The sequence below is a fragment of the Thermolongibacillus altinsuensis genome, from assembly GCF_004341205.1.
Taxonomy (GTDB): domain Bacteria; phylum Bacillota; class Bacilli; order Bacillales; family Anoxybacillaceae; genus Thermolongibacillus; species Thermolongibacillus altinsuensis.
Window position 1 is genome coordinate 1 of record NZ_SLUL01000019.1, and the last position, 46460, is coordinate 46460.

Here is a 46460-nt window from a genome sequence, read left to right on the forward strand (position 1 = left end):
TTCCTATTGCCTTTTTTTGGTCATTAATAGGGTATCCAATTTGATTGTGGGGTATACCGCTTCAGCCATGGTTAATTGATTTTCACAGAAAAAAGAAGGCAGAGACCTGAAGTGACCCCTGTCAAGTAGACAGGGGTCACTTCGCTTTGAGTAGGCTCTTTTTTGTGTGTCTTGTTCAATCGTGGTACTCGTAGTTCGACAATTAACGGGAAGGGGGGAGCATTTTAGCAATTCTCAAACTGGGAGTATCAAAATCCAAATCCCCATCCTGGTCCATAACCACCAAAGCCATATCCTCTCCCGTAACCACCAAAGCAACCACAACCAACAATGATTAATAAGATGAACAGAACGACGATAAATGCAAGGCCAGAACCTGCATATCCTCCAGCACTCATTTAATTACACCTCCATTTATTTGACTTCAGTTTATAATATAGGATTTTTTATCAGTTTGATTGGGCTTACATGATTTTCTGTGAATGCTGATTATTTGTTCAGTTGAACAAGAAAATTAACATAAACCAGAGACGTTAAAAAAGGGCGGAGTAAGACTCTTGTCTTCTTGACCATGTGACCACCAATTGACCACAAGTATTATAAAAAATAATGAAGATGTATGGTTTTGTACAATGTTTGAGTTAGTTAAATCACTTGAATTAAGCGCAAAATAAATGAATTTGTTAAAATGCGAAAGTCGTTAATCAAGCGGGTGATGTAAACGTAAAAGCGCAACAACCTTGATAGATCAAGGGGTTGCGCTTTATTTTTTGGGGTTTGACCACTTTACGCCGATCGAGAAAAACATCAAGATGATCGATATATATATATATATATGATAAGTTTAATTTTTCGACATGAACAAGCTTTTCTGCCACTCTCCCGAACGAAAACGCCATCAGACAAATGAATTTGTCTGCCATGCGTTTTACGTTCGGAATCGGCATGCTTCTAGCATGCTTGGGCGGCAAGAAAAATCTTGCCGCCTATGGCAGAAAAGCGGTCTTCTATTCATGATGAGATATGTCGGAAACTCAACTTGAGTCTATATAGAATTTAAACGCGCGTACGTTCTTCAACAATATTTCATGTGTTTTTGTTATAATTTTATTATAATGAAATACATAGAATTCTATAGAAAGGGGGAAAACCATTGAATGAATTGAGCAAGGTGCAGGTTCAGCATCAACGGTTATCTACAGCAAAAATCATTAAAAGGGCAACGGCTATTTTTATCGGGGCTGTTCTAATGGCAGTAGGACTTGAAATCTTTTTAGTCCCTAATAATGTTATCGATGGGGGCATTACAGGTATTTCAATTATGCTTTCGCATATGACAGGTTTTCGTCTCGGAATCTTTATTTTTCTTTTAAACCTTCCGTTCTTTTTTATGGGTTATAAGCAAATTGGAAAAACTTTTGCGATTTCTACATTGTTTGGAATTACCGTTTTATCCATTTTTACCTCTCTGTTTCACCCTGTTCCTGCTTTCACCGAAGACATTTTATTAGCCACCATTTTTGGAGGAATGGTTCTTGGTATGGGGGTAGGTCTTGTCATTCGATATGGTGGCGCATTGGATGGCACTGAAATACTCGCTATACTCATGACGAAAAAACTTCCTTTCTCCGTTGGCGAGATCATTATGTTTTTTAATATCTTCATTCTAGGTGCTGCTGGATTTGTCTTCACTTGGGATCGAGCGATGTATTCGATTTTGGCCTATGCGATCGCTTTTAAAACGATTGACGTTGTCATTAAAGGATTGGATGAATCGAAGTCGGCATGGATTATTAGCGATAATGCTAAAGCCATTGGGGAGGCTATTATGAATCGCTTAGGTCGTGGGGTTACGTATTTGAGCGGAGAAGGAGCCTTCTCTGGTGACGATAAAAAAGTGATCTTTTGTGTTATCACACGTCTTGAGGAAGCAAAACTGAAAGAAATTGTCGAAGAAAATGACCCAAATGCTTTTTTAGCGATAGCCGATATGGCTGAGGTGCGTGGTGGACGATTTAAGAAAAGAGATATTCATTGATATGATCCCTACAGGTAGACAGTAAAACAAAGAGAACATTTGACATGATGTTCTTAAGAGTCTACCTGGGAGGGGATTTTTTATGGCTTTTAACACATCCTACGGGAAAGGCGCTTTTTTGTTATGAGCACATTGTATTTCATTGATTAATCAACACGCCTGCGGTAAACTAAAACTAAATAAAAATAAATGGATTTTTTTCTAAAAATTGTTGTTATTGGCATAAAGGGAATGAAAAGGAGAGGGATTGCTTTGTTAAATATAATAATAGGGATTGTAATTTTACTTGTAGGATTGTATTTGATGTTTAGATTTTTTGGAAGTTTACCTAGCTTAAAAAAACGAGATGAACACAACAAAAACAATCCCATGGATGATGTTATCTACCCACCTAATAGTGGAGGATATTAGACTTTTTAGTCGACAACAAACGATAACAGGACAAAAATAAAAAGTTGGTGAACGATTGTGAATCATCGATATGATGAGTCGTCCTCATCTTTTGATTATAAGACATATACACCGCAACATAGGGATGTTGTTATCTGTTTTGATGGATCTGTATTTTTGATCACAAACGGAAAATTATTTGGTCCGACTGCATACGTTCTTGCAGGCTCAACTTCTGATCAAACGATGATATTTTTAAAGTATCAAGGCATGAGCCTCGAAGAAGTAGTCAGCATGATCCATAAAAATCATGGAATACAAAAAGTTGAAAGGGGATTCAAAAGCATAATAAAAAATATGATCAAGCCAACAATCGGTTTTTGATTGAAACGTGATATAGATTTGTTTCAAAATGTAAACCAAGTGATGTAAAACGAAAGAGACAATGCCGATCGCGGTATTGTCTTTTTCTGTACATGATTTTTCAAGAATATTCTTACTAAAAAGGGGACGGAAGAACCGGTGAGAAATGAAAAACAGCGAATACAGGAGTTGCAAACATTAAAAACGATTGCGGAAACGTTAAATGAAGCGAACGATTTAGAGGAAATGCTGCATACGGTGTTAAAACAACTCATGCATGTGACACAGTTAGAATGTGGATGGATTTTTTTAATCGATGAAAAGGGAGCCTATTCCCTTGTCGCAGATCATGAGTTGCCTCCAGCGCTCATATGGGAGAACAAAAAACCGATGTGCGAAGGGGATTGCTGGTGTTTAAACCGCTATAACGATGGACGATTAGAGAGAGCAGTGAATATTATTGAATGCAAGCGTTTAGAAGATGCAATGGAAGAAAAATGGGGAGATACGAAAGGAATTACTCATCATGCGACCGTTCCTTTGCGTGCGGGTGATGAAAAGTTTGGGTTATTAAATGTGGCTTCACCGAATAAAACCTATTTTACAAATGAAGAACTTGCCTTGCTTGAATCCGTAGCGTTTCAAATTGGGACGGCAATCAAGCGGATTAAGCTCGTCGAAAACGAACAAAAATTAGCGCTTTTAGCGGAAAGGAACCGGTTGGCGCGCGACTTGCATGATTCCGTGAACCAATTGCTTTTTTCGCTCATGCTTACAGCGCGCGGAGCGAAGGAAATGACGACGGATGAACAGATGCAGGAGACATTGGATTATATTCAACAATTAGCCCAAGAAGCGCTTCAAGAAATGCGCTCATTAATTTGGCAGCTTCGTCCGCAAGGGTTGGAAAACGGGGTAGCCAGCGCGTTAATGAATTATGGAAACATGTTAGGGCTAAACGTAGAGATGGACATTCAAGGTGTCATTGATTTGCCAAATGATGTCGAAGAATGCTTATGGCGTGTTGGTCAAGAAGCGCTCAATAACTGTAAAAAACATGCGGGAGTTTCAACGGTATCCATTTTCATTGCTGTGAAAAATAAGCAAGTTAAAATGAAAATTACAGATAAAGGCTGCGGTTTTAATTACAGGGATGAAGAAATGCCGTCTCTTGGGCTAAAAAGCATGAAAGAACGAATCGAAGCCATGAATGGTACTTTTCATATAAAAAGCGCGATCGGCAAAGGAACAACCGTTCAAACGTTGATTCCATTGAAAGGAGAGAGAGCAAAATGACGATCAAAGTGTTGATTGCGGATGACCATCATGTCGTTCGCCGAGGGTTGGTCTTTTTTCTAAAAACACAACAAGATCTGGAAATTGTCGGCGAAGCGGCAAATGGCGAAGAGGCGTTAGCGCTCGTTGGGAAACTTCAACCCGATGTGGTTCTCATGGATTTAGTCATGCCGGTAATGGACGGAATTGAAGCGACAAAGAAAATAAAAGAGCGGTTTTCTCATACAAAAATACTGATTTTGACAAGTTTTGCCGATCAAGATCACGTGATTCCTGCCATTCGCGCCGGCGCATCAGGGTATCAGTTAAAGGATATTGAACCCGATCAGCTTGTCGAAGCGATTAAATCTGTATATAGAGGAGAAAGCCAGCTTCATCCAAAGGTGACTTCCCATGTGATCACGCATTTATCTCAAGGGGACAAAGAAGAGAAGTTATTAGAGGAATTAACAAAGCGTGAAACAGAAGTATTGGCGGAAATCGCAAAAGGAAAAAGCAATAAAGAAATCGCAGCGTCATTAATGATTACGGAAAAAACGGTGAAAACGCATGTATCCAATATTTTAGCGAAGTTAAACTTAGCTGACCGCACGCAAGCGGCTCTCTATGCGGTTAAACATCTCAGACTTTAGTCTGAAAAAAGCTGTGGCTATTTTCGTAGGAAAAGTTCACTCCATTCGCCGATTTGTGCGGGATCCGTATTGTCTACAATAGAAATAGAAAAAACAAATGAAGGAGAGATTCAAATGAATATGGTTGTCATCAATGGAAGTCCGCGCAAATCGGGAAGAACAGGTATGGTTGCGAGATGGATTGCTTCACAATACGGAGCGAAGTTAATCGATTTAAGCGAAGGAACATTGCCTCTTTACAACGGAGAAGATCGTCAGGATTTGTTACAGTCTGTAAAACAGTTGCGAAAAGCGATTCAAGAGGCAGATGGCGTGATTCTCTGCTCCCCTGAGTATCACAACGCCATGAGCGGAGCGTTGAAAAATGCCCTTGATTTTCTAGGAAGTGACGAATTTAAACATAAACCTGTCGCATTGATTGCGGTTGGCGGAGGCGGCAAAGGCGGGATCAACGCGCTAAATAACATGCGCATCGTGATGAGAGGTGTTTATGCGAATGCCATTCCTCGGCAGCTTGTGCTAGATCCGTCTTGCTTTGTTAGCGGCACATTAACAGAAACAGCGGCCCAGCAAGTAGAAGGAGTGATTTCAGAGTTAAAACGCTACATGAAAGCATTTGAAATGTTGAAGGTGCAATATGAGTAGCCTTTATCGTGACAGACGTTTATATCATTTGCTCATCGCTAACACCTTTTCATCCGTCGGGACGGGAATGACCCTGCTGTCGATTCCATGGCTGCTAATTCAAAAAAGCGGCGGGGAAACGTTATTTGGTTACATTACCTTAACCATGACCATCATGATGTTCATTCTTACGCCTTATACTGGAGTGATGATTGATCGTTTTTCAAGAAAGGCGATATTGCTTGCAGGAGAGGCAATTGGTTTTACAATCACCGTCGCTTTTGCTTTCATGGGATTTGCGGGAATAGAGTATCAAATATGGCATTTAGCGATTTTATACGCAAGCGGCGTTCTCTATTATTTTCTCTTTTATCCGACGTTGTTTGCGTTAAATCAAGAATTATTTGACCGCAGCCAATATAAACAGTTGAACGGAATCTTGGAGATTCAAGGACAGCTTGCCACCGTTTTGTCCGGCGGAATCGCAAGTATACTAATGGCAAAAGTGGCTCTTCATTGGATTTTGTTATTCGATGTATGTACGTATTTGGTAGCGATTTATTGCTTATGGAAGATTCCATATCATCGCCAGCTTCGTTCTGTTCATCACGTTTCGTTTTGGCATAAAATGACGGAAGGTTATCGTTATATGCGTGCTTATCCATCATTATTTTGGTTTTTGCTTGCTTCGTTTATGCCGTTTATCGGTGTGATGATGACGAACTACCTTCATCCGATTTATATATCAACCGTGCTGAAAGAAGACGGTTCGGTGTATGGAACACAAAGCATGATGTATGGGTTTGGCGCGGCGTTTGCCGGTTTGGTCATTCCATTTGTCATTAAGCGAATCGGAAATGAAGCTGCAATTGTCATGAATGTAGGGATTTATACAATAGCGATCACGATGTTTCTTGCTTTTCAACATACCCTCATTTTCTACATGCTTGTGGTTTGTATGGCATTCGGCAATGCAGGAACGAGAGTCGCACGCAGTTCATTGATGATGGAACTCATTCCGAATGATAAAATCGGCCGTGTCGACAGCTTGTTTCGCGCTGTTGGTTTGATGATTCGCGTTTTGTTGTTATCCGTTTTCACGGGTGCGGTCTCGTTGGAAAGCGTCATGATCCCATATGCCATTTTAAGTGCGGTATTATTTGTTTCGCTGCTAACGGTATTGGGGTTAATGAAAAACGTGAAAAAAGAGGAAACCAATATGTCACAAGCGATGTAAGAGGCTGACTCATGATGATTTCTGATCATGTCCAAATGAAGGGAGCTGGCTCATTTTTGAGTCTGCCTCTTTTCATTTTGTTGAGTAGTGTCCATTCATCTCTAGCGCATGATCAATATAGCGAAGCAGAGCGGTTAAGCGCTTTTCGATGACAGAATCATCATGTTCGAAGTTATGAAGGAACAATGTATTAAAGCTTTTTAAACAGATAGAGCACTTTAACTGATCGATGAGAATACGAAGCTAATACGCTTGACAGTCATTCCGGTTTATTGGTACAAAAAGATTTTTAAGTTCTCGTTATCATCAATCGTCGCTAACAAAATGTCGTTGATGTCCGCATTGTATGTTATTTTGATTCTGTTTTTCAGCCACATTTCGTCTTTGCCGATTTGATTTAATTCATTAAGATTAATTTTCCCTTCTTTAATGATTGTTCTGGGAAAAGCAAACGGTTTTGCCGCTAACTGCATATCCGCTGGGGTTAGCGCTTGATGTTGGGGATTTAAAAAAAACGAAATCGTGCCATCTGGCTCCCATAATGCAAGAGCAATCTTTTGAACATCTTCGATTTTTTCTTTTCTTAATTCTGATAATAGAAAATCAATGGATACTCTTGCTTTGGCTAAGTTTTTATAAACGATTTGCCCACTTTTGATAATGGGAAAGGGAGAAGGCTCCAGCCAATTTCTAAATTTGCCCCATTTTAGACTCAAAAATACACCAACGGTATATAAACTAACCAATACCGCCATCGTTGTCATCGATCCCTTCAGTCCCAATTGCTCGTCAGATAAAGGGTGGGCAATAATGTTTCCAAGCAATAAAGCCATCATAAAATCAAGCAGTCTTAACTGAGAAATGGATCGTTGCCCCATGATTTTAGCCGCAAAGAGTAAAAAGAAAAAAGCAACAATGGCTCTTAAGATCCACTGAATGGCAGTAAGCGATTCCTGGCCATGAAAAAAATCCATCTACATTCACGTCCTCAGTTTTGATCATATAGGAATTTCATCCATTGTTATTATTGCCTGCAAATCCATGATTATGAGGAGGAAGTAACAAACCAATCGAACCATGGTATACAAAAAAGACCGAAATAGATAAAATTATTACTATAATGATTAGAGGATACTATGTTCAATATAAGAGCATACATGATGAATTATATTAGAAGGAGTGGGGATATGAAGCCAAGTTTTATTCATCCTGAATTAGGAAAAAATAGTCATCTTCGTTATTTTTCTTCTTTTTTATTAATTTTATTGTTTCTGATCGTAATCGGAGGTTTTATGTATATATTTTCCATTCTGATTACAGACAGTATCAATCCAAAAATAGTAGATGAAGAATTAAGACTAAAAGATTCATTGGTGGATTTGTTTTTATCTCCTATTACGAATGTTTTTTGGATTTTGGGTATATGGATTTCGGCAAAAACAATACATAAACGTTCACTCATTTCATTTATTACTCCTTATCAGAAAATCAATTGGAAGCGGGTGTTTTTTGGATTTATTGTCTTTTTCGCACTATTATCTATCAGTCAAATTGTTGATTTTATTTTGTTTCCTGAAGATTATAAATGGAATGATTTTGATCCCTCTCGCTTTATTTGGTTACTCGTGGCTGCTATTTTCCTTGTTCCTATTCAAACTACTTCAGAAGAGTTATTTTTCAGAGGATTTTTACTGCAATGGATAGGAAAACTAATCAAACAACCAATTTTACTAGCCATGATCGTAGGATTGATCTTTGCAGCGTTACATTTTGGTAACCCTGAGATGTCAATTGGAGCATTATGGGTAGGACTAGATTATATTTTCACTGGATTCATATGGACATACATCGCTATTCGAACCAATAGTGCTGAATTCACGATTGGTGCTCATGCCGCAAACAATATGTTTTTATGTATCTTTTTAACATATGAAAACAGTTTATTCGAAAATCTTCCTTCTTTATTCGTTTTAACCGATGTAAATGGTATGATTTCTACTATTTATTCGATTATTACATCTACACTGCTTTTTATTATAGCTATTCACTACCATAATAAAAAAGCAATATAGTGAAATAACGAATAAAAGGTAAGCAAACATATTGAACATGGCTAATATGTGCTTACCTTTATTTTTTAGATTTATAACATAAACCGATCTTTTTTTGTATGTCTTGTTCAAGATCGCCTTCTGGTGAGTAAAGAACAAATAGTGAACAGAAAACATCAATCCTATTTTCTGTGGCTCTGTTTTGAAAAATAGTATAGGAACCAAACGGCATGATTTTGTTCATCTGCCGCTGCTCTACGAAAAACTTCTTTTATATATTGATTATTTGTTTCTTCCGCGATATCTAAATAAAAATCAACGGTTTCTTGCTCATCTTTTAGAGCAAATTCTAGTCCTGCTAAATACGTGTTAGGACATTCTTCTATTATTTTTGGTTGAGGTTGTCTTCCGGTTAGACTTACGTAAATCTGACCAAATTGTTGAAAGTGTTTCATTTCATCTTGGCGAATTTCAAGGATTTGCTTTCGTTCTTCCGCTGTGGGAGCCAAATTAGCTAATTTAGCATAACACTGTATGGCACTATACTCTCCATTAATTGCTTTTTCAATGTCACGAATCAATTTTTCAGATTGCCTGTAAATCATATTGTTATTATTTAAATAAGGGTACACGCGATAGTCCTCCTCGTTCAAAGTTATAATATTTTATGGGAAATATAGGCGCGATGTGCAAGTCCATATATGTCGTTTTTAGAATGAAACAAAAAAAGCCGTATTGGACATATTAAGCCAATCGGCCGGAGCATGGTACGCAAAGTTGCCGAATGATTTCATTTAGTTTTTCTAACAAAGATCGAATATTCTGCTGGGTGATCGAACCCTAATTTTTCTGCTAACTTGATTGAGGCTAAGTTATGAACGTCACAGTCCCATCTGGGAATAAAACCATTTTGTAAGCAATGATCAATAAATGCCTTAGCGGTCACAAAAGCGAAACCATTTCCTCTATATTCTTTGTTGGTTGCAATATCAATTTCAGCCATTGCATTCCCGACAAAGATCGATGTGCATTCACTCGCAACGGTTTCATTATGTAAAATACAATACCCAAAGCCATTCGCAAGAAAATTTGATACGGATCCCCAATATTCCTCATAGTAGGCTTGATTGAATTCAAGACTGTTTTTGATCGTATGTTCGTCTATTCTTTTTACGTTAAACTCGTTGGGAATTTGCAATTGTTCAGAAGAGTATTGATTCGGATTAAAAGAAAAAGAGTATCTTTTCATTGGGACTGTTTCATCTTCAAACAGTTTATTGATGACTTCATCCCATCTTTTAGTGGACGAAAATAAAGTAAATCGAGCTTTCTTGTCCTTTTTTTGATAAAACTCTTGGAACGCTTTATTAAAATGATGATTGGCTTCATCTCCAGCGATATAGTAAATACCGGAACTTGTTCCGATTAGTACGGTTTTCGGACATTCTAGGTTATCTACATAAACAACTCCAGAAATCATAGAATATAAGACAGAGTAAGCGAATGTTGGACAAGTCTTTCCATGATCATTGATTAACGGTAATACTTTTTTATATTCGCTATCTTTTAATTTTTCCAATTCAATTCACCATCCATATTGGTAAAAATTGATTACTTTTCTCTTTTTCTTTTTCTTAATTATACATAAAATATAAAGTGTGTGATTCATTTTTACATATTTGTTAAATGAAGTAACGGAAACGGCTTCAGCGAATGGCTCAATTATACATAATGTATCTTGATGTAAATCTGATATGAATAGGGGATGCAACTAAAGTTCTCGAGCATTGTTTTTCCGTATATATAGATTCAAGTTGAGTTTCCGACATATCTTTATCGTCACGATAGAAGACCGCTTTTCTGCCATAGGCGGCAAGATTTTTCTTGCCGCCCCGGCATGCTAGAAGCATGCCGATTCCGAACGTAAAACGCATGACAGACAAATTTATTTGTCTGATGGCGTTTTCGTTCGGAGAAGTGGCAGAAAAGTTGTTCATGTCGGAAAATTAAGCTTATCATATATAGATCCGGAAATCAGTTTTTCATACCAAGCATAAACCTTTTTTAGAGCAGTAGAATCAGTATATCCAAGATTTATAGATTTCATGCACAGTGTTAAAAGGAGTTGCATACATGCGGCTCCTTTTTTTAGCATAACAGTACTTTCCAGCTGAATAAGATGACAGTAAGTCGTCTTTTTGTCAGCTCACGGTCTGATGAGCATTGTAAAGGAGGAAAAGTATGTCAAATTACGTATTTCCTCAGTTATCCTCTGATCAAATGATTTCGATCATTAGAAATGGACTCCCAAAGACCAAAATCCCCAAGAAGATCATCATTGTTGGCGCAGGGATGGCAGGGCTAGTTGCTGCCTCTTTGCTTAAGCAGGCTGGACACCATGTGACAATTCTTGAAGCTTCAGAAAGGGTGGGAGGAAGGATCTATACGCTGCGATCTGATTTTATGGATGGGCAGTATCTTGAAGCGGGTGCGATGCGTATTCCTCACACTCATTTGTTGACTTTGGAATATATAAGAAAATTCAACCTTCCAGTTAATCGGTTTATCAATGAGACTCCTAACGACATTATCTATGTGAGAGGAATTAAAACTCGTTTAAAGATATATAAAAAGAACCCTGACATTTTTGGTTTTCCCGTAGCCGTACATGAAAGAGGTAGAACCGCTACGGAATTGCTTCAATACGCAATTAAACCCGTGACAGATTTTATTAACCAAAACCCGCGAAAGAATTGGCCTTTGGTCGTAAAAGAATTTGATAAATACTCGATGGACGCTTATTTGAGATATAACCCGTTTGGAACCACGTTATCTACGGGTGCCATCGACTTGCTCAAAGTACTACTTACACTGGAAGGATTTCCGGAGCTTTCTTTCCTCGAACTTTTACGTGAACTATCGATCTTGTTTGCCCCTAATATTGAATTCTATGAGATCACGGGCGGTAACGATCAACTACCTAAAGCCTTTGTTTCTCAACTGAAAGAGAATATCCTGTTCGGACAAAAGATGACGAAAATTGTCCAGCACGACAACCAAGTAACTATTCATTTTCTTCATACAAAAATCTATGAGTCATTTCAAATCACCGGTGATCTTGCGATTGTGACCATTCCTTTTTCAATTTTACAATTTGTTGAGGTTGAACCGCGGGATTCTTTTTCTTTCAATAAATGGAAGGCAATTCAGCAGCTTCACTATGTGGGCTCTACAAAGACCGGCATCCAGTTTAAAAACAGGTTCTGGGAAAGGGAAGGTTTGTATGGTGGGAAAACCATTTCTGATCTCCCGAATACGTATACTCAATACCCGAGCTCTAATCTAGGTGCACCAGGTCCAGGTGTTGTTTTGGCTAGTTATACATGGGAGGATGATACGGTGCCTTGGGACAGTTTGAGCGATGAAAATCGCTTGGAATATGCATTAAGAAACTTGGCCGCCATCCATGGGAAACAGATATATCGTGAGTTTGAAACAGGAGCGAGCCACAGTTGGGTTCGATATCCGTATTCTGCTGGAGCTTTCACGATGTTTAAACCAGAACAGGCAATGGAACTAGCTCCCTATATTTCCACTCCTGAAGGAAGGGTTCATTTTGCTGGCGAACATGCCTCATCTACTCACGGTTGGATCCAAGGCGCAATCGAATCCGGAATACATGTTGCATATGAAGTGAATAACTTACCAAAAAATTCTGCAAGTCCTAATCAACGATAAAAAAGAGGGGAATGGTGTAAAAACATTCCCCTCTAAATTCGATAAAAACGGCACAAAAGATATAAAAGGGATTGAAAAAGTAGACAGGCAGCTTCAAAACGTGTTAAATACTTACGGGTCCTGGGATGAAGCTTTGAAAGATCATTGTTGGATTGTAATGGGAGACAACGGACAAGCTCCGATTGATGCCGATCGAAAAAAAGCATTAATTGACTTACGACAATTGCTTCGTTCTTATCGAGTGATGAAATTAAAAGAAGGGATAAAAGAAAATGATCAAATTGTGCTTGGCGTGAATGAGCGAATGGCGTTTATTTATTCATTGAATCCGAAGCATTTACCGCTTTCAGATCTAGCAAAAACGTTACAAAAGGACGATCGGATTGATGTCATTGCATGGAAAGAAGAAGAATCCGTCCATGTGATATCCCCTGCATACGATGGAGAGCTCCGTTTCAAAGTTGCCGGAGAATACATAGATGAATATGAACAATCCTGGTCTTTAACAGGTAATACAGACATTTTGAACCTTGAATTAAAAAATAACAAAATTCTTTACAATAACTATCCTGATGCGTTGGCTCGGTTATACAGCGCATTAACTTCCCATGAGGAAAATTATCTCGTTATAAGCGCAAAACCCGGATCTGAATTTATTGGCGAAGGTTCTCCGACTCATGTTGGAGGCGCAAGCCACGGAGGATTGCATAAACAGGATTCGCTGGTGCCGATGATTGTGACCGGAGTCGACTCCTCTCCCAAACATTTACGGATTGTCGATTTAAGGGATTGGATTTTATCGCTTATCGATTAATGCAGGTTTAACGATCCTTTTAGAAGTCGTTTACAATATTTCTAATCCTAGCATATAATCAATTGATCTTACATGAAAGGTGCTGGTGTTGATGATTGGAACATTCTCCTCTGAATTTGTTGATGACAAAAGCGCAAATGCAGGGAGAAATGAATAGATGTATTCCTGACCTCCCTGCATTCGTGTCCATCTTGAATACGAAAAAAGGAGGCTTTGCATTGAATTTTCACATTCGTTCAGAAAAAATTGATGATTACAAAGGGATAAGAGAAGTAAATATGCTCGCTTTTCATCGCGAAGATGAAGCAAAACTGGTGGAAGCGATTAGAGAATCAGAATATTTCATTCCTGAGCTTTCATTAGTCGCTGTTACAGATGAGCATGAAATCATCGGTCATATATTGTTTAGCGAAATTACACTCGAAACTGACAAAGGAAATCTTCCAACTTTGGCACTTGCGCCTATGGCCGTAAAACCGCAATATCAAAGACAAGGGATTGGTTCCAGGCTTGTAACCGAAGGATTGAAGGTTTGTAAGGATCTAGGATATAAACATGTTTTTGTTTTGGGGCATCTTGATTTTTATCCGCGATTTGGTTTCATTCCTGCCAAGACGTTTGGAATCGAATCGCCGTTTCCTGTACCAGATGAAGTTTTTATGGCTCTTGAGCTTGAACACCGATCACTTGATGGATTGACAGGGAAGATCAAATACCCGAAAGCATTTGATACCGTTTCTTAATCTGGAAAGGGTCATAAAAACGAAAGCGCAAAAACCTTGTTACAACAAGGATTTGCGCTTTTTTATCTTAAGTTCCATTCCTGATCGAGAGATATTCATCCTGCAAATTCTTGGTTAGTTTATATAGATTCAAGTTGAGTTTCCGACACATCACATCATGAATAGAAGACCGCTTTTCTGCCATAGGCGGCAAGATTTTTCTTGCCGCCCCGGCATGCTAGAAGCATGCCGATTCCGAACGTAAAACGCATGACAGACAAATTCATTTGTCTGATGGCGTTTTCGTTCGGAGAAGTGGCAGAAAAGCTTGTTTATGTCGGAAAATTAAGCTTATCATATATAGACAAACACACGCATCTCCTTCATTTCTCTTTCCCCATAAAATTAATTTCAACCATATTCACTTTACTGAAAGTGTTATATATTTTATACTATTAAAAAAATTCTTAAAATTAATTGAAAATTAATCAAATAAGTGATTAAATAATAAATAAAAATAAATGTAAATATATAACATATTAATGAAAATCGTGTTCAAACGATTTTCAAACAACGTTTGCATATGCATCGCCTAAAGCAACAAGTATATAACGTAAGCATTGTTCTATTGTATTTACTGTTATTTTTTTCACGAATAAAAGAAACAATGTTTCTTATTAAGAAACAAAAGGGGTGTTCGTATTGGTCGCAACAGAACTTTTAACAGAGTTAAAGTCTATTTTACCTGAAACACAAATGGAAGCGGGCGAAAGTGAAGGTCATCCGCTTGGGAATGGGGGCCGATTGATTGTCTATCCAAAATCAGAGGAAGAAATCGTAAACATCTTAAAATACGCCAATCAAAGCGGAAAAAAAATTTCAGTTATTGGAGGCGGAACGAAGAGGGGATTTGGCGGTCTAACTGAATCCGCTGATCTCTTGCTCTCATTAGCGAACTATAAAGGAATTGTCGAACATACAGTTGGAGATATGACAATAACCGTCAAGCCAGGCACACCCTTTCAAGAATTGCAAGCATATTTAGCGGAACATCATCAAAAAATTTCATTAGACCCTGCTTGGCCGGAATATGCAACAATAGGCGGAGTCATTGCGGCAAATGACAGCGGCCCCAAACGTTTTGGATATGGTTCTGCAAGAGATATAGTAATTGGAATGAGAGTCGTTTATCCGAATGGAACCGTGATTCGGACAGGTGGAAAAGTTGTAAAAAATGTGGCGGGTTATGATATGAACAAATTGTTTATCGGTTCAATGGGGACGCTAGGAGTGATATCGGAAGTAAGCATGAAGCTTCGTCCGCTTCCTAAATATGAAAGTCTTATTCTAGTATCCTTTGAGGAAGGAAATCTGGAGGAGGAAATTCGTTCATTTGTTGTTAGAATTTTAGATTCGATGCTGGAACCGACTTCCCTTGAACTATTAAGTCCATCTTTATCTGAAAGGCTAACGGGACAAAAACGTTATACATTGGCGATTAGTTTTGAGGATGTCGAAAGCTCGGTCCATTATCAAGAGGACTTTGTCAAGAGGATTCAACCTTCCAAAACGAAAATGACGATTTTACAACAAAAAGAAGCGCAGTCATTTTGGAATCAATTTTACAAAATCGGCCCGAATGGATTACAGCATACAGAGAATAAAGAAACACAAGCTGCCTTGAAAATAGGAGTGATCAACCTAGATGTTCTCAAAGTCATAAAAGAAAGCCAACTCATACAAGACTCTAATAACTTGTTGATTGAGGCGCATGGTGGATTAGGCCACGGGCTGTGTCAAGTATATTTAAAAGGTGCAAGCGAAGATATTTTATCGGCCATTCAAGATCTAAGAGATTTTGTTACACAGCTGGGTGGATACTTGGTTGTGAAACACTTGCCGCTTGCACTTCGTCAGAAAGTAGATGTTTGGGGAGAAAAACCATCGTATTTCTTCCTACTAGAAGGAATTAAGTCGAGGATAGATCCAAACAGAATTCTTAATCATAAACGGTTCGTAGGAGGGATATAACGTGAGTCTAAAAGAAAGCGATTTAAAGAAGGATCCAGCATGTACAATCAATAGTTTAGGAAACTATCTTTGGAGTGACCCGCCAGATGAAAACAAATGGGCGGATTGTGTTCACTGCGGAATGTGCTTGGAATCGTGTCCAACCTACGAGCAAACCGGTCAGGAACAGCATTCTCCCCGCGGACGCGTCCATCTCATTAAATCGGTTGCAGAAGGAAAGCTTGAAGTCAATGAAGCTTTTGCAGATCCGGTTTTTGCCTGTCTTGATTGCCGTGCGTGTACAACGGCTTGTCCTGCTGATGTAGATGTAGGTGGACTGATTGAAGAGGCGCGCGGACAAATTCGTCAAGCAATGCCATTAACCGGTTGGAAAGGAGTTGTAAGCAAATTTTTTCTGCAAGGAGTTTTTCCGAATCAAGACCGTTTGCATTTACTAGGCAGCTTGTTAAAGTTCTATCAAAAGAGCGGATTGCAAAAGGTGGTGCGCAAAACGCGGCTTATCCATATCATGCCTGAACATTTAGTGGAGATGGAGGCGATTTTGCCGGAAGTCAAACAGCCGGTGCGCAAAAAATACAAACATGCGGACGTCATCAAAGCGAAAGGGGAAACGAAGCGGACTGTTGCGCTTTTAACCGGATGTATCATGGATGTGATGTTCAGCGATATTAATGAAGCAACGATCAACGTATTAACTCGTAATGGAAACGATGTCGTAATCCCGCAAAATCAAACATGCTGTGGAGCGCTGCATGTTCACGCTGGCGATCGCGAAATGGGAAGAAAGCTGGCGAAACAGAACATCGAAGCGTTTAAAGATGCAGAGAAGGTCATTGTGAATGCAGCAGGTTGCGGCTGCATGTTGAAGGAGTATCCGGAATTATTCCGTGAAGACCCAGAGTGGCGCAAGAAAGCGGAAGAATTTTCTGCAAAGGTAGAAGACATCTCAAAATATCTTCATGACACAGATTTTGAAAAACCAAAAGCAGAAATCAAGACGCGGATTACGTACCATGATGCATGCCACTTAGCACATGGTCAAGGAATACGCGAGGAGCCCCGCAACATCCTGCGTAGCATTCCTGGGGTGGAAATTGTTCACATGCCAAATGCTGACCGTTGCTGCGGAAGCGCCGGCATTTACAATATCACCAATCCAGAAATGGCAGGAGCCATACTCGAAAGCAAAATGAAGAATGTCCCTGAAGATGTTGAAATCATTTCTATGGGCAATCCTGGATGTATGCTTCAGATGGCAATGGGAGTACTTAAATACGGAAGAAATCAAAGAATCGTTCATACCGTGCAGTTACTAGACTGGGCATATCAAAAAGAGGACAGCTTAAAGGAGGGAAAGGGATGAGGGGAAAAGAAATCCAAACAAAAGATAAACATATACAAAATCTAGCAAAAATCGTTGGTGGAGTTCAGTCGATTCTTTACAAAAAAGAAGATTTGCTGGCTTATGACTGCGATGGTTTTACGATTCATAGGCACTTGCCTAAAGCGGTTGTTTTTCCAAAAAACACTCAGGAAGTTGCAGAGGTTGTAAAGTATTGTAATGAAAATAATTTGCCATTTCTTGCTCGCGGTGCAGGAACGGGGCTAAGTGGAGGAGCTATTCCTTTAAATGGCGAAGTGATTATTAGTTTGGTTAGAATGAAACGTTTATTAAGTGTAGACTTGGAGAATAGAAGGGCTGTGGTAGAACCAGGATTTGTAAATCTCAAGTTGACACAATCCATTTCAGATAAAGGATACTATTACGCGCCCGATCCATCAAGCCAATATTGCTGTACGATTGGCGGAAATGTCGCAGAAAATGCTGGAGGAGCACACTGTCTTAAGTATGGAGTGACGACGAACCATATTCTAGGTCTAGAGGTTGTTTTACCAAACGGAGAAATTATTGAAATTGGAAAAAACGGAATTCCAGATCAGCCTGGATATGATTTGTTGGGACTATTAACAGGATCGGAAGGGACATTAGGCATTGTTACAAAAATAACCGTTCGCATTTTAAAAAATCCAGAAGCCAAGCAAACGGTGTTGGCTTACTTTGATAAAGTTTCCGATGCTAGCCAAGCTGTGTCAGATATTATCTCAGAAGGAATTGTTCCGGCTGCCCTTGAAATGATGGATAAAACTGCTATTGAGGCCGTCGAAGCCGCTGCATTTCCTGTAGGGCACCCTAGAGACATTGAAGCGTTATTGCTTATAGAGGTTGACGGGATCTCTGCTGGTATTGATGAGCAGATTCATCAAATTTTGCGCGTATGTAAAAACAGAAATGTTCGTGAAGTAAAAGTAGCCCAGGATGAGAAGGAAAGAGAAAGATGGTGGGCAAATCGTAAAACAGGATTTGGTGCAATGGGGGCGATTTCTCCAGACTATTTAGTGCAAGACGGAGTTATTCCACGAAGCAAGTTGCCGGAAGTGTTAGAGAGAATCAAGAAAATAAGCGAAAAATATGGTTTGCGCATCGCTAATATTTTTCATGCGGGAGACGGAAACCTTCATCCGCTCGTCCTTTTTGATGCAAAGAAGCCAGGAGAAACAGAAAAAGCGCTGGCAGCTGGAAGTGAATGTTTGAAAGTGTGCGCTGACGTTGGCGGCTCCATCACAGGCGAACATGGAGTTGGCATCGAGAAAAGAGAAGAAATGCGCTTTATTTTCAACGATGAAGAAATTATGGCACAGACCAATATTCGTGATGTATTCAACCCTAAAAATCTATTAAATGCAGGAAAATTATTCCCAACACCAGGGCGCTGTGTAGAAGTAAAGAAAGAGAGAAAAGAGGTTATAACCTCATAAAAAATAAATGAATGAATTTTATGAAAATTATTGAAAGAACTGGGATTTCATGATATTATTTTTTTAAACTAATTATGAAACATCGTTTCGTAATAACAAACAACATAAATATAAAAGGAGGAAATATGGTATGAAAGACTATGTAAAAGTAGGAAACCTTCAAGTGGCTCGTATTTTTTATGATTTCATCAATTCAGAAGTCCTTCCTGGAAGCGGATTAAACAGCGAGCAGTTCTGGTCCGATTTGGAAACATTAATCAAAGACTTGACTCCAAAAAATAAGGCGTTGTTAGCTCGCAGGGATGAGATTCAAGCAAAAATCAATACATGGCATAGGGAAAATAAAGGGAATTTTGACTTTGAAAAGTATAAATCGTTTTTGCAAGAGATCGGTTATTTAGAACCAGAAGTAGAAGATTTTCAGATTACGACTGAAGGGGTAGATGATGAAATCGCCTTACAAGCCGGTCCGCAGTTAGTCGTTCCAGTAAGCAATGCTCGCTATGCACTGAACGCTGCCAACGCGCGTTGGGGAAGTCTTTATGATGCTCTTTACGGAACGGATGCGATCAGCGAAGAAGATGGCGCACAACGCGGAGATCGTTACAACCCAGTCCGTGGTGAGAAAGTGATTGCCTATGCCAAACAATTCCTTGATGAAGCTGTGCCGTTAAACGAATACTCTCATAAAGATGTTGTCAAGTATGCAGTCGTCGATGGAAAATTGTCTGTTTTCGTCAAGGATGGCAAGACAACAAGCCTTCAAGATGAAGAAAAATTTGTCGGCTATCAAGGAAATCCGGAAGACCCATCGGCTATCTTGCTGAAAAATAACGGATTGCATATTGAAATCCAAATCGATCGCAATCACCCTGTCGGCAAAACAGATGGAGCGGGTGTAAAAGATATTTTATTGGAAGCTGCGCTGACAACAATTATGGATTGCGAGGACTCTGTGGCTGCTGTAGATGCTGAGGATAAGGTGCATGTATACCGCAACTTGTTAGGATTGATGAAAGGAGATTTGACGGCTACATTCACAAAAGGAAATAAAACAATCACGCGTGCGCTCAATCCTGACCGTATTTATACGACGGCAACTGGAGAAGAGTTGACATTGCCAGGACGTTCGCTCATGTTCATCCGCAACGTTGGACATTTGATGACCAATGATGCCGTATTAGATCAGGATGGCCAGGAAGTTTATGAAGGAATTTTAGATGCGGTTGTCACTAGTTTGATTGCGAAACATTCTCTCTTAGGAAATGGCCGATATCGCAACTCCAAAAAAGGCTCCATCTATATTGTTAAGCCGAAAATGCACGGCTCGGAAGAAGTCGCTTTTGCGGATGAACTGTTTGATCGTGTTGAAGACATGCTCGGGCTGGAGCGAAATACAATTAAAATCGGTGTGATGGACGAGGAACGCCGCACAACGCTGAATTTGAAAAACTGCATTTACCAAGTAAGAGACCGCATTGTGTTTATTAATACCGGTTTCTTAGATCGAACTGGCGATGAAATCCATACTTCGATGGAAGCAGGACCGATGATTCGCAAAAATGATATGAAAACATCAGCGTGGCTGCAAGCATATGAGAAATCAAATGTAAGCATTGGCCTTGCCTGCGGCTTCCAAGGACGGGCGCAAATCGGTAAAGGAATGTGGGCGATGCCGGATATGATGGCAGAAATGCTGAAGCAAAAAGGCAGTCAACTTAAAGCAGGTGCCAATACGGCATGGGTTCCTTCACCAACGGCAGCAGTCTTGCACGCTCTCCACTATCACCAAATTGATGTAACAAAAGTACAAAATGAATTAGGCAAAGAGCTTAAAGATTTTCGCGATGAAATTTTACAAATTCCAGTGGCGGCCAACCCTAATTGGACCCCTGAAGAAATTCAGCAAGAACTTGACAACAACGTTCAAGGTATACTAGGATATGTTGTCCGTTGGGTGGAGCAAGGAATTGGCTGCTCGAAAGTACCTGATATTAACAACATCGGGCTGATGGAAGACAGAGCGACATTAAGAATTTCCAGCCAGCATATCGCGAACTGGCTTCACCACGGAATTTGCACAAAAGAACAAGTGCTTGAAACGTTAAAACGCATGGCGAAAGTCGTTGATGAGCAAAACGCTGGGGATCCTGCATATCGGCCAATGTCTGAAGACTATGACAACTCAGTCGCTTTCCAAGCGGCCTGCGATCTCATTTTCAAAGGCTATGAGCAGCCGAACGGTTACACGGAACCAATTTTGCACCGCCGCCGCTTGGAAGCTAAAGCAAAGTTTGCGGTAAAACAGTAAGCGATTATACAAGTAACTGTGAGGGCATTCTAATCAATTTAGAATGCCCTTTCATGTACGCAACACTGCGTGTGAGGAATTGGAAAGACTGTTGTGCGATCGTCATAATGATTTTCTACTTGATAAAAAAGTTGTAAAAGCAGCCGTGAGCGATGCCAAAGCGGTAGTTGCTCGTAATTAACATAGTCGGAGGAGTTAAGTGATGAAATTTGCCAGATTTATTGCCAATGGAGAAATGTATACAGGTATCGTAATAGATGGTGTGATAAGAGAAATTCAAGGGGATATGTTTAGTGAATGGGAATATACAGGTAAAACCTTTTCCGAACATGAAGTCAAATTTCTTGCCCCGTTAGAACCGAACCAAATTATCGGAATCGGTGCAAACTACGTCTCACAGAAAAAAGACCTTCCCGATGTGCTGCCGGAAATTCCGGTATTCTTCTTCAAACCGACTTCATCGGTAATTGGACCTGAAGAAGAAATTGTCATCCCAAAAGGAATTGACCAAGTCAAGTTTGAATCAGAGTTAGCCGTTGTGATTGGGAAGGAAGCGAAAAATGTTCCTGAATCAGATGTGTTGGATTATGTGTTCGGTTATACGATTGGAAACGATGTAACCGCACCACAATTTTTTCATCGAGACGGCCATTGGACACTCGGGAAAGCGTTTGACACATTCACTCCATTAGGTCCGGTGATTGAAACGGAACTCGACCCTTTCAACGTGAATGTAAAGGCAAGACTGAACGGAGTTGAAAAACAAAACAGCCCAACTGAATTCATGATTATTCCAATCTGTAAAATGATTTCTTATCTGACGAATATTATGACGCTGAAGCCGGGGGATGTGATTTTAACAGGAAGTCCGATCGGTGCCGAATTCGTTAAGGCAGGGGATATTATTGAGTGTGAGATTGAAGAAATCGGAACGCTTCGCAATACGTTTGCTGCGGCAAAAGAACGCGCTAAAATTAGTTAGTGATTGCTTATATGCCCGGAAACAAATGTTATAATGAATTATCATGTCTTTTGTTAGAGGTGAGAGAGCGTGGAAAGAGAAAATATGGTCAAGTCTGTGAGCCGGGCATTAGATATTATCGAGATCGTCAGTTCGGAAAAGGATGGCTTAGGCGTTACAGAAATTGCGAAACAAATGGATATTAATAAAAGTTCTGTATATCGAATTTTATCGACGCTTGTTCAGTATGGGTACATGGAGCAGGATGAAGAAACAAGCCGTTACAAACTTGGTTACAAATTTTTGGAGATGAGTTCGAAGCTGCTCGAATCAATCGATTTAAGAAAAGAGGCAAGACCATTCCTGCAAGAGCTTGAGAAAGAAACAAATGAGGTCATTCATCTTGTCGTTTATGACCAAGGCGAAGTGATCTACATCGAAAAGTTAGAAGGAACGGAAACGCTGCGCATGCATTCGAAAGTCGGCAAAAGAGCTCCGATGCATTGCACGGCAGTAGGAAAAGCGATTTTAGCGCATTTGCCGTCTAATGTTGTGCTCGATATTTTAGAACGTAAAGGAATGCCAAGGCATACTGATAAAACGATTACCGATCAAGATGAATTTCTTAAAGAACTCTCTCAAGTAAGACAAAAGGGATATGCTCTTGACTTAGAGGAAAACGAATACGGGATTCGCTGTATTGCCGTACCGATTTTCGACCATGTAGGAAAAGTCATTGCCGCTGTCAGCGTCTCCGGTCCAACCATACGTATGACCGATGAACGAATCGAACAGCTGCAAGCGAGAATGCTGCAAATCGGTAAACAAATTTCCGCAAGGCTTGGATATGTATAAAAAATGGTGCTCGATATCCTATTTGGAGATATCGAGTTTTTTTGTTGCAAGTGAATGGAAGCCTGGTTTCATTACTTTGTCATTTCCTCTTACATCTTTTCAATTTGCTCCGTCATTTTCTCCACAAATTCTGCGGAAGCCCCCTTCTTTCAGCATGTATATGTGACTTTCTAAATTCTTTTTGAATTCACCAAAATGAATATTTTCCTTTTGATGTTAAAAACTAAAGGAAGACGTTCAGCAGCTGCCAATATTGAAATCGAAGGAGAGAAGAGAGTTGTTGAATAGAGAGATTCTTAAACATGAAAAAAAGATGATTTTCTTCTCGTTCCTTGCAATAGCTGTTTTTGTGTCGCCATATTTTCTTCTCGGCGAAAATGCACATATGCGTGTCCACGATAATTTAGATTCGAATATTGCCTGGTATAAAGTGTTAATCAGAAGCGGTGAATTATTCGGTTCAGTGGATGCGGTTGTTCCACAAATTATTAACGGTCTGCCGCGCAACGCATTTGGTACGGAATTTAGCTTGATTGTATGGCTGCATGCGTTATTTCCTTCCATTTATGCATACGGTTTAAGCCAAACCATCACGCGTGTGTTTGCGTTTATTGGCATGTATTTGCTTTTGAAAAAACATTTTATTCAGGCACCAGAATGGGCATGGATTCGTGTCGGAGTGGCGTTAGCATTCGCTTTAACTCCGTTTTGGCCGTCAGGAATGCTTAGTACACTTGGAATGCCTTTAGCGTTATGGGCATTTTTAAACATTCGTGATGGTGAACGTTCGTGGGTGAATTACCTCGTATTAACGCTTTTGCCGTTCTATTCAAGCCTCGTTCTTGGCTTTTTCTTTTTCTTAAGCGCAATGGGAATGGTTTGGCTTGTTGATGTGGTGCGTGGGAAAGGATGGAACGTTCGTTTTTTATTGGCGATTGTTTACATGACTGCGATTTATTTAGCTGTTGAGTATCGACTCGTGCACTCGCTTTTATTTTCCGAGGAACCGACAAGCCGCGATGAATATTTTCATGCCCGTCTCCCTCTATGGTGGGTGATTCGCCTTACGTTTAAAAACTATGTCCTTGGACATAATCACGTCATGACTGTACATGCGTTTGTTATTTTGCCGGTAACGTTATTTGCTTTATTTGTTGTTTGGAAAAAAAAATTATGGAAGCAAGAAAGGTTGTTTCTTTTTCTTCATATCTTAAATTTTGCGCTTTCCACATGGTATGCATTTTGGTTTTATAAGGGTTGGCTCCCATTGACAGAGAGGTTTGACCTACTGGACAAGTTTAATTTTGCTCGTTATCACTTTTTGCGGCCAATCGTGATTTACGTTTTATTTGCGTTTTCGCTCAAAATTTTATGGCGTGAAGGAGAAGTGTGGAGAAGAATAGCCAACATTTTGATCGTTGCACAACTTCTTATACTTGCATCATTTAATGAAGAAATCATCTTTCGAAAGAAGCCATCCTTTAAAGAGTTTTATGCAGAAAAACAATTTCGGGAAATTAAAGAATACATAGGGCTTCCGGTAGAAACGTACCGCGTTGCAAGCATCGGGATTCATCCAGCCATTGCCCAATACAATGGGTTTTATACACTCGATACATACAACAATTTTTATCCGCTGACGTACAAACATCAGTTTCGAAAAATAATTGAGCATGAGTTGGAGAAAAACGAAAAGCTTAAAGAGTATTTTGATGAGTGGGGCGGACGTTGTTATATCTTTGTCGATGAGCTCGGCAAGCATTATATGTTTAAAAAGAATTCGAAGAAAGAGATTCAAAATTTGCGGTTAAATACGGACGCATTCTATGAAATGGGCGGGCGGTACATTTTTTCAGCTCTGCCTATCAAAAATACGGAAGAGAATCAGCTGAAACTTGAGAAAATATTTCATTCGAAAGAATCGGCATGGAAAATCCATCTATATAAAGCGACGCCATAAGGAGGAAAACAACATGAATGAACCGGTGCTTACCATCGTTGTTCCATGCTATAACGAAGAGGAAGTGCTTCCCGAAACGATCAGCCAGCTTCTTCATCTGTTGGAACAACTAATGGAAGAAAAACTTGTTTCATGTCAAAGCAAACTATTGTTTGTTGATGACGGAAGCAACGATCACACATGGCAAATCATTTATAAAGCGAGCTTGCGTCATGAAGAAGTAAAAGGTTTGAAATTAGCGAGCAATGCTGGTCACCAAAATGCCTTGTTAGCCGGGATGTTTGCGGCGAAATTTGTTTCTGACTGCATTGTTTCGATTGATGCTGACTTACAGGATGATATTTCGGTCATTCGGGAATTTGTTCAAAAATTTCATGAAGGATATGAAATTGTGTATGGAGTGAGAAAAAAGCGGGATACAGATACATTTTTCAAACGGCATACGGCACAAGGGTTTTATAAACTGATGAAAGCGATGGGAGTGAATCTAGTTTATAACCATGCTGATTATCGCTTAATGAGCCGCCGCTCCGTTGAAGAACTTGAACGGTTCGAGGAAGTTCATTTATTTTTGCGAGGAGTGGTTCCTTTACTAGGGTTTCGTTCCACTGCTGTTTATTATGATCGAAAAGAGCGATTGGCAGGTGAAACGAAATATCCGTTAAAGAAAATGCTGGCATTTGCTTTAGACGGGATTACGTCTTTCAGCATCACACCGATTCGCTTCATTTCAATCATTGGATTTATTTCGTTTTTTGTCAGCCTTTTATTTGGGATTTATTTTGTCTTTTTAAAATTTACCGGACACACACAGACAGGATGGACATCTCTCATCATGTCGATTTGGCTTCTAGGTGGATTGCAGTTAATTGCGTTTGGTTTAATCGGCGAGTATATCGGAAAAATTTACAAGGAAACAAAACGTCGTCCGAGATATATTGTTGATATTGATTTATTAAATTTACCTATGCTGTTTCGGGAAAGTCACGCATCTCCTGCAGCGGAGGAACATGCGCATGTTGACTTTAAAAGGTTATCGGAATCGAACTAATCCGTTTTTTCGCTTTCTGCTTGTAGGAATCGTGAATACAATGGTTGGCTTATCCATGATGTTTTTCATGTTGCGCGGGCTTCATCTTTCGTACTGGTGGGCTACGTTCATCGGAAACGCAGTTGGTGCAAGTGTTAGTTTTTTCTTAAACCGTTCCTTTACGTTTCATAGTGACGTTTTGATCATCAATGGAATGTTGCGATTTATTGTTGTGATCCTCTCTTGTTACTATCTGGCATATTCATTTAGTCAAATGGTTGCCCACCGGCTTGCCGTTTTATATCCTCATCTATTTATACATGTCCGTGAAGATGTAGCCGTATTATTAGGAGCTTTGTTTTATACAGGACTTAATTACCTTGGACAAAAAACGATTGTATTTTGGAAAAAGTAGGATTTTATAATTTTGTGTCGAATATAAATTTATAGAGGCATGTCGTAACCATAACACCAGAATTTATAGAAATGCCACCGGTTTTTGCAGCTGAGAAAGATGGGAACATGATTGCTTTTACATGTAAGAGAAAAGCTCGAGGTGAATCGTATGGTAGTAATTATAATGATTGCGTTAATGTTTATATTTATTACTATTGTCTTTTTGCTGTTAACAAGCGGTTCTAGTAGTGGAATAAAACGACAAAACAGCGAAAATCATTTCCTTCCACCATATTATCACGATACGTCATCTCATCATCAAAACGACTGTGGAAACAGTGACTTTGGCGGCGATTTTGGCGGCGGCTGCGGTGGCGGAGACGGTGGAGGTGGTGGGATATAACTAGTCCCTTTTTCATTATTTGTTCAAAAATATGTCATAAAAAACATCATTAACGATGGAGCAGATACTTTCTTCAAGGTATACGGATACGAGTTGTATCACTGGTTTGCTTGCTAACAGAAGCGTTACAGCAATCGATATAACCATTAACAACGGATCCCCAATCTGTTTTAGAAATTGCATTCGGAAAACTTTATTTTAATATAGAAATTCGAAAGATAAGCGTGAAATTTGCACTTAGCAAGATGCTAAGTGTTTTTTTATAAATGATGATTATGTAAAAAATCCCCCTATTCGAGGGGGAAAGCTTTGTTTCCTTTATTCGCAAATTGCATTGCTTTGTATATATTGATTAAGCCGTTTCCAAACAGCACATCTTTTCCAGGAACACCTAAGTCGATCGTAGATTTATTGATTATGTCTATAACTTCCGTGTTGGTCAGATTAGGATTCAATGAGCGAATGAGTCCCGCTAATGCCGTGACGTGCGGAGCTGCCATGGATGTTCCCGAAAGCGCCGCGTAACGGTTATGCACGAACGTACTTGGAATTTCAGTTCCTGGAGCTACCACATCTAAGTAGTCCCCGTAATTAGAAAATTCTGCAAGTGAACCGTCTGGATTCACAGCACCAACACTAAGCACTTCAGGATATGCGGCTGGGAAACTTGGCTGAGCTGAATAATCGTTTCCAGAAGCAGCAATGAGCACTACATCCCGGTCATATGCGTAGCGAACGGCTTCCTGTAAAAGTTCTGATGGTTGATAATTTCCAAGACTTAAGTTAATCACGCGAGCCCCGTGGTCGACCGCCCATATAATTCCTTTTGCCACATCAAACGAAGAACCATACCCTTCCGAATTGAGTACTTTAATTGGCATAATGTGATTAAACCATGTAATATTTTCGCCTCACTACATAGAGTGCGAAAACACGAAGGGAATTATGAATTGAATTACGATTGATTATTGATAAAGTGAATATTAGCCGTTTATTTCAGAATATTTCAAGTGAGCTATTCATTACGCCGATCGGGTGTCTCGCATGTTTCTGTTCTTCTTTTTCTTTGAAAGCGCAACACTATGAGCGAAATAAAACCATTTTTGGTTGTTTTTATTTCTTATATTTTGCCGCTGGTGATATAATGTTTTATTAATACATATAGAGGAGGGACAATAATTGAAAAGTAGAACAACTGTGATGATCAGCATCGTTCTTGCAATGTTAGTGGCATCGATGGATACGACCATCATGAACACGACGATGCCCATTATCGCAAAAGAGCTAGGTGGATTTGAACTATATGCTTGGACATTTGCGGCATACATGATTACAACGACCGTTCTTTCGCCGATTGCAGGGAGATTATCTGATATTTTTGGAAGGAAAAAAGTATTTGGATTCGGAATTATCTTGTTTTTCATTGGCTCACTCCTTTGCGGAATGTCGCAAAGTATGTTGCAGTTAGTCATCTTCCGTGCGGTGCAAGGAATCGGAGCCGGATTTATGATGCCGTTTCCAGCCATCATTGCCGGGGATCTTTTCTCGATCGAAAAGCGCGGGAAAATTCAAGCATTCTTTACAGCGATGTGGGGGCTTTCGGCTTTGCTGGCGCCTTTGCTTGGTGCGTTCTTTGTAGAATATATGTCATGGCGCTGGATTTTTTATGTCAACTTGCCAATATGCTTGCTTTCATTGCTAACGCTTCTTCCATATCAAGAAGTGTATGAGCCGAAAAAATCGAGCGTCGACTATATCGGCGCGATTTTGTTCGCTGTCGGTGTAAGTTTTCTTCTCCTGAATACGGTTGTGGAGGAAAATCAGCTGATCTACGCGATTGTAGGAATTTTATTTATGGCTATTTTTTATTCTTTTGAAAAGAAACAGTCTTCGCCGCTTGTTCCGCTTTCGATGGTGAGCAATAAAACGATTAAGTGGATGAACTTAAACGGCTTTTTAGGTTGTGCTGCGTTATTTGGCACATCGAGCTACATTCCTTTATTTTTACAACATGTGGCCCATCAATCGTTATTTATAAGCGGAGTGGCTTTGCTTGGCATGGCGATTGGCTGGATGATGGTGTCTGTGCCAGCGGGAAAATGGATTTTGAAGTATGGCTATCGTTTTTTACTCATCACTGGAAACGTTTTGTTAGTGGCATCAGGAGCCTTGTTACTGATGTTAAATCAAAGTCATGGATTTTGGTATGTATTTATCACCATGTTTGTACAAGGACTCGCATTTGGTTTGACATCGACGGTCGGAGTGATCGGTTCGCAACAAATGGTTGAACCGCATCAAAAGGGAATTTCTACTTCGTTCTTTATGTTTTGCCGTAACATTGGTACGGCAATAGGAGTAACGATTATGGGAGCGTTTTTAACGAAGGCGCCAGATTTCATGACGGGAATTCATAATCTCTTCCTATTCGGCTTTGTTGGAAGCATCATCGCTTTACTGACATCGTTCCTTATAAAAGAAGCAGAGGAAAAGGGGAGTGTAAAGGTACAGAATCAAGGGGCGTAAAAGATTGTATCATCACTGCGATTGAGTTTTATGGAAACTTCGTTGCGGGTGTTAGAATAAAGAAGGAGATCGTCAAATTATTGATTTTTTCGTAGGGGGACAGTAAAATCCAATCTTGGACGAATGAATTGGATGATCTTGTCCTCCTTGCCTTTATGACTGATCTCATCAGCATTCGTAGTATGACTTACACGACAAATGCGATTGAACGAACTCCTTGAACACGATGCTTTAGGTAGTTGACAGATTTCTTGATACATGCTACACATTTATATAGAAAATTTGTCTTATAACAAACCAGTAACATTGCATGTGATTTATAGCGATAACATGGGGGTTTGCCTCATTGAATTACACCATTGTAGACATTGCTTTGCGGGCTGGAGTTTCCAAGTCAACGGTTTCGCGGGTCATCTCGGGTAAAGGATTTGCAAGTAAGGAAGCGCGTGAAAAAGTATTAAAAGCGATTGAAGAGCTGCAATATAAACCTAATGGATTGGCAAGGGCCATGGTTTCTCAGCGGACTAACAATATTGGAGTCATCATCTATCATCAACATCCTTCGATTACAACCCACCCTTTTTATGGAAAAATCCTCGATGCCATTCTTAAGAAAGCGAAAAGCCTTAACTATTCCGTATTTGTTGAAACAGATGAAGAAACGTCTTTAAAGTCAGCGGACTTTATGTTGGAAAAAAGAGTGGACGGGCTCATCCTAATTAGCAAACTTAATCAAGAAGTGGTTAGTTACATCGACAAGTTTAATGTCCCTTACGTAATTGTAAATGGCGCCATTGAAAAAGATGATGTGATTCACATTGTCAATCATGATCGAAAAGGCGGAAGTGTCGTCGCCGATCATTTGTATCAATTAGGTCATCGGAGAATCTTCGTTATTAGCGGTCCGCAGGATCATCGTATCCACAGCTTACGGTTTGAGGGGTTTAGCCAACGTATTAGGGAGCTTGGCGGAGAAATTACGATAAGAGATACGTATTTTTCAACTACATCAACATTCGATGATGGTTATAAGGGATTGTCTGATATTTGGGATCACTTCCTAGCTAGAAAGCCAACAGCTCTTTTTGCTACGAGCGATATGTTGGCTATGGGCGCGATGAAATTCCTATTGGAAAAAGGATTGAAAATACCTAATGATATAGCAGTTGTCGGTTTTGATGATACAGATTATTCGAAAATGTTCCATCCTTCATTGACTACGGTTCATGTTGATCAGGTAAAAATGGGAGAAGATGCGGTTTTTCTATTGGATCAATTAATAAAAAAAGAGAATGTACAACCGTTAAAAATCGAATATGAGCCGAAACTCGTTATACGGGAATCAACGAATGGATCTTAATATAAATCTAGCCGAGAACAGATCAACCATACGTAAAACATCACCTTTCCAAGTCATCGTTATTCCCCGATATGAACTTTCTGGTTTTGGATCGATCGTGGCCATAAAGTTCAGTAAGGGGATTTTTAGGAATTTATAACGGGGCAAGCAAGTGTGGATGTGGGAAGGTTCCCACATCATTCTAGAGTTATGGCATGTGGGAACGGTCCCACGATTAATCCCCCTTTCATATAGCAACCTTATCATTCCATAAACAATATGGAGTGTGAGGTGAGAAAAAGATGAAGAATGTATGGGGTATGGGAACGATCCCATGACCAAATCCTAATATGGCAACCTTACAATTCATAAACAAAATATGAAGTGTGAGGTGAGAAAGCGATGGGAAATTTATGGAGTGTGGGAACGGTCCCATTATAGGTTTGTATCTCATTCTCTCGTGAATATAGCAATCTTACAATTATAAAAAATATGAGGGATGAGGTGAGGAAAAGATGAGAAAGATGAAAAAAGTTACAGCAAGTGTCTTGTCTACATTTGTTCTTGGAATGGGGATTTTGACTGGTTGTGGAAAAACGGATCAGTCGGCTGAAAGTGAAGCGAATGCGAATAAGCCTAAAGTGGTAACGATTGAAGCGCAAACAGCTGCACCAGAAGTAACTCGGGTTGAAAATCTGGAAAAAGCGGCTGAAAAACTAAATGAAGAGTTAAAGAAACAAGGAAAAAATATACAAGTAAAAGTTAAAACAAACGTATTTGAAGGCAGTTGGGAAGAATATTCCAAACAATTTATGTTAGCTTTCAAGGCGAAAAAAGAGCCTGATATTTATACAACGGGACATGAAAACATTGGTTGGTTAGCGGATGGAAATTACATACTTCCTTTAGATGAACTTAAAAAATCTAAGGAATATTCGGATGTATTTCCAGTTCTATGGGATTCTGTAACATATAAAGGTCATATTTGGGGTGCACTGCAAGATACGGAAGCGCGTCCTGTTTTCTACAATAAAGATATCTTAAGAAAGCTTGGTTGGAGCGAAGAGCAAATTAATAATCTTCCTGAAAAAGTAAAGAATGGTGAATTTACATTAGAGGATATGACGAAATTAGCTGAAGAAGCGAAAGCAAAAGGATTAGCGGAATTTGGCATTATTCACCGTCCAGTAGATGGTCCTGATTTCCATGTGATGGTTTACAACTTTGGCGGAAAACTATATGACCCGAAAGAAAATAAAATTGTATTAGATAAAAAAGCCGTTAAAAAACAATTAGATTATTACTATGATATTGCAAAGAAAGACTTAATCCCAGACAATCTCACTCAAATGGAATGGAGCAACATTCATAAGACAGTAGTAAACGGCAAAGCGTTGTTCTACTACGGCGGCATTTGGAACGTATTTAACTGGGGACAAGACAATTTCCATGAAAAATTGGGAAAAGTGGATGAAAAATGGGTTAATGAGCACTTTGGCATGATGCTCATTCCTGCGGCTGAAAAAGGCGGAAAAGGCATTACTCTTTCTCATCCATTCGTATATACGGTTTCATCACAAACAGAACATCCTGAATTAGTGAAACGTTTATTAGAACTTGTAGCTGATCCTGCGCTTCAAACAGAGCATAATGTGAAAACATTCCATCTTCCTGTCACAAAAGGCGGCGCAGAACATCCAGACTTTAAAGCGAATATCACATTAGGAAAAGTGGCATACATGACTGAATATACAACATTCCTTCCAAACCATGAAGGATTCCCTAAATATTCAAAAGCAGTATTTAACGCGATTCAAGCAGTAGAGCTTGGAAAGAAAACGCCTGAAGAAGCGTTAAAAGATTTAGAAGTACAGTTGAAAAACGATCTTGGCGATCAATTGAAAATTGTAGAATAAAAAGTGGATGATACCTGGCGCGTTTCTGCCAGGTATATCCATCTTTAAAGGAGGTTAGAAAAGTGGGCTCTGTGTTAAAAAGGTGGAAGCTGCCAGCCGTCATGCTTGGACCTTTCATCATTCTTATTTCCCTTTTCTATTTTCTCCCTGTTGTATTGATCGCCATATTGGCATTTACAAGCATGGATTCTGCCATGAGATGGGATTTTAATGGATTGGCGAACTTTCAAAAGCTTGTGACCGATCCAAATATTGGGGTGGTTGTGAAAAACACCATCATTTATGTTGGCTTCACATTGTTGTTTAATGTGTTTTTTGGTCTGGCTTTAGGCATTCTGACAACCTACTTCATTCAAAAAGAATCCGTCGGTCTGTTTTTTCGAACGATTTGGATGCTGCCGCGAATTTCCCCACCGGTTGTGTACACACTCCTTTTGTTATGGTTTTTTGACCCAAGTGAATATGGTGTATTGAATAGTTTAAGAGCTCTTTTTAACATGCCACCTGATAAATGGCTGACCACTCATCCGATGACGGCTGTCATTTTAGCCAATGGATTAATTGGAGCTTCGTTTGGGATGATTATTTTTTCATCTGCTATTAAGTCTATACCGAAGGATTTATTCTACGCCGCAAGCGTAGATGGAGCTTCTCAATGGTCGGTCATTAAAGATATTATTATCCCGGCTGTGCGTTGGCCGCTCATGTTTGTGACACTATGGCAGTTTTTGTCTTTGCTCACATCCTATGAATATATTCTCTTGCTTACAAACGGCGGACCTTTGTTTGAGAGCGAAGTACTGGCTTTGTATTCGTATCATAAAGCTTTTCAGAACTTTGAATTTGGCTATGGTTCGGCTATTTCTCTTGTTCTTGTTTTAATCGCATTGATCTTTTCGGCTCTCATGTGGAAATGGTTCGGTATGAAAAAAATGATGGGTTCTTCAAGAATCGAGTAAGAAGGGGGCTGTTGAAATGGAAGTAACCAGTTATCGATCCGAAACAGCACCTGTGATGACATCGGTTTCCAAATGGAAAAAGCGCATTCCTTTCATCATCGCCTATGGAGTTTTGGGTTTGACCACACTGCCGATCATTTTGATGTATTTGTGGCTTTTGTTAAGTTCTTTTTCTGAACAAATGAAATACGGTTTTATTCCTGTTCGTTTCACACTTGAAAACTGGAAGTTTTTATGGACGAGCGTGGAGCATGGAGGAAGCGAGCTCCCAAGTATCTGGACGGCAACCTGGAATTCCTTCGTTTTTTCAGGCACTCTTACTATCTTGGAAGTCATTATCGGCGTCATGGCCGGATATGCTTTATCTCGGCTCGAATTCCCGGGACGTCAGGCGTTAATGAAGACTACGCTGTTATTACATGCTTTTCCGAGCATCGCTTTGCTTATTGCCGTGTATTATATTTTGAATTTTATGGGGTTGTTTGATTCCCTTTGGGGAGTTGTGTTAGTGAAAACAGCTCTGCAAATTCCGATGACAGCTTGGATTGTTAAAGGATTTTTTGATGATGTGCCATGGGATGTAGAGTGGGCTGGACTGATTGACGGATGCAGCCGTTTGAAGGTCTGGTTCACCATTGTGCTTCCGTTGATCAAGCCTGGAATTGCAGCCGTTAGCATTTTCTCGTTTTTATCTGGTTGGTCTGAATTTTTGCTCTTATACACGTTTATTTTAAGCGATGAAAATGTCACTTTGGCCTCTTATCTCCAAAGATTAATCAGTGATCCAAACTTGGTTAATTATGGATTATTAAGTGCTGTATCCCTGTTTTATATGCTGCCGGTCTTGCTGTTTTTCATCTTTACGCAAAAATCATTGATGCAAGTAAGTGTAGGAGGAGGGAAGCGCGTATGAAAATCGAGCTAAAAAATATTTGTAAATCCTTCAACAAAAAATCGAATACGATTGATCACATGAGCTTGACGATAGAAGATGGAGAGTTTGTTGCTCTCCTTGGACCGAGCGGTTGCGGGAAGTCTACCACGATGCTGATGATTGCTGGCATTTATAAGCCAGATAGCGGTGAAATTTATTTTGATGGCCAGCTTGTCAATGATTTAGAGCCAAAGGATCGAAATATCGGCATGGTGTTTCAAAGCTATGCTTTATATCCGCATATGACGGTTTTAGAGAATATCGCATTTCCATTGAAACAACAGAAAGTTCCAAAAGAAGAGCGAATTGAACGAGCGAAACAGGCGGCTGAAATGGTGCAGCTAGGGCATTTATTAGATCGAAAACCGAGTGAATTATCCGGAGGTCAGCAGCAACGAGTGGCTCTGGCGCGCGCCATCGTGAAAAAACCAAAGGTGCTGTTGTTGGATGAACCAATGTCCAATCTTGATGCCAGATTAAAAATTGAAATGAGAGAGGAAATTTCCCGCATCCAAAAAGAATTGGGCATCACAACGATTTTGGTTACCCATGATCAAGAAGAAGCAATGACGATGGCGGATCGTATAGCGGTCATGAGAGACGGAAAAATCATTCAATACAGCACGCCGATGGAATTATATAATCATCCGAAAGACTATTTTGTCGCTCAGTTTATCGGAACGCCTCCGATGAACTTCCTGAAAGGAAAACTATCGAACAACCAGCTTCGTTTACGAAACATGACCATTGAATTAGATCGCAAATGGCTCGATTTTGATGGAGAAGAAACAGACGTACATGTAGGAATTCGTCCTCATGATTTAAAATTAGGAAACAACGGGGATATTCGCATCAGAGGAATTGTCCATATGGTTGAGCCTATTGGCCATTCGCAAATCGTCAATGTAAAAGTCGGCAATGAGCAGGTTCGTTTCTTCGTTGAACCAAACATCAAAATGGAATATGGCCGTGAAGTTGAAATATCAGCCGACATTTCAGCCATTCATTTATTTGATAAAGCGACGGGAAGAAGTTTAAAAAAAGATAGTGTAAATCAAGGACAAATCGAAGAACTCGTTAGTTAAGAAATAAGGGATGAAAGAGAAATGGCCATAAACATCAAAAAGGGTTTGGAACAAGTTTTGTATGACTCAGCGATTGAATATGCATTGCAAGCCGGCCAATTGCTTAAAGAGCGCTTAGGTAATAAAGGAAAAATTCAGCAAAAAAAGAATATTTCCGACCTTGTGACAGAGGTTGATCAATTGAGTGAGGAGTTGCTTCGGGGAAAAATTCAGGAAGATTATCCTGACCATTGGATTTTATCTGAAGAGGATTGCGGTCAGGCCAATGCATATGAAGTGTTTAAAAATCAGGATTCGGGATATGGTTGGATCATCGATCCGATTGATGGCACCACTAATTTCATTCACGGCATTCCTCATTTCTCTGTTTCGATTGGGGTTGTAAAGGCCGGAAAACCTGTGATTGGTGTTGTGTTCAATCCGATCACAGGTGAACTTTATGCGGCAAGGAAGTCCTTTGGGGCTTATCTGAACGGCCGCCCGATCCGAGTTGGAAAAGAATCAACATTGGCTGAAGCAGTTGTAGCAACAGGGTTTCAAGCCAGTGATTTTAAATCAGGATCCCGTGTCATTCAGCAAATGGACAAGTTGGCAGGGAAAAGCCGCAGCATTCGCATATTCGGTGCGGCAAGTTTGGATTTGTGCTTAGTTGCATCCGGGAAGATTACTGGATTCTGGCATGAAGGTCTCAATCCGTGGGATACCGCTGCAGGAGTTTTGATCCTAACAGAAGCAGGAGGACAGGTTACGGATCAAGATGGGAATCCTTACTGTCTCTTTCATGATTCGCTGATCGCTTCCAACGGAAAAATCCATGATGAACTGATGAAAACAATCAAACTATGAATCAATGAAAATGAATACAATGATTTATCAGGTCGATGGAAAAAGCACAAGTGAAAAAGTATCATGATGGTTACATACGCTTCAATAACGATAAAGCCCTTCTCGTATGAATGAGAAGGGCTTTTCGAAATTCCCCGTTAGAGATTGGAAAGGAGTTGGGCGTTATAGTTTCTGACACGATTACAACAATAACAAATCCCCCTATTTCCGTCCACAAAATTCTCCTCGCTTTCTGATGAATTCCACGTATCTATTCGTAAACCTTAATACGTTTTCCTTCTGTCCTTTAGATCGTAATTGAATTCAATAACCATTGATAACTAACTTTCAACACATAAAAGAATCGGTCTGTAAATATAAATGTAGAAGCGTAAATTTTAAAGAGGGAGTGGAAAAAAATGCTAAATCATCCACCGACCCCTGGTCATTTTGCAGCTGATTTCCAAAGTCAGATGTTAATTCCTCCTGAGACAAAAGCTTCTGCACCTGAATCTTTGACAGAAAAGAAGTTTATTGAACGGTCACTAACTGAAAACAAATTTTGGCTTAGAATTATGAAAGAACATGCTCTATTTCTTGGAGAGGGGTTTAATCGAAAAGACAAGGATTTAATTCAGCAAACCGATCGTTTTTATCATTACTTTGAACAACTTGAAAAAAGAGCACATCAAACTCCCGAAACTGTTCAAGCTGTAAGAAAATTAAATGAAGATAGTATTCAGTTAGTTTATGGATTTAGAAATTTTAAGAGAAACCTTCTAATCCTCATTATTAATTGTAAAGTGAGCGGCTTTAATTTCCCACTCCTTGTAGACCATATCGCACGCGAAGCTGAATATTTTATGAGAAGTTTACAAAAGTTTAATCAAGGGATTTTAGACCCTATTCAAGACGCCATTATAAGCGAAAATGTTTTTTGGTTGCGCATCATGATGGAACATTCTCGCTTTATATCCTCACTGCTTGATCCTTCCGAACGAAACCTTGTGATTACAGCTAGAAAGTTTGGAGATGATTTTGAAGTTTTATTAAATCAAGCAAGAGATGTAGAATCCATGCTTTATAACAAAGAACCGACATATCCGGTAATCGGAAAAATGAATAAAGATAGCGAAAATGCGACAACAGAATTAAGAAACTTCAAAAAAGCCGGTTTAGAATTAATTAAAACTTGTCAAATAAAAAGCGTGATTAATCCATTACTAGCAGACCATGTTGTCAGAGAAGCGGAACATTTCTTATATATGATTCATGTTTTAGAGAATCGCCTAATGAAAAAGCAAAAAGAAAATCAAATGTAAATTGTTTTGAAGAGCCTGTATCATTGAAATGGATACAGGCATTTTTTATCATTTGATTTGGTAAAAAATGCTCTCTTTCAAGCTAGTTGAAGATGTTCACGAACAACGTTTATTTTTGTTTTTTTCATGTTTAAATGCCATTACAAACAACAAGAAATAACTTATGAAAACAAGTGCACATAAGGTTTTCAAAAATATTGAATCACTATCAATAAAAGTAGTTATAGTTGAAATTGAAATGAGAATCCCTACACCGATATATACGAATAATGTCCTCATAATTGTCTTCCTTTACCTTCTGATCGTATTCAAATCTCTTGTCCGCTAGTGAAATGACTGAATCATATCCAGCAGCTTTCAAATTTGATGAGATTACAGGGTGTATATTCTCCCTGTTGCTTTTTACATATTTCTTCAAAAAGGAAAAAAAATCCTTTCATAGGTAGATCAAAAATTGTAGGAAAATATCTTCTTTTGTTGAATTTTGATATATATATGATAAGCTTAATTTTCCGACATAAACAAGCTTTTCTGCCACTTCTCCGAACGAAAACGCCATCAGACAAATGAATTTGTCTGTCATGCGTTTTACGTTCGGAATCGGCATGCTAGAAGCATGCCGGGGCGGCAAGAAACATCTTGCCGCCTATGGCAGAAAAGCGGTCTTCTATTCATGATGAGATATGTCGGAAACTCAACTTGAATCTATATAGAAGGAGAAGAAAAGTCATTCGGTACGTTTCAATAAGCATAAGTTAAGAAGTTAAAAAGTTTTACAACAAGAGTGCTGCTAGGGAGTTGGTTTCAATAGAGATTGATCATTAAGACAAGCAACCAATTTGTCGAATCGCTACACTTCTGCCGTTGCGCTTGTCCTTTTGATTGCATACTACGCTGCTTTTGAAGCAATGTCATTAAATCCGGCTTTATATGGTATTGGTTCAGTTGTTGGCATGAAATATGCACTTGAGAACGGGGGGAGAGAAATAATGACAATTCTTCTAAAGGAATTGTTAGAAAAAGCAGAAAAGAAATTACAAGGTGTTCATCCGGTTATTGCCGAAAAAGCGCGTCAGCTCATTTCTTTAGCGTTTAAAGAAGGAATCCATATCATCATCACACAAGGGTTGCGCACAATTGAAGAACAGAATGAACTCTATGCACAAGGTCGAACAAAGCCCGGAAAAATTGTGACCAATGCTAAAGGAGGCTATTCCTTTCACAATTTTGGGCTAGCTTTTGATTTTGCGGTATTGAATGCAGATGGTAGCGTGAACTGGAATGTCGATGAAAAATGGAAACGTGTAGGAGCATTAGGAAAATCGCTTGGACTTGAATGGGGAGGAGATTGGAGAACGTTTAAAGATTATCCTCATTTTCAATACACATTTGGTCTTTCGTTAACTGATTTACGAGCAGGAAAACGGCCAAAGGAGGAAAAAGAAGTGAAAAAAGACGATATTACAGGTCACTGGGCGGAAGGAAGCATTAGAAAAGCGATCCAAAAAGGCATTATCAAAGGTTATTCTGACGGTCAATTCAAGCCGAATGAGCCTGTCACAAGAGCGCAATTAGCGGTGATTTTAGATCGATTAGGCTTGTTAAAGTAACCCCTCTCAACCGAGAGGAGTTTTTTCGTTCTTTGATTCATTTTTCGTTGTACAATTCTTTTCCTAACCATATATAAGCTGATAATCTTCCGTATTTGTCTTTGATTTGTACGTCAAATTCTAATGTGACGGTTTTATTAGTTTTGTATAGTTCGATGCCTCTTTTCCATATTTTTCGACAGGTTTACTTGGATGAACGGTCTCTGGATTATTCACGCCAATGAGACGAACAGTTGCCACAGCCTTGTTCTTGAATTGAACCTCTACTGTATCTCCATCAATGACACGGTTGACTTTTACCGTGTGTTTAGAGTTTACTTTAATTGCTGGCAACGCTATTTTTTTGGATTGATGGCTTTGTTGTTTTTTCTGTTTGTGATAGTGATATTGACCTTTTTTCAAACCATACTTCTCACAATTTGTATGGCATGTATGTCCCCCGTTTTTGTCGAGTTTTCCAGGGTGAGCAAACGTTGAGGTTACGAATTCAAACAGCATGAAGAATGATAATGCGATCGTTAGAAATTTTCTCATCGTTCATTTTTCACCCTTTCTCCTTGTATTCAAAAACAGCGACTATATTTTACAATCAGTGAAAATATTTTTCTGGTAAATTTTTCAACATGGATGACTGATTTATCGATGAGAGATGAAAGGATCTTGCTTGTAAGTTCTTTTTTGTTTTTAATTGTTTTGTAAAAAACATCATGATAAAATTTTCCTCACTTGGGTATAATAAATGAGTGATACATAATCGCATAGAAAGTAGTGGTTCGTTCATGGGAGAGAAGTTGGTTGTTCTCATTGGACCGACGGCGGTCGGGAAGACAAAAATGAGCATTGAACTAGCGAAACGGTTGAACGGAGAAATTATTAACGGAGATTCGATGCAAGTATATAAAGGAATGGATATTGGCACAGCGAAAATTCGTCCTGAAGAGATGGAGGGGATTCCTCACCATTTATTTGATATAAAAGAGCCGTGGGAATCTTTTTCGGTCGCTGAGTTTCAAACGTTAGCTCGATCCCTTGTGGATGAAATAACATCTCGTCGGAAGCTGCCAATGATTGTCGGTGGAACAGGTCTTTATATTCAATCTGTCATTTATGACTATCAATTTTCTGATGTACCATCGAATCCTCAATATCGTAAATATTTAGAAGAGCATGAGGATAAATATTCTCTTTATGAAAAGCTAAAAGAAATTGATCCTGAAAGCGCTGAGCGCATTCATCCAAATAATGTTCGTCGCGTCATTCGCGCATTAGAAATTTATCATTGCACCGGGAAAACGATGACGCAATGGTTAAGTGAGCAAAAAAGACAATTGGTGTACGATGTCGCTTTGATCGGTTTAACGATGGAACGTGAAAAGCTGTATCGTCGTATTAACGAACGGGTAGACCAAATGATTGCGCAAGGATTAATTGATGAAGTAAAGGCGTTGTACAAACGAGGCATTCGCGATTGTCAATCGATTCAAGCAATCGGCTATAAAGAGCTGTACGCTTATTTTGATGGGATTCTTTCCTTAGAAGAAGCGATTGAACAGCTTAAACAAAATTCACGGCGTTATGCCAAACGTCAATTGACATGGTTTCGGAATCAAATGCCTGTTCAATGGTTTGATATGAGTGAAGAAGAAAGATTTGACGAAAGAGTAGATGAAATTTTATCCTACATTGCAGGAAAGTTCAATTTAAAAACGAATATATAACATTAACGTAGAGAGAAAAGAGGAGGACGACTCATGAAAAATACGATCAATATTCAAGATCAATTTTTAAATCAATTACGCAAAGATGGTGCACCAGTGACCGTGTTTTTGCTCAACGGGTATCAATTGCGCGGACTCGTCAAAGGATTTGATAACTTTACTGTCCTTTTGGAAGTGGATGGAAAACAACAGTTGATTTATAAACATGCCATTTCAACGTTTGCTCCGCAAAAAAATGTAAAAGTAGAGATGGAATAATAAAAGAAAATCGCTCGCTCTAAACAAGGGTGAGCGATTTTTTTGTTCTACATGTTGGGCGATTGTCACAAAATAAATAAGGAAAGCGTATATTGTTAGAAGAAGGGATGAAGTGAAAGAGAGGTGACGATGCTTTGTCCGAACTAACGATGAAGCAAACAAAAAGTCAAATCAATATCGTGTTAAATGCCAAAAACATCAATTATTTACCGAAAGAAGAGAAACAAGAACGGATTGATTATAAACAACATACCGTTTTAAAAGAAATTCAAAAAGAACTTGATGAATTAATCGGTTTAGGTCAGGTCAAAAAGTTAATTAAAGAAATATATGCTTGGCTATATATTAATAAAGCGCGCCAAGAAAACGGGTTAAAAGGGAATAAGCAATCATTGCACATGATTTTTAAAGGAAATCCTGGAACAGGTAAAACGACTGTTGCAAGATTGCTTGGAAAGTTATTTTTAGAAATGAGCGTGTTATCGAAAGGGCATTTTATTGAAGCGGAGCGGGCGGATTTAGTTGGCGAGTATATCGGTCATACGGCGAATAAAACGCGCGATTTGATCAAAAAGGCGCGCGGTGGAATTTTATTTATTGATGAGGCTTATTCGCTAGCGCGCGGCGGCGAGAAAGATTTTGGAAAAGAAGCCATTGATACGCTTGTAAAAGGGATGGAAGATTTTTCTGATGACTTAGTTGTCATTTTGGCCGGATATCCCGCGGAGATGGACTATTTTTTATCATTAAATCCCGGACTGCCTTCACGTTTTCCGCTCATGCTTGAATTTCCTGATTATACAGCAGAAGAACTCGTCCAAATTGCAAAATGCATGCTTCATACGCGCGAATATGAATTCACGCAAGATGCGGAGCGAAAATTGCGTGAACATATCGAGGAGATGTTGTTGTTAGGAGCGGAAAGGAAGTTTAGCAACGGTCGCTATGTTCGAAATTTAATCGAAAAAGCCATACGAAAGCAAGCCGTTCGCTTGTTGCACGAAGGACGTTACGATAAAAAAGAATTAATGCTGATTCGTGAACGGGACTTAGTAATTGAATGATGAGAGAAAGGTTGACATGACCTTTCTTATTTTTTTGTGATTTCAAGAAGGATTTTCGTGTGTGATCGGGAATTATTTCAAAAAAATTAATATTTTTAATTTTATAAAAATAACATTGTAATCGTTTGTTTGTAAAAAGTGAGAGGAGGAGTGAGAACTTGTACGTCACGATTGGTGAAGTATTTTCACAAACAGTAAGAAAATTTCCTAGAAAGGAAGCTCTTGTCGATATAAGAAGAGAGCTTCGTTATACGTATGAACAATGGGAGACGAAAGTAAACCGGTTAGCGAATGCATTCATTGCAGCTGGCGTGAAAAAAGGGGACCGTGTTTCAACGGTCTTATTCAACACGAGTGAACTCGCGACGGCCTTTTTTGCGTGCGCTAAAATCGGGGCAATTTTTAATCCGATTAACTTTCGTTTAAAGGAAAAAGAAATCGCTTACATTTTGGAGGATGCGGCTCCGAAAGTTGTGCTGTTTGAAAAAGCGGTCGAGCCCCATATCACAAGCATTCATGAAGCATTTCCTCACATTTCATTTTGGTATATTGATGAAGATGTGCCAACCTACGCAACGAACTACTATGAACGCGTAAAACAAGCTTCAGCAACATCTCCTCGCATCGACGTATCAGAAAACGATATTTACGCGATTATGTATACAAGCGGAACAACGGGAAGACCGAAAGGAGTGATGCATCGTCATCGCGACATGATTGAACAAAGTCTTATTTGTAATTCCGTTATGCGAATCCGCGAAACAGACCGCGGTCTTGTATGTGCCCCGATGTTCCATTGCGCGGAATTGCATTGCTGTTTCTTGCCGCGCGTTCATGCAGGAGCGACCAATGTGATCCTTCATCATTTCGACCCAAAACAAGTATTGCGCGTGATTGAACAAGAAAAAATTACGTTTTTGTTTGCCGCACCGACCATGTGGAACATGATTTTACAAGAGCGGCTTGAAGATTATGACTTATCATCGCTTCATGTAGGATTATACGGCGCTGCGCCAATGGCGCCTGTTCTCGTGAAAGAATGCAAGGAGCGATTAGGGATTGATTTGATTCAAGCGTACGGAATGACGGAAATGGGACCTGCTGTGACATTTTTATTGGAGGATGAGCAATTGACAAAAGCTGGTTCAGCCGGACGTGCTTGCTTAAATCATGAAATTCGTATCGTGAAGCCGAAAGAAGACGGTCCATCCGATCCCGATGATGTGCTGCCGCCGGGGCAAGTCGGTGAAATCATTATGAAAGGCCCATGCATGATGGCCGGCTATTACAATCGTGAAGAAGCAACCGCAAAAGCGATGTACAAAGGCTGGTATCATTCCGGCGATTTAGGATATATGGATGAAGAAGGCTATTTATATGTCGCTGATCGCGTTGATGACATGATTATTAGCGGTGGGGAAAACGTTTACCCGCGCGAAGTAGAAGATGTTTTGTACGAACATAAAGGCGTGCTTGATGTTGCTGTTCTTGGAGAACCGGATGAAAAATGGGGCGAAAAAGTTGTCGCATTTGTCGTGAAAAAAGATCCGCATTTAACGGCAGAAGAGCTCGAGCAATTTTGTAAAAATAGCGATCGATTAGCTCCTTACAAACGCCTGCGCACCTATTATTTTGTTGAAGCGTTGCCGCGAAATGCAAGCGGGAAAATTCAAAAATTTTTGCTTCGTGAGCAAGTAAAAAAAGCAGCTCAATCGTAAGGGGGAGACAGATGACAGCCACATATTTACGCGAAGAGCATGAAATTTTTCGTGATGCCTTTCGCAAATTTTTAGAAAAAGAAGCTTATCCGCATTTTTCAGAGTGGGAAAAGCAAGGAATCATTCCGCGTGAGTTTTGGAGAAAAATGGGGGATAACGGTTTTCTTTGCCCGTGGGTCGATGAAGCGTACGGCGGATTGAACGCTGATTTTGCCTATTCTGTTGTGATAAACGAAGAATTAGAGAAAGTTGGCTCAGGCATGGTCGGGATTGCCTTGCATAATGACATTGTCGTTCCGTATATTGCCGATTACGGAACGGAAGAACAAAAAAGAAAATGGTTGCCGAAGTGCATCTCGGGTGAAATCATTACCGCTATTGCGATGACAGAGCCGGGAGCAGGTTCGGATTTATCAGGAATTTCCACAACAGCGATCAGAGAGGGCGATCACTATATTGTCAATGGGCAAAAGACGTTTATTACCAATGGCATTCATGCCGATTTGGTGATTGTCGTTTGTAAAACCAATCCGCATGCCAAGCCGGCTCATAAAGGAATCAGCTTGCTCGTCGTCGAGCGAGATACTCCTGGATTTACGCGCGGGAGAAAGTTAGAAAAAGTTGGGCTTCACGCCCAAGACACAGCGGAATTATTTTTTACAGACGCGAAAGTTCCTGCTGAAAATTTGCTCGGGGAAGAAGGAAAAGGATTTTATTATTTAATGCAAAAACTGCAACAGGAGCGTCTCGTTGTGGCGATTGCTGCTCAAACAGCGGCAGAGGTCATGTTTGACTTAACCAAACAATACGTGAAAACTCGAACCGCGTTTGGACAAAAAATTAGTCAATTTCAAACCATTCAATTTCGCCTTGTCGAAATGGCGACAGAAATCGCATTAGGGAGAACGTTTCTGGATGATGTCATTGAACAACATATGCACGGGAGAGATGTTGTGACAAAGGTGTCGATGGCTAAATGGTGGATTACGGAAATGGCAAAACGGGTGGCAGCTGAATGTATGCAGCTTCATGGCGGCTACGGCTACATGGAAGAATATGAGATTGCTAGACGTTACCGTGACATTCCTGTAAGCGCGATTTATGCTGGAACGAACGAAATCATGAAAACCATTATTGCCAAAAACCTTGATTTAGTTTAGGGGGTGATCGATTGCTAGATGGTATCAAAGTTTTGGATTTCTCTCACTATCTTCCTGGCCCGTTTGCAAGCCTTCGCCTCGCTGATTTAGGCGCGGAAGTTGTGAAAGTCGAACCTTTGACTGGCGACTTGGCGCGTTCACCAACGGGAGATCGTTCTTTTCACTATATATTTGAAGCGAATAATGCAAACAAAAAAAGCATTGCGCTTGATTTAAAAAATGAAATGGATTTGCAAACGGCTAAAGATCTCATAAAGCATGCCGATATCGTCATCGAAAGCTTTCGGCCGGGGGTCATGAAACGGTTAGGTTTAGGGTATGAAGACGTGAAATCGATGAATGGCAAGGTTATTTATTGCTCCATAACCGGATACGGACAGGAAGGAAAACTATCATCTTTTGGAAGTCATGACATCAATTATATGTCATTGAGCGGTGTATTAGCTCAACTCAAAGACGCGAGCGGAAGGCCTGTCCATCCTTCCATGACGTTCGCTGACTTAATTGGCAGCATCGTTGCGGTCGAGCAAATTCTTGCCGCTCTTTATCATCGTGAACGAACGGGAAAAGGAACCTATATCGATCTTTCCTTGTTAGACGGACTGCTTGCGATGATGAACAATCATTTGGTTATTGAGCATTATACCGGAAAGAGAAACGGGGTCGAACAGCTCGCTGGTACAATCGTTTCCTATTATATATATGAAACGAAAGACGGACGGTACGTCAGTCTTGCTGCGTTGGAAAGGAAATTTTGGGAAAATTTTTGCCTCGCTGCCGGGAAACGAGAGTGGGTCGAATATCATCATTCTCCTGCTAGCGAAGAAAATACGGTTTTTCAAGAAATGAAGAATTGGTTTAAAACAAAAACGCTTCAAGAATGGATCGCGCTTAGCGAAACCGTCGATTGTTGCCTCACTCCTGTTTTGGAAACGGACGAGGTGAAAGCGTGGTTTTCTAAAGAAGATTACCGAAAAATGATTCACGTAAACAAGGAGCGGATCGATATCGCTACCCGTTATGACGATCGTATTTTTGCAAAAAGACATCGTGCGCCGCAATTAGATGAGCACCGACAAGACGTGATGAAAAATTTAATAGAGGAGCATTCCTGTAATGAGGAAAAATGAGGTTTGAAACAAAAAAAGTCCCCTTGGTATGATACAGGGTGTCAAGGCCTTGACCCCTAACTAATAAACCAAGGAGGACCTAATATGAATTATAACCGAAATTCGAAAATTAGACAAATCACTGAACAAACATTAATCATTGGCGTTGATATCGCGAAACACAAACACGTGGCAAGAGCTCAAGATTACCGGGGATTCGATCTATCGAAGGCCGTTATAGTTGAAAA

Annotated in this window: 44 protein-coding genes and 3 pseudogenes; 38 read left to right on the forward strand and 9 right to left on the reverse strand. The window is 39.7% G+C overall.

Annotation, left to right across the window (positions count from 1 at the left end; translation table 11 throughout):
• Window positions 1–248: 248 nt before the first annotated feature.
• Window positions 249–398 (reverse strand): YjcZ family sporulation protein, encoded by a 150-nt coding sequence (locus tag EDD69_RS13615; RefSeq protein WP_132949461.1) that lies wholly within the window; start codon window positions 396–398, stop codon window positions 249–251.
• A 306-nt stretch (window positions 399–704) separates the two neighbouring features.
• Window positions 705–971, reverse strand: coding sequence for a hypothetical protein (locus EDD69_RS13620; protein ID WP_132949462.1), 267 nt, complete (start codon window positions 969–971; stop codon window positions 705–707).
• 182 nt (window positions 972–1153) lie between these two features.
• Here EDD69_RS13620 and EDD69_RS13625 point away from each other — a divergent pair, with 182 nt between their 5' ends.
• From EDD69_RS13625 to EDD69_RS13650, 6 genes are all read left to right on the forward strand, one after another.
• Window positions 1154–2038, forward strand: a complete 885-nt coding sequence (locus EDD69_RS13625; RefSeq protein ID WP_132949463.1) for a YitT family protein — start codon at window positions 1154–1156, stop codon at window positions 2036–2038.
• A gap of 468 nt (window positions 2039–2506) precedes the next feature.
• Entirely contained in the window at window positions 2507–2812 is a 306-nt protein-coding gene (locus tag EDD69_RS13630; RefSeq protein ID WP_132949464.1) for a hypothetical protein, read from the forward strand.
• 138 nt (window positions 2813–2950) lie between these two features.
• A complete protein-coding gene (locus tag EDD69_RS13635; protein WP_132949465.1) occupies window positions 2951–4087 on the forward strand; it encodes a GAF domain-containing sensor histidine kinase in 1137 nt (378 codons plus the stop codon).
• Window positions 4084–4719 carry a response regulator gene (locus tag EDD69_RS13640; RefSeq protein WP_132949466.1) on the forward strand — a complete coding sequence of 212 codons (636 nt, stop codon included), beginning with the start codon at window positions 4084–4086 and terminating at the stop codon, window positions 4717–4719. Before EDD69_RS13635 ends, EDD69_RS13640 begins: the two co-directional genes overlap by 4 nt.
• 114 nt (window positions 4720–4833) lie before the next feature.
• A complete protein-coding gene (locus EDD69_RS13645) occupies window positions 4834–5364 on the forward strand; it encodes an NADPH-dependent FMN reductase (RefSeq protein WP_132949467.1) in 531 nt (176 codons plus the stop codon).
• The gene (locus EDD69_RS13650) at window positions 5357–6580 is read left to right on the forward strand and encodes an MFS transporter (protein ID WP_132949468.1); all 1224 of its coding nucleotides are present in this window, start codon (window positions 5357–5359) and stop codon (window positions 6578–6580) included. The genes EDD69_RS13645 and EDD69_RS13650 overlap by 8 nt, the downstream gene beginning before the upstream one ends.
• A gap of 72 nt (window positions 6581–6652) precedes the next feature.
• Here the strand turns inward: EDD69_RS13650 and EDD69_RS13655 are convergent.
• Both EDD69_RS13655 and EDD69_RS13660 read right to left on the reverse strand, forming a co-directional pair.
• Window positions 6653–6763 (reverse strand): annotated as a pseudogene (locus EDD69_RS13655) (YhdB family protein); the annotation flags it as partial.
• A gap of 86 nt (window positions 6764–6849) precedes the next feature.
• The gene (locus EDD69_RS13660) at window positions 6850–7554 is read right to left on the reverse strand and encodes a DUF421 domain-containing protein (protein WP_132949469.1); all 705 of its coding nucleotides are present in this window, start codon (window positions 7552–7554) and stop codon (window positions 6850–6852) included.
• A 213-nt stretch (window positions 7555–7767) separates the two neighbouring features.
• Between EDD69_RS13660 and EDD69_RS13665 the strand changes: the two genes are divergently transcribed.
• Window positions 7768–8652: a CPBP family intramembrane glutamic endopeptidase gene (locus EDD69_RS13665; RefSeq protein WP_165871801.1), complete on the forward strand. Its 885-nt coding sequence runs from the start codon at window positions 7768–7770 to the stop codon at window positions 8650–8652.
• A 161-nt stretch (window positions 8653–8813) separates the two neighbouring features.
• Here the strand turns inward: EDD69_RS13665 and EDD69_RS13670 are convergent, their stop codons facing one another.
• Together EDD69_RS13670 and EDD69_RS13675 are read right to left on the reverse strand one after the other, a co-directional pair.
• On the reverse strand, window positions 8814–9263 hold the full coding sequence (locus EDD69_RS13670) for a ferritin-like domain-containing protein (protein ID WP_132949471.1): 450 nt from the start codon (window positions 9261–9263) through the stop codon (window positions 8814–8816).
• Between the two features lie 158 nt (window positions 9264–9421).
• Window positions 9422–10210 carry a GNAT family N-acetyltransferase gene (locus tag EDD69_RS13675; RefSeq protein WP_132949472.1) on the reverse strand — a complete coding sequence of 263 codons (789 nt, stop codon included), beginning with the start codon at window positions 10208–10210 and terminating at the stop codon, window positions 9422–9424.
• A gap of 305 nt (window positions 10211–10515) precedes the next feature.
• Here EDD69_RS13675 and EDD69_RS15720 point away from each other — a divergent pair, with 305 nt between their 5' ends.
• The 15 genes from EDD69_RS15720 to EDD69_RS13745 all read left to right on the forward strand — a co-directional run bounded on the left by EDD69_RS15720 (window position 10516) and on the right by EDD69_RS13745 (window position 26669).
• A complete protein-coding gene (locus EDD69_RS15720; RefSeq protein WP_279388155.1) occupies window positions 10516–10641 on the forward strand; it encodes a hypothetical protein in 126 nt (41 codons plus the stop codon).
• A gap of 231 nt (window positions 10642–10872) precedes the next feature.
• On the forward strand, window positions 10873–12369 hold the full coding sequence (locus EDD69_RS13680) for a flavin monoamine oxidase family protein (RefSeq protein ID WP_132949473.1): 1497 nt from the start codon (window positions 10873–10875) through the stop codon (window positions 12367–12369).
• 133 nt (window positions 12370–12502) lie between these two features.
• Window positions 12503–13183, forward strand: a complete 681-nt coding sequence (locus EDD69_RS13685) for a hypothetical protein (protein WP_243643127.1) — start codon at window positions 12503–12505, stop codon at window positions 13181–13183.
• 218 nt (window positions 13184–13401) lie between these two features.
• Entirely contained in the window at window positions 13402–13926 is a 525-nt protein-coding gene (locus EDD69_RS13690; protein ID WP_243643128.1) for a GNAT family N-acetyltransferase, read from the forward strand.
• A 201-nt stretch (window positions 13927–14127) separates the two neighbouring features.
• A complete protein-coding gene (locus tag EDD69_RS13695; protein ID WP_132949474.1) occupies window positions 14128–14364 on the forward strand; it encodes a hypothetical protein in 237 nt (78 codons plus the stop codon).
• A 243-nt stretch (window positions 14365–14607) separates the two neighbouring features.
• On the forward strand, window positions 14608–15936 hold the full coding sequence (locus tag EDD69_RS13700; RefSeq protein WP_424565369.1) for an FAD-binding oxidoreductase: 1329 nt from the start codon (window positions 14608–14610) through the stop codon (window positions 15934–15936).
• A 1-nt stretch (window position 15937) separates the two neighbouring features.
• On the forward strand, window positions 15938–17299 hold the full coding sequence (locus tag EDD69_RS13705) for a (Fe-S)-binding protein (RefSeq protein ID WP_132949475.1): 1362 nt from the start codon (window positions 15938–15940) through the stop codon (window positions 17297–17299).
• Window positions 17296–18753, forward strand: coding sequence for an FAD-binding oxidoreductase (locus EDD69_RS13710; protein WP_132949476.1), 1458 nt, complete (start codon window positions 17296–17298; stop codon window positions 18751–18753). Before EDD69_RS13705 ends, EDD69_RS13710 begins: the two co-directional genes overlap by 4 nt.
• 130 nt (window positions 18754–18883) lie before the next feature.
• Window positions 18884–21064, forward strand: coding sequence for a malate synthase G (locus tag EDD69_RS13715; protein WP_132949477.1), 2181 nt, complete (start codon window positions 18884–18886; stop codon window positions 21062–21064).
• Between the two features lie 202 nt (window positions 21065–21266).
• Window positions 21267–22046, forward strand: a complete 780-nt coding sequence (locus EDD69_RS13720; protein WP_132949478.1) for a fumarylacetoacetate hydrolase family protein — start codon at window positions 21267–21269, stop codon at window positions 22044–22046.
• A 69-nt stretch (window positions 22047–22115) separates the two neighbouring features.
• Window positions 22116–22880, forward strand: coding sequence for an IclR family transcriptional regulator (locus EDD69_RS13725; RefSeq protein WP_132949479.1), 765 nt, complete (start codon window positions 22116–22118; stop codon window positions 22878–22880).
• 313 nt (window positions 22881–23193) lie between these two features.
• The gene (locus tag EDD69_RS13730) at window positions 23194–24840 is read left to right on the forward strand and encodes a DUF6044 family protein (protein ID WP_165871803.1); all 1647 of its coding nucleotides are present in this window, start codon (window positions 23194–23196) and stop codon (window positions 24838–24840) included.
• A gap of 13 nt (window positions 24841–24853) precedes the next feature.
• Window positions 24854–25891: a glycosyltransferase family 2 protein gene (locus tag EDD69_RS13735; RefSeq protein ID WP_132949480.1), complete on the forward strand. Its 1038-nt coding sequence runs from the start codon at window positions 24854–24856 to the stop codon at window positions 25889–25891.
• The gene (locus tag EDD69_RS13740; RefSeq protein ID WP_132949481.1) at window positions 25857–26285 is read left to right on the forward strand and encodes a GtrA family protein; all 429 of its coding nucleotides are present in this window, start codon (window positions 25857–25859) and stop codon (window positions 26283–26285) included. Before EDD69_RS13735 ends, EDD69_RS13740 begins: the two co-directional genes overlap by 35 nt.
• Window positions 26286–26435: 150 nt before the next feature.
• Complete coding sequence (locus tag EDD69_RS13745) at window positions 26436–26669, forward strand: hypothetical protein (protein ID WP_132949482.1); 234 nt, start codon at window positions 26436–26438, stop codon at window positions 26667–26669.
• 290 nt (window positions 26670–26959) lie between these two features.
• Here EDD69_RS13745 and EDD69_RS13750 read toward each other — a convergent pair.
• A pseudogene (locus tag EDD69_RS13750) lies at window positions 26960–27571 on the reverse strand (S8 family serine peptidase); the annotation flags it as partial.
• A gap of 277 nt (window positions 27572–27848) precedes the next feature.
• Here EDD69_RS13750 and EDD69_RS13755 point away from each other — a divergent pair.
• The 8 genes from EDD69_RS13755 to EDD69_RS13790 all read left to right on the forward strand — a co-directional run bounded on the left by EDD69_RS13755 (window position 27849) and on the right by EDD69_RS13790 (window position 37575).
• The gene (locus EDD69_RS13755) at window positions 27849–29195 is read left to right on the forward strand and encodes an MDR family MFS transporter (protein WP_132949484.1); all 1347 of its coding nucleotides are present in this window, start codon (window positions 27849–27851) and stop codon (window positions 29193–29195) included.
• 346 nt (window positions 29196–29541) lie between these two features.
• The gene (locus tag EDD69_RS13760; RefSeq protein WP_132949485.1) at window positions 29542–30555 is read left to right on the forward strand and encodes a LacI family DNA-binding transcriptional regulator; all 1014 of its coding nucleotides are present in this window, start codon (window positions 29542–29544) and stop codon (window positions 30553–30555) included.
• A gap of 494 nt (window positions 30556–31049) precedes the next feature.
• Entirely contained in the window at window positions 31050–32450 is a 1401-nt protein-coding gene (locus EDD69_RS13765) for a sugar ABC transporter substrate-binding protein (RefSeq protein WP_132949486.1), read from the forward strand.
• Window positions 32451–32512: 62 nt separating this feature from the next.
• Complete coding sequence (locus EDD69_RS13770; protein ID WP_132949487.1) at window positions 32513–33409, forward strand: carbohydrate ABC transporter permease; 897 nt, start codon at window positions 32513–32515, stop codon at window positions 33407–33409.
• Window positions 33410–33425: 16 nt separating this feature from the next.
• Entirely contained in the window at window positions 33426–34322 is an 897-nt protein-coding gene (locus EDD69_RS13775; RefSeq protein WP_132949488.1) for a carbohydrate ABC transporter permease, read from the forward strand.
• Complete coding sequence (locus tag EDD69_RS13780) at window positions 34319–35428, forward strand: ABC transporter ATP-binding protein (RefSeq protein ID WP_132949489.1); 1110 nt, start codon at window positions 34319–34321, stop codon at window positions 35426–35428. The genes EDD69_RS13775 and EDD69_RS13780 overlap by 4 nt, the downstream gene beginning before the upstream one ends.
• Before the next feature lie 21 nt (window positions 35429–35449).
• The gene (locus EDD69_RS13785; RefSeq protein ID WP_132949490.1) at window positions 35450–36274 is read left to right on the forward strand and encodes an inositol monophosphatase family protein; all 825 of its coding nucleotides are present in this window, start codon (window positions 35450–35452) and stop codon (window positions 36272–36274) included.
• Between the two features lie 398 nt (window positions 36275–36672).
• Entirely contained in the window at window positions 36673–37575 is a 903-nt protein-coding gene (locus EDD69_RS13790) for a DUF2935 domain-containing protein (protein ID WP_132949491.1), read from the forward strand.
• Window positions 37576–38011: 436 nt separating this feature from the next.
• Here EDD69_RS13790 and EDD69_RS13795 read toward each other — a convergent pair whose 3' ends face one another.
• The gene (locus tag EDD69_RS13795; RefSeq protein WP_132949492.1) at window positions 38012–38206 is read right to left on the reverse strand and encodes a hypothetical protein; all 195 of its coding nucleotides are present in this window, start codon (window positions 38204–38206) and stop codon (window positions 38012–38014) included.
• 358 nt (window positions 38207–38564) lie between these two features.
• Between EDD69_RS13795 and EDD69_RS13800 the strand changes: the two genes are divergently transcribed.
• Window positions 38565–39185 carry a M15 family metallopeptidase gene (locus tag EDD69_RS13800; protein WP_132949493.1) on the forward strand — a complete coding sequence of 207 codons (621 nt, stop codon included), beginning with the start codon at window positions 38565–38567 and terminating at the stop codon, window positions 39183–39185.
• Window positions 39186–39305: 120 nt separating this feature from the next.
• On the opposite strand, the gene EDD69_RS13805 is transcribed toward EDD69_RS13800, so the two are convergent.
• Window positions 39306–39719, reverse strand: coding sequence for a thermonuclease family protein (locus tag EDD69_RS13805; protein ID WP_132949494.1), 414 nt, complete (start codon window positions 39717–39719; stop codon window positions 39306–39308).
• A 245-nt stretch (window positions 39720–39964) separates the two neighbouring features.
• On the opposite strand from EDD69_RS13805, the gene miaA reads away from it, so the two are divergent.
• The 7 genes and pseudogenes from miaA to EDD69_RS15600 form a co-directional block, all read left to right on the forward strand.
• The gene (gene miaA, locus EDD69_RS13810; protein ID WP_132949495.1) at window positions 39965–40903 is read left to right on the forward strand and encodes a tRNA (adenosine(37)-N6)-dimethylallyltransferase MiaA; all 939 of its coding nucleotides are present in this window, start codon (window positions 39965–39967) and stop codon (window positions 40901–40903) included.
• A gap of 33 nt (window positions 40904–40936) precedes the next feature.
• Entirely contained in the window at window positions 40937–41161 is a 225-nt protein-coding gene (hfq, locus tag EDD69_RS13815) for an RNA chaperone Hfq (RefSeq protein ID WP_132949496.1), read from the forward strand.
• Between the two features lie 134 nt (window positions 41162–41295).
• Window positions 41296–42225, forward strand: coding sequence for a stage V sporulation protein K (gene spoVK / locus EDD69_RS13820; protein WP_132949497.1), 930 nt, complete (start codon window positions 41296–41298; stop codon window positions 42223–42225).
• 158 nt (window positions 42226–42383) lie between these two features.
• Window positions 42384–43943, forward strand: a complete 1560-nt coding sequence (locus EDD69_RS13825; RefSeq protein WP_132949498.1) for a fatty acid--CoA ligase — start codon at window positions 42384–42386, stop codon at window positions 43941–43943.
• Window positions 43944–43954: 11 nt separating this feature from the next.
• Window positions 43955–45103 carry an acyl-CoA dehydrogenase family protein gene (locus EDD69_RS13830; protein ID WP_132949499.1) on the forward strand — a complete coding sequence of 383 codons (1149 nt, stop codon included), beginning with the start codon at window positions 43955–43957 and terminating at the stop codon, window positions 45101–45103.
• 11 nt (window positions 45104–45114) lie between these two features.
• A complete protein-coding gene (locus tag EDD69_RS13835) occupies window positions 45115–46233 on the forward strand; it encodes a CaiB/BaiF CoA transferase family protein (RefSeq protein WP_132949500.1) in 1119 nt (372 codons plus the stop codon).
• 84 nt (window positions 46234–46317) lie between these two features.
• Window positions 46318–46460 (forward strand): annotated as a pseudogene (locus EDD69_RS15600) (IS110 family transposase); the annotation flags it as partial.

What these genes read in the sequence shown, in the direction of transcription:
- EDD69_RS13615 (WP_132949461.1), bottom strand. Translation starts at nt 398, where the DNA reads ATGAGTGCTGGAGGATATGCAGGTTCTGGCCTTGCATTTATCGTCGTT.
- EDD69_RS13640 (WP_132949466.1), top strand. Translation starts at nt 4,084, where the DNA reads ATGACGATCAAAGTGTTGATTGCGGATGACCATCATGTCGTTCGCCGA.
- EDD69_RS13645 (WP_132949467.1), top strand. Translation starts at nt 4,834, where the DNA reads ATGAATATGGTTGTCATCAATGGAAGTCCGCGCAAATCGGGAAGAACA.
- EDD69_RS13650 (WP_132949468.1), top strand. Translation starts at nt 5,357, where the DNA reads ATGAGTAGCCTTTATCGTGACAGACGTTTATATCATTTGCTCATCGCT.
- EDD69_RS13660 (WP_132949469.1), bottom strand. Translation starts at nt 7,554, where the DNA reads ATGGATTTTTTTCATGGCCAGGAATCGCTTACTGCCATTCAGTGGATC.
- EDD69_RS13665 (WP_165871801.1), top strand. Translation starts at nt 7,768, where the DNA reads ATGAAGCCAAGTTTTATTCATCCTGAATTAGGAAAAAATAGTCATCTT.
- EDD69_RS13680 (WP_132949473.1), top strand. Translation starts at nt 10,873, where the DNA reads ATGTCAAATTACGTATTTCCTCAGTTATCCTCTGATCAAATGATTTCG.
- EDD69_RS13710 (WP_132949476.1), top strand. Translation starts at nt 17,296, where the DNA reads ATGAGGGGAAAAGAAATCCAAACAAAAGATAAACATATACAAAATCTA.
- EDD69_RS13715 (WP_132949477.1), top strand. Translation starts at nt 18,884, where the DNA reads ATGAAAGACTATGTAAAAGTAGGAAACCTTCAAGTGGCTCGTATTTTT.
- EDD69_RS13720 (WP_132949478.1), top strand. Translation starts at nt 21,267, where the DNA reads ATGAAATTTGCCAGATTTATTGCCAATGGAGAAATGTATACAGGTATC.
- EDD69_RS13730 (WP_165871803.1), top strand. Translation starts at nt 23,194, where the DNA reads ATGATTTTCTTCTCGTTCCTTGCAATAGCTGTTTTTGTGTCGCCATAT.
- EDD69_RS13735 (WP_132949480.1), top strand. Translation starts at nt 24,854, where the DNA reads ATGAATGAACCGGTGCTTACCATCGTTGTTCCATGCTATAACGAAGAG.
- EDD69_RS13740 (WP_132949481.1), top strand. Translation starts at nt 25,857, where the DNA reads ATGTTGACTTTAAAAGGTTATCGGAATCGAACTAATCCGTTTTTTCGC.
- EDD69_RS13745 (WP_132949482.1), top strand. Translation starts at nt 26,436, where the DNA reads ATGGTAGTAATTATAATGATTGCGTTAATGTTTATATTTATTACTATT.
- EDD69_RS13765 (WP_132949486.1), top strand. Translation starts at nt 31,050, where the DNA reads ATGAGAAAGATGAAAAAAGTTACAGCAAGTGTCTTGTCTACATTTGTT.
- EDD69_RS13775 (WP_132949488.1), top strand. Translation starts at nt 33,426, where the DNA reads ATGGAAGTAACCAGTTATCGATCCGAAACAGCACCTGTGATGACATCG.
- EDD69_RS13780 (WP_132949489.1), top strand. Translation starts at nt 34,319, where the DNA reads ATGAAAATCGAGCTAAAAAATATTTGTAAATCCTTCAACAAAAAATCG.
- EDD69_RS13785 (WP_132949490.1), top strand. Translation starts at nt 35,450, where the DNA reads ATGGCCATAAACATCAAAAAGGGTTTGGAACAAGTTTTGTATGACTCA.
- EDD69_RS13790 (WP_132949491.1), top strand. Translation starts at nt 36,673, where the DNA reads ATGCTAAATCATCCACCGACCCCTGGTCATTTTGCAGCTGATTTCCAA.
- EDD69_RS13800 (WP_132949493.1), top strand. Translation starts at nt 38,565, where the DNA reads ATGACAATTCTTCTAAAGGAATTGTTAGAAAAAGCAGAAAAGAAATTA.
- EDD69_RS13805 (WP_132949494.1), bottom strand. Translation starts at nt 39,719, where the DNA reads ATGAGAAAATTTCTAACGATCGCATTATCATTCTTCATGCTGTTTGAA.
- miaA (WP_132949495.1), top strand. Translation starts at nt 39,965, where the DNA reads ATGGGAGAGAAGTTGGTTGTTCTCATTGGACCGACGGCGGTCGGGAAG.
- hfq (WP_132949496.1), top strand. Translation starts at nt 40,937, where the DNA reads ATGAAAAATACGATCAATATTCAAGATCAATTTTTAAATCAATTACGC.
- EDD69_RS13830 (WP_132949499.1), top strand. Translation starts at nt 43,955, where the DNA reads ATGACAGCCACATATTTACGCGAAGAGCATGAAATTTTTCGTGATGCC.